A 43,681-nucleotide genomic window follows, 5' to 3' on the forward strand; every position below is an offset into this window, starting at 1 on the left:
TTATTTGTGTGCGTACTGGCAATGGTGCGTCATGCTGATGACCCGTTACCGATTATCGCTCAAGGATTATGGCATGGCGAGATTTCAGAGACAGCGCATGGTGATGGTGGCTTTGGTTATGATCCGTTATTTTGGCTACCTGACTTGCAAACCAGTGCGGCCAGCTTGAGCGCTGCTGATAAAAACAGTATCAGTCATCGCGGTCAGGCCATTCAACAGCTATTGGCACAACTGCCTTTATAAGTGTTCCTATAAAGGCAAGCAACATAAGGAAACATGACACCAAACAGATAATTTTTACTTTAATAATCAGATAGATTATACTGTTCTACTTTTAAAAATTTTGTCGAAAACCGTTATATGTCTGTATAATTCACCAAAAAGCGTTATTATGCGGTGCATTAACGGTTTATTATTGATATTTGATAGCATTTACAACCTCAGCTGTTTTATATTTTGTGCTGGCAGCGATTGCTACTGATACTGATATGGACGTTGCGGGCTATCATTGTCCCCTATTTATTCCAACGGCAATCCGTTGTACACGCCCGTATTTTGAGGCTCGGTTTGTCTATTACCATTTAATCCTAAGTACTGCTTAATTTTAAGTACTATCTAATCCTAAAGGTGTAATTAACATGGCTACAGATTTACAAGTCACAACCAACAAGCTATCTAACAAAGAAACCCAATTGACAGTTAAAGTACCTGTCGAAAAAATTCAAAACAAAGTCGAAGGCCGTATTCGCCAAGTTGCGAAAACTGCCAAGATTGACGGTTTCCGTAAAGGTAACGTCCCTATGTCACACATCCGCTCTCAGTACGGTGCTGGCATTCAGCAAGAAGTTATCAACGATGTGATCCGTGATACCGTTTTTGAAGCAATCAAATCTGAAGACATCCGCGCTGTTGGCATGCCTAACATCGACGACGTAAAACTTGAAGACGATTTCTTGGTTTATCAAGCGACTGTTGAAATCTTCCCAGAAGTAGATGTACAAGGTATCGATGAGATCGAAGTTGAGCGTCATACTGCTAAGGTTGATGAAGCTGACGTTGACACCATGATCGAAAACCTACAAAAGCAACGTGAAGAATTCGTTGAGAAAAAGGGCATGGCTGCGAAAGACAACCAAGTGACTTTTGACTTTGAAGGTTCTATCGACGGCGAAAAATTCGAAGGCGGCTCTGCTGAAGACTTCAAATTGGTTATCGGTAGCAACCAAATGATTCCTGGCTTTGAAGCGGGTATCAAAGGCATGAAAGCTGGCGAAGAAAAAATCATCGAAGTAACTTTCCCAGAAGATTATCAAGCTGAAAACTTAGCGGGTAAAGAAGCTCAATTCAAAATCAACGTAAAACTGGTTGAAAAATCTAAGCTACCTGAAATCGACGATGCGTTCCTTGAGCTATTCGGCGTAAAAGAAGGCGGCGTTGAAAAACTAAAAGATGACGTACGCAAAAACATGGAACGCGAAATCAAAAACGCTGCGCGTAGCCAAGTTAAGCAAGCGACTTTTGACGCACTGCTAGAAAAGAACGAGTTTGACGTACCAAACGCTATGCTAGAGCAAGAAATCGAACGTCAACGCAACATGATGATGCAACGTTTTTCTCAGCAGTTCGGCGCGAATGCTGATAGCTTCGATAAAGACATGCTACCAAATGAGCTATTTGAAGAGCAAGCGCTACGTGCTGCCCGTCTTGGCATCATCGTTGCTCGTGTTATCGATACCAAAGGCTTAGAAGTAGATCAAGCACGCGTTGAGACGTTCATCAAAGAAGCAGCTGAAAACTACGAAGATCCAGCAGAAGTGATCGAGTACTACACCACTGATAAGCAACAGCGCGCTAACATTGAGTCTGTTGTACTAGAAGACCAAGTGGTTGATTATCTAATCGAGCAAGGCAAAGTAACTGACAAAGAAGTTAGCTACCAAGACTTGCTAGCTGCTCAGCAACAACAGCAGCAAGGCATGTAGTCTAAACTGAGCGCTATCTATTTTAATTAGATAGCGCTCATGTTCTTAGTTCATAAAAATACGGCCCCGATCATCGATTGGGGCCGTATTTTTATGGGTAAACATAAATAGTAGTTTAGGTCAAAATATTAATAAAATCCTAGGTCAAAACAGGAATAAATACTGCTCCTAAACCTAGTACAACTAGCCCACGTTGGAACCAAAAATGACCGCCGAGACGCTGTTGCAACTGCTGATTGATCACCATGCCCACTGCATATAGACCCAACATAGAAACCATCATACCAGCATAAAAACCTAACTGACCGGATACGCCGATCTGTGCTGGCAATTCCATCGCATGTGCCATACCGTGAAATACTGCCAAGCCGCCTAAAATCATGCTCAGTAATGGTACATCACTTTTAGTTGTCGTACTCGCTACTGACCTATTCAATGATGCAGCTTTTCCGCGCCATTGACCCATTAATACAAATGCCAATACCACCACTGATAATAGTATTGCCATCTCAACCATGCCAGCGGCCGAACCAAATGCAGCCCCACCTACCAAAGCACCAACAGTCGCTAATACCGCGCCCAGTGATAGTCCTCCTGCCAACGACATCATGCCCAAGCGCTGCTTTTGCAATCCATAAAACAACATACCCATACCGACTGCTAAAAACAAATGATCAAAGCCAGTCAGCGGATGCATCAGCCCTGCTTGCAACGTGCCTAACAGCGATGATGTGTGCGCAGTCGTTGAATGGATATGACCTGAGTGTGCCTGAGCTAGTGACGGTAACATTAATGAGGTCATCATCACCGTTGAGCCAGTTACTATGTTACGAGCGGATAAAGCCTGTGAAAAATGCGTCTTTGTTATAGTTTTTGTCTTGGTAGAGGCTGTCATAGGAGTGCTCCTTAATATTGATAATTTAGTTATTCGTAGCTTGTAGTTCATGAGATTCTATTGGCTAAGCAAGCATGCCTTGCTCTTTGATAAAGGCAATAATCTCATTTAGCCCGTCACCCGTTTTCATGTTGCTAAAGATAAAAGGTTTGTCACCGCGCATTTTTTTGGCATCTCTTGCCATGACTTCTAGCGAAGCCCCTACCATTGGTGCAAGATCAGTCTTATTGATAATTAGCAAATCAGACTTGGTAATTCCCGGCCCACCTTTACGAGGTATCTTATCGCCTGCTGAGACATCAATAACGTATAGGGTCAAATCAGACAATTCTGGGCTAAACGTCGCTGCCAAATTATCACCACCTGATTCGATGATAATCATCTCTAAATCTTTAAAAGTCGCTTGTAATTCGGCAATAGCCGTCAGATTAATAGACGCATCTTCGCGGATAGCTGTATGCGGACAGCCGCCTGTTTCTACGCCACGAATACGCTCAGCAGGCATGGCATCATTACGAGTCAAAAACTCTGAATCTTCTTTGGTATAGATATCATTTGTCACGACTGCCATATTGACCGTGTCGCGCATGTTTTGGCACAAACGCAACGTCAACGCGGTCTTACCACTACCAACAGGGCCACCAATACCAAGGCGTAAGCATGACAATCCAGATGGCTGATTTCGGCGGTCATTATCAGTCTGTAAGTCTGATATAGATTGAGAGTTTTTTGGCTTGAGCGGGGTTAGAGACATATTGAATTCCTAAAACAGTTTGTATATTAATAAGTATAAATAGAAATAAAGGTATAGTTATGAGCGAAACAATCGACTGTACTGCTCCTCATGCATACTTGAGAGAATAGCCAAATTGGGTAAATTATTCGAGATATTAAGCGATTCATATAGGTCTTGGCACAGCTGCTGATAGTCTTGCTCTTCAAGCGAATCTGATGATGGCCTCAATGTATCAAAAGCATGTTGTACATCATCACTTAGAGCATCAATCTGAGCACCCAGATCGCTTTGTAATTGCCACAGGATACGCTGACCCGCCATCTGTCCTAACGGTACCGTCTTAACCGCAGCCAACACCATATTCTCTAGTTGGGCAAAGCCATACGTAGTCATTGATTGTGCCAGTGATAGCTGCCAGTGCTGTGCAATATGAGCAAAAAGTGGCAAGTATCCGTCTTCAGGTATCTCAGCAGGTATACCGAGGCTCAGTACTTCATTAAGCCAAGATACCATTGCTTGAGCCAGTTGCTGAGACTCAAGCACAAACTCTTTACTCTCTAAGCCAGCATGATAATCGTGTGCTAGATTTGTGGCTAGCGCATCATTACCTTGACCAAGTGCTAGCATTATCAGCCCTAATACTGGCAACTCATAGCCGATAACAGCAAGCGCTAGATAGTCCTGCATAAATACAAGCGTGCTTGCTTCATCAGAGATTACGCCTGACTCAATCGCTGACTCAACACCTTGCGAATACGTATAGCTACCAATGGGTAAGTTGCTCGATGCCAGCATCAGCAGCTGACCAAGTTGGTCTGGCTGAGTAGACTGAGCACTGGTATCAATCATCACTCTGACTGCCCTACAGACTCATCATGATGGTTATGGCTGTGAGCGTGGCTATGACTGTGTTCTTGCTTATTACTGTGCGAATGGCTATGCGATTCACTATTTGAATCCGAATGAGCATGTGAGTGAGAGTGACCATGCGAGTGCCCTTGCCCCGACTGATATGCCCCTGTTTCAGGTTCAAACGGTACCGAAGCATCTTCAACACGCAATCCAAGACGCTCTAACATTTGCGCAAGCACATGGTCGTTTTCAAAATATAGCGCGTAGCCTGCATCACCGTAGTCAAAACTATGGTCAAACATCAGTGGCACGTGTCGATTGCCTAAATGATAAGCTCCTTTCATCAACGTAAAAACATCACCAGCGGTAACTTTGGTGACTGCCTGAGGCTTGGCAATGACTTGTATTAGCTCACCTGCTTCATTGATTAGCACATCATCACCTTTGAGGGTACCTGTCCGAGGTAAGTCAATACCGACGCTCTTACCTGCAACCGTAGTGGCTTTAAATCTAGAATGCTGACGTGTATCAAAATCTAAAAGGAGATAGTCATCGGTTTGATGCTGTTCTGCTAATTGTTTTTTTTGAGCGTCATTTGGGGCATTTAAACGGGTATTAAATATCTTCATCATTATTATACTCTGGCTGTTATTGCTCAAACGGTTAAAACATAAAACTCAAGAATCTTGAAATAATAAAACACTTAGAATAAAAAGTTGCTTAGAATAAAAAGTAACGCTGCGCCATGGGCAATACATCGGCAGGCTCACAGGTTAGCATCTCGCCATCGGCACGTACTTCATAAGTTTCAGGGTTAATATCCATATCAGGACAGTAACTATTAAAGCGCATGTCACTTTTCCGGATATTACGAATGCCATGTACTGGCTCGATAACTTTGGTCAATCCAAGCTGCTTATCCACTTGCTTGTCGATAGCCGCTTGCGACATAAAAGTGATGCTGGTTTGGGCAACTGATTTTGGATACGTGGCAAACATAGGACGATAATGAACTGGCTGCGGGGTGGGAATAGAGGCATTAATATCGCCCATCGGCACAGCAGCGATGAGGCCACCTTTAATGATGCATTCAGGCTTTACCCCAAAAAATTTGGGCGACCATAACACCATATCGGCCCATTTCCCCACTTCGATAGAGCCAACCATATCGCTGATACCATGGGTAATCGCAGGGTTTATGGTGTATTTTGCGATATAGCGTTTGATGCGAAAGTTATCGTTGTCCGCGCTTTGGTCATAGTCCGTCAGCGTAATGAACTGCTGCTCATCCTCTATGGTCGCTGTTGCATCAGGTGCTAGATGTCCGCGTTGCACTTTCATTTTATGCGCGGTTTGCCACGTACGTATAACCACTTCACCTACCCGCCCCATGGCTTGCGAGTCACTACTCATCATCGAAATCGCGCCCAAATCATGCAAGATATCTTCTGCGGCAATGGTTTCTTGGCGAATACGACTTTCAGCGAAGGCGACATCTTCAGCGATAGCAGGGCTTAGGTGATGACAGACCATGAGCATATCGAGATGCTCGTCAATGGTATTGACGGTATATGGGCGTGTTGGATTGGTTGAAGATGGCAAAACATGCGACTCGCCAATCGCCTTTAGAATATCAGGGGCATGTCCACCACCTGCGCCTTCGGTATGGAAGGTGTGAATACAGCGATTCTTAAAAGCTGCTAGTGTACTTTCAAGATAGCCACTTTCATTCAAAGTATCGGTATGAATGGCTACTTGCACATCATACTCTTCCGCGACACTCAAACAGTTATCGATGGCTTGCGGCGTCGTGCCCCAATCTTCATGTAGCTTTAACCCTACGGCACCCGCTTCGATTTGTTCAGCAATAGGTTCTGGTACACTCACATTTCCTTTGCCCAGTAATCCGATATTCATGGGAATACTATCGGTAGATTTTAGCATTGAGGCAATATGATAAGCCCCTGGCGTACAGGTAGTCGCGAGCGTACCCTGTGCAGGCCCTGTACCACCACCAAGCATTGTGGTCACGCCTGACATAAGCGCTGTCTCACATTGCTGGGGTGCGATAAAGTGAATATGACTATCGACCCCGCCTGCTGTCAGGATTTTGCCTTCACCAGCTATAATCTCGGTAGCACCACCAATCGCAATATCGATGGCAGGTTGTATATCAGGATTTCCGGCTTTGCCAATGCCGCTAATGCGACCGTCTTTGATACCGATATCTGCTTTATAGATACCCGTATAATCCATGACCAACGCATTGGTAATGACCGTGTCGGCAACGTCGGCACCCAGTAGTTGCCCTTGACCCATACCATCACGGATGACTTTACCGCCACCAAACTTAACTTCTTCACCTTTTATCTCGGTAGGTTTGCTAGCACGCGCACCATTCTCTAATGTCTCTACTTGATCGGTATCAGTACTCAGTTGGCTCGTTAAGTCAGCCTCAACCTGTAGCCACAATTCAGTGTCGGCTAGGCGAACCTTGTCACCTGTCGTCGGGCCAAAATGCTCAGCATAAATATGCCGACTGACTTTCTTCTGCGAGGTAACTGGCGGATTTTTATTATCAGTATTGTCTAATGCTGTGTCTGAGCTAGCGGCACCCATCACTCGCCCTGCAAAACCATAGACTTCCTGCTTGCCAGCATAAGCGACCAGTTCCACTTCACGTGATTGTCCTGGCTCAAAGCGTACCGCCGTACCAGGGATAATATTCAGGCGATAACCACGCGTCTGCTCTCTCTCGAAACTCAAGGCATCGTTGACTTCGTAAAAGTGATAATGCGAGCCGATTTGAATAGGTCTATCACCAGTATTGCTAACACTAATGGTCTGTACCTGTCGTCCTTGGTTTAAGATGATATCGCCATCTTGAATATGGTATTCGCCTGCTTGCATGGGAGTCGCCTTATTTTATAGTTATCAGTTTAATAAGATAGTCGATTCAATTTAAAAGTAGTACAAGGCAACCGAGCGTAGAAGTATATTTAATACTTCAATCGAGGTTAATGCAGTAACATTTTATAGTGGAATGACTATATGCCGTGCTACACGATTGGATTATGCACCGTAACCAACTTGGTACCATCAGGGAACGTCGCCTCGATTTGCACTTCATCCACCATCTCTGCCACCCCATCCATCACATCATCAACAGACAGATAGGTGGCACCTTCACTCATTAATTCGGCCACTCTTTTGCCATCTCTAGCACCTTCCATCAATAGCATGCTGATATAAGCAATGGCTTCGGGATAGTTAAGCTTAACACCTCGGTTTTTACGGCGTTCAGCCACCATGCCAGCCGTGAATAGCATGAGCTTGTCTTTTTCTGTCGGGGTCAAATGCATGGAGCTTCCTTATTATATTTATAATGTTTTGTGTCGCAGAGTAGCGTACTTCAAACGTTTAACGCCTTAACCAAAATAGCGATTATGTCTTTTTTATCAGAGTAACGTCATAACAAATTAAGTAGTATCTAATCAAAAATCACGTATCCCAAATCCGTGGTCGACACGGCTCAAGCTGCCACCAGTTCTCACGTAAGACTTCTCTAAGCTGATAAAATGCCTCAAAACAGCCACGCACATCTGTGCCTATATAGCGGATATTAATCGCTTGATAATTATGGGTGCAATAGACAGGTAGATCCGCTTCAGCGATTGCTTGCCGTAAAGTCAGTATCGTACTGTCCAAATAACGGGTTAGTGCTTGCTTGGTCGTCGCTTGCGCAGTCTCTGTCGTTTCTCGTGCTTTTGATGAGGATAAAGGCTTTTGATGTACGTCACTTAAACTTGGTACTGCCCAAAACGACCCATAGATATGCTGCCCTGCTAGCCCTAAACGCGATGTAAACCAGCGGCTTTGTGCTGACTGTGCCACACGTTCAGCAACGATGACTTTACCTTCTCGGTAGACATTCAAGCCTGTATGGTAATACCCTTGCAAAAACTGTTCATCATAGGCCTGCCGCCCAAAGACACTAATCTCCCATGTCAGTAAGCTAGATGAGTCCGTTAAATCAAAACGACTCGTCGCATGCATGTTGGCTTCGTTATAAATAATACTCTCTTGCGGCAGCCATTCTAGGCGAGCATCTCTGTCTAATGTGGCGTATACCTTTTGGCTAGCATATTCAGCCATGTCGTTTGGCACTGAGCTTATGTGGTTAGTATCATTACTATGCACACTGCCCTGATTCACTGGCATGGTGTTATCACAAGCGCTTTGTGTGGGCGACTGTCGATGCGAGGTTTTGCTTTTTTGGCTGACACTATCTTTGCCATACCACTTACCCGCCCCCGGTGTCGTAATGACAGCGTGACTATCGCTATCTAAACGCAGATCTATCGTCAACGTGTCACCACCTGCGATACCTGCTGGCGGATATAGCATTAAGATATGACAAATACCCTGCTGCACACGCGGCTCAGGATACAGAGCACGCTGTACCATCAAGGCGCCTGTATGCTTACGATGATAAAGCCGAGTTTTTGACTCAGCTGTGGCTATACCTTTGATAGTATTCGTGCGTTTTACGGTGTCAAAATCTAAAGCTAAAGAAGAGGCCCAGCTCATTTCATATACTCATCTACTAATTAGGGCGTGTTGAACATCAAATATAACACACGATTGTGATGCTAAGAGGTCGAGCATTAAGCCGATCAGACAAAACCCGGTGGTATAGTCATTCCACTATAAAAGAGAAAGCAACGATGCCAACAGTCAAAATGCCAAAAGCTTATGCAGCAACGACGTCACTCCATATATACAATCATTATGCCAACTTACTGACACTGGCTATCAGAGCAAGCAGTCAATACTATGCAAATGAATGATATTGCTTGGTTTTTGAACACTGAAATTTTTGGTTATATTGTCCACCTCATTTTCACGATGTCTCAAATAGATATCAATCATTTTTATTTTTTTGGCAGGCTCTAATTTGCACCAAAATTGTACAATTTACTATCATAAATGCACCATTTTTTATCATCATATTTCTTTTTAATGTAGCACCATATTCATAAATAATGAGACACCTGTAATCCATACAGAGGTAGCCTGTCTGCTATCTTTATGGAGGGTTTCTAGGCAAGCCCCTTGATAAATGTATACACACACCTTATTAATAGGGAGTCATTTATTATTTTTCACATTAAAAAGTTACTATTGCCACGATAAAAAAGTTACCATTAGCTCAATTATTTTTAGCGACATCTAGATCGTACCATTGCATCTAGTCAGTGTTAACAACAAGCGGTAGTATTTATCATGATAAGCACCCATAAAATCTTAACCGTTCGCTAATCCCAATCCCTTTATTTTATGTACTTATAAACAGGACATCTTTATGACAGATTATGAACGCATCACTGCCAACCCGCATTTTGATATGCTGATGAGTGCGCACAACGACATGCAATATACCCAAAGTGCACCTCAAGCTGCATTAGTACCGATGGTGGTTGAACAGTCATCACGCGGTGAACGCTCGTTTGATATTTTTTCACGTCTATTACGTGAGCGCGTTATCTTTTTGACTGGTCAAGTCGAAGACAATATGGCCAATCTCATCGTCGCACAGTTACTATTCTTAGAGGCTGAAAACCCTGATAAAGATATCCATCTATATATCAACTCACCAGGCGGTTCAGTGAGTGCTGGTTTGGCGATTTTTGACACGATGAATTTCATCAAGCCTGAAGTATCAACCATCTGTATGGGCGGTGCTTACAGCATGGGTTCATTCTTGTTGGCAGCTGGCCAAAAAGGCAAGCGTTATTCACTTGCGAATGCTCGCGTCATGATTCATCAGCCTTCAGGTGGCGCGCAAGGTCAAGCAACAGATATCGAAATTAATGCTCGTGAAATCTTAAAAACTCGTGCACGTTTGAACAAAATATTGGCTGAGCGTACTGGTCAGCCAGTAGAAAAAATCGAAAAAGACGTTGAGCGTGATTATTGGTTGGATGCAGACGAAGCAAAAGAATATGGTTTGGTTGACGAAGTATTAGAGCGCCGCCCTACTTCTTTATAATTAGCATATAACAGCCTTGATAAGCATCAATTGTCTGAGCGCGATGCGTTTTGGCATTGATGCAAACAATCAAAATATTTGTAAGTTTTAAAATTTTAGGAGCGCCTTTTATGGCAGAAGACAATACCCCGCAGTGCTCGTTTTGTGGCAAAGCCAAAAGCGATGTGCAGCAGCTGATTGCCGCTGATGATGCCAATATCTGTAATGAATGCATTGAGCTATGTACCGATCTAATCGCTGACAGTGCCGAAGACGGCGATGATGACAGCGAAATCGATACCTCTTGGGTCAATAAAAAGCTACCAACGCCAAAAGAGCTGCGTGCCAAGCTTGATGAATATGTCATCGGTCAAGACGCTGCTAAGAAAGCATTGGCAGTTGCCGTTTATAACCATTATAAGCGTTTAAAAGTTAGCCAAACACTGGCCAATGACAGTAAAAAATCTAAGATTGGTGCTGATGATGCCATGGTTGAACTGGCTAAAAGTAACATCTTGCTCATAGGCCCAACAGGCTCAGGTAAGACATTACTGGCACAAACCTTAGCGCGTCTGCTTGATGTGCCGTTTGCCATGGCTGATGCCACGACCTTGACTGAAGCAGGTTATGTCGGTGAAGACGTTGAAAACATCGTGCAGAAGCTACTCCAAGCATCTGACTATGATGTGGCCAAAGCTGAGCAAGGCATCATCTATATCGATGAGATTGACAAAATCAGTAAAAAGGGTGATAACCCATCGATTACCCGTGATGTGTCAGGCGAAGGCGTTCAGCAAGCATTGCTAAAGCTTATCGAAGGCACTGTGGCTGCTATTCCGCCGCATGGTGGTCGCAAGCATCCACAACAAGAGCTGATTCAAGTCGACACCAGCAACATCCTTATCATCGTTGGTGGTGCGTTTGCTGGTCTTGATGCTGTCATTCAGCAACGTACTGAAAAAGGCGGTATCGGCTTCAACGCGGATGTCAGCTCAAAAGACGATAGCCGTCGCAGCTCAGATTTGCTACAGCAAGTTGAGCCAGAAGATTTGATCAAGTTTGGTCTGATCCCTGAGCTGATTGGTCGTCTGCCTGTACTTGCTGCACTACAAGAGCTTGATGAAGAAGCATTGGTACAAATCCTGACTGAACCTAAGAACGCACTGGTAAAACAGTATAAATATTTGTTCGATATGGAAGGTGCTGAGATTAACTTTACGCAAGAAGCACTTGATGCCATCGCCAAAAAAGCCATGGAACGTAAAACGGGTGCCCGTGGTCTACGTTCTATCGTAGAGAATGCATTGCTTGAAACCATGTATGAGCTGCCTTCTATGGAAAACGCAAAGACAGTTATGGTTGATGCAGACGTCATCAATGAAGGTAAAACGCCTGAAATCTCTTAATTTATCGTGCCGTTAACATCACTAATTATGATTAATAAGTGATTACAACAAAAAAGCGTCTAGCAAAGTTTACTAGACGCTTTTTTTATAAGTCTTTTAACCCATCGCTATCGTCAAAGAAGTCTAAAACGAGTACAAGGCAGCCGACTGCAAATGATACATTAGCATGCTTAGCGAGGATGACGATGTAGCGGATTGATATGGGTTGGACTATATTAATATTAAGGCAACTTCATATCACCATCTAACAACCAACCCATACGGCGCATCATGTAAGCAACCATGCCAGCAATGACAGCAGGTAATACAAACATCAATAAAATAATTGCTGTCCATAGCTGACCTGTGCTCATAATTTCTTGTGACGCTTCAATGACCCCAAACACACCGACTAAACCAGCAGTACCCATACCTGCCCCTGTAGCAGTACAGGCAAGCCCGAACCCGACGGTTGCGATAGGTCCAACGATAGCACTGGCGATAACGGCGGGCAGTAGAATCAGTGGCTTTTTTAGGACATTAGGGATTTGCAACATACTAGTGCCCAACCCCTGAGATATCACACCACTTACACCGTTGTCTTTGAAACTGGCAACCGCAAAGCCAATCATATGTGCTGCACAGCCGACTACTGCCGCACCGCCAGCCACACCGCCCAGCCCAATAGCAATACAAATAGCTGCACTTGAAGTGGGCATGGTCAGCAAGATACCGACCACGACTGCAATGACGACACCCATTAATAGAGGCTGCAACTCAGTGGCTGCTTGAATACCTTGACCAATAGCCGCGACAGCAGCAACGATAGGTGGATTCAGTAGCGCACAAACGGCTAATGCGACGGCACAGACCAATAAAGGAATTAACAAAATATCCAACTTAGTCTTGCCAGCGACCCAAGTACCAGCACGATAAGCAAATACAGAGGTCAAATATGCTCCTATCGGATTACCAGGCAATGCCACAAATGTCGCAGGCCCGCCTGCTTGCGGGGTAAAAAGCGTACCTGCCATCAAAGCTTCAGAATGTGCGCCTAGCATACCTGCTACCAAGCAACTTAGCATGACAAGCGTTGGTGCTTTTAGGTAGTAGGCAATGCCTACGCCGATACCCGCCCCCATCAATATTGATGCTAGCTTACCGACGGCAACTAATGCAGGCAAATCTAACCAGCCACCAATTTGTGAAATGATAAGACCCGCTATCAATGTGACAAAGAGACCTAGAGCCATACCAGTAAAAGCATCGATAAAATACTTCTGAAAAAAATATTTGATGGCGCCAGTAGATGCAGGTGTTGAGTCAGATACAGTCATAGCCATACTCGTTGAGGAAGTAATGATAAGATATAATAAAACCACAAAGTAAAATAGCGTTACTAAAAATAAGAGACAAAAAAAGCGTCATTACGACGCTTTTTTATAAATAAACCATTAAAACTAGGGCGTGTCCTCATTTTAAAAATGGTGATAAAAACGAGATAAATCGCAGTCAAACAAGGAAAATAGCGCAGATAATATCGAGATATTAGTCAGCTATTTGACGCTGTTTGGCAAGATTTAGCCATTTTTAACCCATTTAGATGACTATCGATTGAATTGAGGACACGCCCTAATACAGCAACTAAATCTAACGGCGCTGTTCAACGATGATGGAGTCAATACCATTATTCTGTAAGCGCTGCTGAGCAGTCGTTACTGCTTGACGATTACTCATCGGCCGTGAGATCACTTGATAGATGGGCTCACCATTGCCCGTTGTATTCTTGGCGACTCTAGCATCTACACCAGCCATCAGTACCTGTGCACGGCGACGATCCGCTTCATCTGCATCACCAAAGCTGTTTATCTGCAAAATGTAAGTCGCAGCAGGCTTGGCAGCTTGAACACTGGCAGTACCTGCACCACTTGCTCGATTGGTTGCACTACTGGTGCTATTGGTCGGTGCTGTGCCATCATAGGTCGCATCTTCTTCAACGATCACGATATCATCACTAGCAGCATTGCCACGGCTAGGTTCGATCACGGTGTTTTCAGTAATACCAACATTGCCAGTGTCTTCACTGCTGGTCGCTGAAGCACCATTCGGCTGAGTGACCACGATATCAGGCTCAAAGGCTTCGATACCACCGATGCGATCATTGTTTATTTCACCAAAATCTTCATCAGGGATGGTCGCCATCTCTTGATTGGGTAAAATATCATAAAACTCATAATCGCCATTATCGGTATCAGTCTCGACTCGCGGCTGTACCTGACGATCAGGGTCATTGTCGGCACTGCTATCAGCAGGACTGAAATTAAATAATGGTGAGAGGTATATAAATACACCAATCATCAGTGTCAGTACTGCTCCGACAAACATCCATAACAAGCCTGATACGCTACTTGTTTTGCGCTTTTCAGTCGCACCTTTAGGTTTTTTGGCTAGCATGGATCTGGTTCTCCCTACTGAATCTATCTATCATAATCACATTATTGTTATCAATCGTCTATACTCATAATACTACATATTATAAAGTTGCTGCATGTTAGAAGCTTACTACTTATTAGCAAGCGACTACATGCTAGACGGTGCAGACAATCCTAACAAACCAAGCCCATTGGACAAGACCTGTCGCACGGCTTTAGACAAGCGTAGACGGGCTTGCATTAAGTCCAGCTCGTCAGCACTTGGCGTGCCACCAGAGGTCAAACTCATCGGCAAGATACGATTGCTGTCATACCAGCCGTGGAACAATGCGGCCAAATCTTTTAAATAATTGGTCAATATATGTGGCTCATAGCCAGTCGCGGCACGCATGAGGGTTGCTGGATAGCCTGCCAATAGCTTAATCAACTCATCTTCATGGGACGCATTAAGCAATTCTTGATGCGCCAAACCAACCGCATCATCTACTGTAAGCCCACTATTTTGCAAATTCTCTAATACTCGGCACACACGTGCATGCGCATATTGAATATAGTGCACCAAATTGTCTTTGCTTTGTGATTTGGCAAGTTCTAAATCAAAATCAATATGCACTTCAGGCTTACGTGCTACATAATAGAATCTCGCAGCGTCATTGCCAACTTCGGCACGCAGCTCACGCAGAGTCACAAACTGACCAGAACGCGATGACATTTGTACTTTTTCAGAACCGCGCCATAGTGCCACAAATTGTACAAGCACCACGTCTAAACGTTCGGCATCGATACCCAGTGCAGTTAACGCGGCTTTTACACGTGGGACATAACCATGATGATCTGCGCCCCACACGTTAATGACTTTGTCAAAACCACGATCAAATTTATTCTTATGATAAGCAATGTCAGAGGCAAAATACGTTGACTGACCATTGGCACGGCGTACCACACGGTCTTTTTCATCACCGAAGTCAGTCGATTTAAACCAAATGTTGCCGTCTTTTTCGTACAAGTAACCTTTGTCATCGAGTATTTGTAGAACAGGCTCAATCTCGCTATCGATAGAGCGCTCGCTAAACCAGCACTCATAGCTCACGCCAAAATCATTTAAGTCGTCTTTGATATCCGCCAAAATACTGCTCAATGCTGCATTTAAAAACAGCTCATAGCCATCACCAAGCAATGCTTTACTATTGGCAATTAGCCCATCGATATGCGCTTCTTTGTCGCCTGACAATAGAACTTTTTCGCCGTCTGCATTTATCTCAAACTTAGCATCGGCAGGCACTTCTTTGGCAATATTTGCAAAACTATGCACGTAGCTATCAGCATGTTGTGACTTGACCGTTTGGGCAATATCACTGACATAGTCGCCTTGGTAAGCATTGACAGGAAAGGTAACTTGCTCGCCATTGGCTTCTAAATAACGCAAATACGTACTGGTCGCTAGAATATCCATTTGACGGCCAGCGTCATTGACATAATATTCACGCGTGACGTCATAACCAATCGCTTCTAGTAAGTTTGATACGCTCATGCCAAATGCAGCGCCGCGGCCATGACCGACATGCAAGCTAGACGTTGGATTAGCAGAGACAAACTCAACTTGGATTTTTTGCCCTTCAAACTGATCGCTTAAACCAAAACGGTCTTGTAAGGTAAAAATATCGTCCAATACCGCAAATTTGGCTTCAGCGTTTAAAAAGACATTGATAAACCCTGGCCCTGCGATTTCTACTTGGCGTATGTCTTGGTTTTCAGGTAGCGCGTTGACGATTTTTTCGGCAAGCTGGCGTGGGTTGGCCTTGGCAGCTTTGGCAGCAGTCAGCGCGATATTACTGGCAAAATCACCATGACTAAGGTCTTTAGTACGGGTGATTTGGCTATTGTTTTGCCAGTCAGTAGGCAGTGTGCCGTCGGCTTGCAAGGTCTGAATAGCATCGTTGAATAGTGATGCAAGTGTATCAATTTGGGCTTGTGACATAGGGATTTGAACTCAATTAAATAAACAACAAAAACGATGTGAAAATGTGACGAGTGCAAGCAGTCAATAACTGCTTATTATAATAGCGACCGACATTGCAGGGGATAAAATAATACAAAAAGATAAGTAACCTGTAAATATAACAATCTTTGCGCTTTATTGCACCATTTGCACCGAAATTAGTACTAAAATCTTACGGTTAAGACAGTCAACTCTAATAGTTGAGATAGGTGACAGACGTACTTTACGTACTTACTGCCTATAAATCATGATAAAGCAGTATAAAAGTAGCTATTCAATAAATATCAGCCCTATTGATTGTAGCGTTACTGTTGCTCGATACTGGGCAGTCGTTTATACCTGACTGCTTCCACGTTATAATAATGGTTTGTACGACTCTTCTCAGATATAAAAGAGGCGTTACTATTTTCTTATAGGATCATGCCATGTTTGCTATTGCTGCCAGTACTGTCACTAGTTGGGGATTGTACCTTTTATTGCCAATCTTTATTGCTTTCTTGTTTTTTATTATGTGGGATATCTCTAAAGAATCTCAAGCTGGACGCGCCGGTACATTTTGGATTTTCGTAGCGCTTGGTGCAGGCTGTGTTGGCTTCATTATCAAGATTATCATGGAAGTTGCCTTTAAAAAGTGGTTAATCTAATCGGCGTTAGTCACTTTGTATAACCTTGCCTATTCTATAACTTCGCTGACATAGGTTGGTAAATCCCATGCGCCACCAGCAAAACCTCGGCACATTCCTGAGCTAGAATCTTCTGATTTGGCAAAAGTTTGACCATCCCAAACCCAAACTAAACGATTCCAGCAGTCACCCAATCCTCGATCTTTATGTACTGCCCAAATCTCACCATCAGAATAATCATTGCCTGCGGTGGTAATTAGCTGAGGGTTACGAGGTTTTGCATTATCTATAAGCCAATATCCACTAGCTGCGTTGTAAGCACCCATCCAACAGCTATGGACAGCTAAAGTATGAGTAGCATCAATAGGGATAAACTCCCAACCAGAGCTGTCGCCAGCATATTTTGCAAAATTTATAGAAGTGTCACTTTTAGGATTTATAAGCTCACAATCTCCCATCACATCCTCCGAACCTATTAACTGCTCAGAGTTGATATCTACCCATGTATTAATATTTTTCTGAAAATAAGCCAACCTTAAAGCATTTAACTGTTTATTGTCTTTGTCTGAATAGGCGAATGCTTTTTTTATCACAGGTGTTGGCTTAGCAGGTTTTGGTGTTTGCTTACTAGCATGATTCTTACTCACCAATGCTATTGACGTACCCACTCTGCCTTGTACTTCATCAAGTTTAAGCAACACCGCTCCCATACCTTTGTCACTAATCGTCCAGCGATCACTACCTACTCTTACTTCTATTTTTGTATTCAGGCGAGCGTGACGAAGCAATTGCTTGGTTTGATTTTCATCTAGCATATGCCTAGAATCATCATCACTTCTACTATTGATAGCGCCGTAACTTTTGTCATTTAGCCATAACTCGGTATGGCTAGATTCATTACCAGTATTCAAACTATCATCAGATGATGACTGGTAAAACTCATCATCTGAATATATAAAGTCTACATATACTTTTGGCAAAGCTTTCTTCGGCTCTACAACCATTAATATCGAGACTGGACCGCTACCAACACCTTCTTCAGCATAACCTGCTGCTCGGCAAGTCAAAGTGTTGTCGCAAACCACTTGCCAATCATCTTTGACAAAACCCCAGCCTTCAAATGGATCACCATAAGCATCTGATGCTACAGCAGGTAGCGAAAATAAACTGAACGTCATCAAAGCCATTACTAGTTTCACAATCTCTCATCCTTGTGTTAGGGTCTGTTATAGCGGCTGATTATATTGACTGATGGCGTTTCTACTACCCTAAAAAACTATCTTTTGGCAATTAATGTCGCGCGCATCGGGGCAGGATACCCTTCCATGGTTTTAGTCGAGTCATTAGGATCTAAGAAGTCTGCTAGCGAATGATAAGTCATCCATTCGGTTTGTCGCTGCTCTTCCGTCGAAGTCACGGCCACATCAACGCAGCGCACATCTGAGAATCCAGCTTTTTCCAACCAACCAATTAATGCTGCGACTGATGGCAAAAAGTATACGTTGTTCATTTGTGCATAACGGTCGTGCGGCACAAGTACAGTATTGGCATCGCCTTCAATAACCAACGTCTCAAGCACCAACTCACCGCCTTTGACCAATTGTCCTCTGAGCTGTTGCAGATGCTCAAAAGGTGACTGGCGATGATAAAGCACACCCATGCTAAATACGGTGTCAAACAATTGGCTGTGCGCAGGTAGCGCTTCCAGCGGTACGGGGATGTAATGCGTACGGTAGCGGCCCCTGTCCTTAGCATGAGCATAAGTATGAGCATCTGCCGCACCAACGAAATGACGAATCGCCATAAACTGATGGTAAAACAAGCATGACGGATCAATGATAATGACTGTATCCGCCCCTGCCCCTGCCATACGCCAGCCATGATAACCAGAGCCACCGCCCACATCTAATACGCGACGGCCTTCTAAACTACCTAAATGCGGCGCAACTCGTTGCCACTTCCAGTCACTGTGCCACTCGGTATCAATCTTAATACCTGATTCATCATTACCAATCTGACTGCCGATTTGACCACCAATCTGAAACGGCCCTTTACGCCACGGCATCAGCTGCTTTAATAATGCCATTGCTTGTTTACGCTGAGACTCATTTAAACTCGCCTCAATCGTCAATGTATCACTGTTTAGATCAACGTTGTTGACGGTCAAGTTTGGCAAACGAGCGACTGATGCTTGGTACGCAGGCGCGTGCGCATAATTGGCTTTGTCCTTGATAGCATTTAGCCATGTTGGCAATTGCTTAAGCCACTCATAAGCGATCGGCTGCTGTTGCGCCAGCTCTAGCAGGGTTAAATATAGTTCGCGTTCGGCGTTGATGATAGTGTCGTTGAGCATAAAAGCAGGTTACCGTGTTGATTGAGAAATAACTGTGTGAAAAGTAAGGATTATTTAAACGCCACCACAGAAACAAAATTCAAAAACTGAAACCACGTCAGATGACGTTTAAAACCAACATCGCTTAACCGTGCATGATGCTCGTCTAAGGTATCAGTAATAAGGACATTTTCTAACGCATTACGCTTGCCACTAATTTCCATCTCTGTATAACCATTCGCACGTTTAAAGTCATAATAACGCTCAACCAACCATGCATCATACTGCTCATCAAATGCGTGGGTTTTTTCAGTCAGTACCAATATGCCGCCTTCACTTAATGCCGCATAAATCTTTTCTAGCACCGCGACTCTATCTGCAGCGGGTAAAAACTGTAAGGTTAAATTCAAAATCACCATATCGCATGGCTCAAGTTCCACATCGCGAATGTCAGCAGTAATCACTTCGATATCGTGCTCAGGATAGTTCTCATTCAGTAACGTGGTCGCCTCTGTCGTCATCGCCGGTGAGATATCAATCGCCTTAATTTGCAAGTCTTGTGCCTCAAATTCGCCTGCTAGCGCCATCGTAGCCCCGCCAAGTGAGCAACCCAAATCATAAATACGGCTGACACGTTGTCCATTATCACCTTGCTGACGATACTTACAATGACGACGAGCAAAGATAGGAAGCATCGCGAGCACTTGACCATAACCGGGCACACTGCGACGTATCATATCTGGGAAACAAGCCACTACCTGCTCATCAAATGAAAAGCGCGACGCTTTATCCAGCGGTGTGGTAAACGGTTTGTCAAATAAGGTGTCATGTTTGATAGTAGGCTTGGATTGGCTCATGGTGCGACTCGTTTTTGAATAATAGAACTTAAATTAGGAAGTATTTGGCGATTTTGCTCGTCATTATTAAGCGAGAACAAAGCAACGTATAGGTCATTCAATTTAACAAAGGTACAAGGCAACCGAGTGCAGATATATATGAAATATTTCAAGCGAGGTTAACGCTGTAATTTGTTTATAGTGAATGTCCTATAGCAAAAATCCATTATAACATTACTGTTTGTTACTTATCGCGTTTGGCTCGCCTGCTAAGCTGAATAAGTAGTGCTGAAGGTAGTGAGACATTGAAAAGAAACATTGAAAAATGAAAACATCACAACCAAATACAGCACTTAACTCATATCTATAATAATAGGAAAAATTATGCAAACCATTATATTAGGCGGTGGCTGCTTCTGGTGTACTGAATCCATATTTTTATCAGTAAAAGGCGTGCAATCTGTCGTATCAGGTTATATGGGCGGTGATGCTGTCTCTGCTAATTACGAAGATGTTTGTAGCGGAACGACAGGACACGTTGAAGTGATCAAAGTCGAATTTGATGACAATATCGTACCGTTAGAAGTTATCTTAGATGCTTTCTTTGCGACTCATGATCCCACCACGATGGATCGTCAAGGTAATGATGTCGGTAGCCAGTATCGCAGCGTCGTGTTTTACACTGATGAAAATCAAAAACCAACTGTCGACCGTACTATTAATAAATTGCGTGATATGGGTGTCAGCGTGGTCACTGAAGTACATCCTGCCGTTGATTTCTACAAAGCTGAAGAAGCACATCAAGACTTCTTTAATAGAAACCCAGGACAAGGCTATTGCAACTTTGCAATCCCGCCAAAGCTTGCGAAACTACGTAAAGAATTCAGTCAGTACATGGTAAGCTAAATAGCGAATTGCATTAGCACTTATGTGTTTAGAATAAATGCTTAGCGCCATATTTGATAAAAGCCAAACGCCTATATTGCAAGCGTTTGGCTTTTTAATGTTGTCAGTAGTATCCATTAAATCGCTATCGCAACAAGCGTAAAATAAAGGCTAACATCATGAATCCAGAATTTTGGCAAACACGCTGGCAGGAGAAACGCATTGGCTTTAATCAATCTGTGGTGAATCCGTTATTAATGAAATACTTGAGCCATTTAAACGTGCCAGCAGGCGGTTGTATCTTTGTACCTTTATGCGGCAAGTCGATAGATATGGTTTGGCTAGCAGCGCAAGGCTATGATGTGGTGGGTGTTGAATTAGTAGAAACAGCGGTACAGGAATTCTTCGCTGAACAAGATATCGTGCCCACCGTACATGAGCATACAACTAGCCCCACTCTCAAATATTATCGAGGTCAGTTGTCGGGACAAACCATCACTTTATGGGTCGCTGATATCTTTGCACTGACGCCTAAAGATATTGGTTGCATCGATGCCGTATATGATAAAGCTGCATTGATTGCCCTGCCAGCCGATATGCGTGTGAAGTATAGCGAGCACGTTCTACAGCTTAGCGATACTGCTGATAAAGTATATGCACCGCAATTGTTAGTCACGCTCAATTATGATCAGAGTAAAAGAAATGGGCCACCCTTCTCAATTAATGATGAACAAATACAACAGTATTATGGCCAGCATTATCAAATCAGCGAACTCGCCAGCGAACCTACTTCTGTAGGATCGACACCTGAATTAACGGTAACAGAGCATGTCTGGCTGTTAAATAATAAATAAAATGCTAAGTACAGCGATTAAGCAGCTATTAAAAAAATAACGGAGCGTTCTCATGAAAATTTTAGTCAGTATGATAAGTTTAATCGCGTTTTTGCTGGTTGCACTACCAGCACCGCTTTATAGATTTGGGGTTGTAGAGTTAGGCACTGCCTTTGCAGGATTTAAATTTGGTCTGGTTGTTGGTATTGCGGCACTCGTACTCTTGGCAATCCAAGTGTTATTTAAACGTAAAACGGTCAGCCTTGCTAGCGCAGCAATAGCCGTTATATTTTCTGCGATTGCTATCGCCCTTCCACTCGGTATGATGACTACTGCCAAAAATGTACCACCGATTCACGATATTTCAACCGATGTAGTAAACCCACCTCAGTTTGCCGCGATTGCGCCACTACGTGCAGATGCGCCAAATCCAGTAGAGTACGCAGGTGCAGAAGCGGCTGAACAACAACGCACGGCCTATCCTGATCTACAGACATTGACCTACTCTCAATCCAAGTCTGAATTGGTTGAGGCATCCAAACAAGCCATTGAGAATTTAGGTTGGGAACTTATCAATACTGACGCAGATAAAGGCATCGTTGAAGCGACAGAAACGACTGCTTGGTTTGGCTTTAAAGATGATGTGGTTGTACGTGTGACTGACAATGATAGCGAACGCTTGGTTGATATCCGCAGTAAATCACGAATTGGCAAAAGTGACCTAGGTAAAAATGCGGCACGTATTCATAGCTTTATTGAAGAGCTAGATAAGGTTTTGGGGAAGTAGTTAGGTTTGGGCAACGGTAAAAATAAGCTATGCTTGCTACATAGAAGATAGCAAGCATAGGTTTAAAGTAAATATATTATGCCAACTTATTCACGATATACTCAAGTTCTCTATACTGCGGAAAATCTTTAACCAACTCTAAAAAGCTATCTTTGAAAGTGCTACTTTCTTGCAGTTGATAGATATCATCACACACATTAAATAATGGTAGATATTTTTGAACTAACTTAATTAAATCAGTTCGGTGATTAATCAACTCATTATGGTTTAACTTTAATATGTCTATTGATTCATCGGCATCTGTTTTATGTTTATCACCGAACAACTGAGCAGATAAAGGATTCATTTTAACGCTGTCGTCACAGTCAGTATGTAGCGGATGAACTTTTATCTTCTTACTTTGCTTTGCGATGTTGCAATGCTTGTTCGAGACACAGCTCAATAACAAATTATGATAACTGAACTGTAGTTTTCGATGTTGATGCTTGTCTTGCAAATGCTCTACGCTCGCGCTTTTAGTAGATATCTTTTTGCAACAGTAACAACATAGTCCGTGCTGCTCAGCATGAAGCTGTTCTCTTAAAGCCTCCTTTTCATCGAAAGGTAAATCGTTCCAATTGAGCGTATTATATTTTTTAATCCACTTAGCAGTTATATCGGGCATAGTCCCTGTTTTATTGATCTTTTGCATAACTCGCTAGCCCTCTTTTTTTGCTGCAAGTTGGGCTTGAGTGAGATGCAATCGACAGCGCAGTAATTCTAAATTCTCTGGCATCTGTTTTTCTAATTTCATAATGTAACTCTCTGCACTCTCAAACTTCTTCTGATAAATAAGTTCTGCAACTTTATCGAAATCTTTTTGTGCTTTTGGATCTCTAATTGGCACATCAAATACTTTAGTTAAAACTGTATTAACGTCTTCACCATAAACATTTGATACTTGATTTAGCTCACCATCATCAAGAGCATAAACCAAAGTATCAGGCCGATCGCTGATAACATGTGGCGAATGGGTGGTTAAAACAAATTGCACATTGGGGAAAGTTTTTACAAATTTATCAATCAAGTCATGTTGCCATTTTGGATGAAGATGCAAATCCACTTCATCAATCATCACCATACCTTCACCTTCTAGCGGATTATCAAGGCTAGGATTAAGTATAGCTAATCGACGTGCAATATCTCCGACCAAAGCTAGAAGTGATTTCTCTCCTTGGGATAACTGATTGACGTCTAATTCTTCGCCATCTTTTTCTACTATCATAGTAGGTGTACCTTGGCGACGTATGCGAGGGTTTTTAAAATTAGTAAAATACTCTATTGCATTACGAATAGCGTTCAGAGAAGTAAGCTGGTTTTTCAAAGCTGCTTCATTCAACCAATGGTTACGTATATTTAATGAATTATAATGGTATTTTTCTTTTTCAATTTCAGCTGATAGTTCAGCCAAACTAAGATAGCGAACTTCATCGTTTGGAAAATATTCAATATCATCAAAATGCTCTCTTTCTAACAAAAGATCATGCAAACGCATTTGAGATTGGATCAACTCATCTACTTTTTCGCTTTTCGATATCTTATTTTTTGATTGCTCGTTCTCAATATCTTCGTTGTCACGAAACCACTGAAAAAAAAGAGCATAGTTTACTCCAGCGTTTAAAAAGTCTTTATAAGCAGATAGTTGGTTTAACATATAGCTATAACCAGCGTTAATACTATTAACTTCAACATTTCTATCAGTTGTATAATTTGCTATTAAAGGGAGACTAGCTTCTCTATTGTCTCCAAAAATATTTGTATACTGTTCTATTAAAGAATTAAAACCGTCATCATCTATACCATATACAGCAGGGCTTAAAACCTCTTTTCTAGTCGCACTTACCTTTATACTTTTAACTTCTTCTTTGACATCAAGAAACGACAGTTTCAATGATACCTCTTCCTTAGTATTCTTAATTTGCGACTGCCTAATGTACTCTCCTTCATGTGGAAGTTTTAAAAACTCATTGTCGGCTTTAGTTCTAGTAGTAGGTTGTCCACTAGAATCTAAAACCCCGTTTACAAACCAACTCAACCCAGTAGCCAAAGCCTGCAAAATCTGCGACTTACCTGCACCATTATCGCCCACAATCACAGTGATATTACCCGCCTTCTCGGCTGTCGGAGCAAAGTCTATTTTTAGGTCTTCAAATCGACCATAGTTTTGCAGATGTAAGCGTTTAACTTTCATTGTTTACCTTATTTTTATAGGTAGTAAATATTTAAGTATTTTATCAATTTCTGTGGTGATGCTTACCAATCAGTATAGCAACTTAAAACGCAGCTGAGGAATGCTATTGTTTTGAAAAAAGCCTCAACTTACTTAAAACCCTCTTCTAATCTTGCGCCACCGTCAATTTATAGTAACCATTCACAATCTTAGTCCTTCGATACCTTTTCTTTACTGTTTAGATTGGTTACTCTAAGTCAATACTGCTTTTATCCACTTTGTTTTACTTCTCAATGACCATTTCGATGTTTATAGGATATTCCCATGCGTTTGACTTCACTTTCTAATTTATCACTACTTAGCATCGCTGTTGGGCTGAGTCTTGCTAGCACTGCCCAAGCGGCTGCACCAGATGCCCCAGATTTATCAAATGCTGAATTCCAACAATGTTTAGATGGTCTAAAAAACTCTAGCAAATTTCGTGGCGTCGACAGTTTTACCTTTAACAACTATCGCCCTACTCAGCCTGATCCTAGTGTGATTCAGTCTCTTAACTATCAGCCTGAGTTTCAAAAAGACGTGTGGGATTATCTATCAGTGCTAGTGGACAAAGAGCGCGTAGAAGATGGTATCCGTGCCAAACGCCAGTGGAGTGACACACTACGCCAAATAGAGTCTCGTTATGGTGTAAAAGCTGAGCATGTATTAGGGGTATGGGGCGTAGAGTCAAACTTCGGTCAGACATTGGGCAAAAAGCCACTGTTTGAATCTTTAGCGACACTGTCATGCTTTGATCGTCGCCAGAGTTACTTCCAAGGCGAGTATGCCAATGCTCTAAAAATCGTCCAAAATGGTGATATCGCACCAAGTGATATGACTGGCTCTTGGGCAGGTGCTTTTGGGCAGACACAGTTTATGCCAAGCACTTTCTTAGAGTTGGCTGTCGACTTTGATGGTGACGGACGCCGTGATTTGGTCAACAATGTCCCTGACGCACTAGCCTCCACTGCGAACTTTTTGAGTAAGCGCGGCTACCGCTCAGGCGAGCCTTGGGGCTATGAAGTCAAACTACCTGATGGCTACTGGGCAGCGTCTGACCGTAAAAACAAAAAGTCTATCAGTCACTGGCGTGGTCAAGGTCTAACACTCGCGAATGGTGGCTCTCTACCATCTGATTTAAGCAGCGCAGGATTATTATTACCTGCTGGTATTGAAGGCCCTGCATTTTTGGTTGGTAAAAACTTCGATACGTTTTATTCATACAATGCCTCAGAAAACTACGCATTGGCAATCGCTCATTTAGCAGACCTAATCATCCGCGAAGACAGTAGCAAAACCGACTTTGCCACAGCGTGGCCAACGGATGACCCAGGAATCAGCCGCCAACAAGCAAAAGACATTCAACAAGCACTATTAAATGCTGGTTATGATATTGGTGGTGTTGATGGCATCATTGGTGATAACACTCGTACTGCTATCCAGCAATACCAATCTAGTAAAGGTATATTTCCAGCAGATGGCCGCGCAGGACAGAAATTCTATCGCGCAATCGTTGGTAATGCAGCGACAAATCAAACTCAGTTTGGCCAACCTTCAAATAGCAGACCTTTAAACCCTGCCCCTGCTGATCGTATGGGACAACTGATCCAACAGCAAACGACTACACCTAGCAACACTTATTCAGCGCAACCAGCTGCTCAATCATCGACGTCTGACAATACACGCTATCGCCGCGTTACTAGTGCCGATGGTACTATTCAGCTCGTCCGTGTTGACGAAGGTTCGTAAGATTAAATAATCTGTTCTTTAGCACATAAAAAAGCCACGCTATGATTAGCGTGGCTTTTTTTGGTTTTGTCAAAAAACTACATAAAATTTTGAAAGCTAAAATGATAACTTAAACGATAGGTGGTGGATTTGGCTTACCATTGTCACCATCCCAGTTTTCACGCGCTTTGTCATCTAAATCAGCAGGGGTTTTTGATTCCCACTTGCCATTCTCTTTCCAAGTTGCATCGCCCCAATCTTCGTCTTGTTCTTTTCTATCCAAATCTTTATAAGCTTGGCTTGGATCGATACCACGGCGTTTCATATCTGCTACTTGCTCTTCTAATGTATGAAACTGTTCAGAGTCATGCATCGTTTTTTCTAAACCATCTAATTCATTTCTTAGTTCGTCACGTTTATCGTTACTCATTATATACTCTCCTTAATGGGTCAATATTATTGTACGTTTTATACGTTTTTAATTTTAATATAAGCGATGTGTTCATCATAAATATCTAACCAGTCTTATTATCACCAGTCTTGAACGGATTCACAACCATTGGCTCGTATGCTTTGTATTACAAAACGTATTCATAGAATCATACATACTACTGACAATGTCTATCATGATGAATATTTTAAAATTGAGGAGATATGAGAAGCACTAATAATAGGTGCTACTAAAAAAGTATATTTATCATTGCGACTGAGAATCCGAGTTTTTCCACAGATTCTTTGCATAAAAGGTCAATTTCCAAAGCTCTTGTGAAGCTCGAGTACCGTAAGTGGTCAGCTGTATCCAGTTGGCACCAACCAGTTGACGCTGCAATTTATTTAAATCATCTTGAGAAATTTGGCAGCGCGAGACAGCATGAACATTGGGCATATCTTGTTTGACGTCTTGCTCAGCCTTTGACGCTATGAGGCGATTCATGGTGTTTTGCAAGCCATAGCTAGAAAAGTTCGATGGGATTTTCATTAATGAGACCAGTATCTCTTCCCACGTTAATGCCAGCAGTCTGGTCACATCTGTTAAATTACCACCCTCATAAGCTTGGGCGCTATACCGAACATCTATCCCTTCTGTCAATACAATTGGTTGGCTCACGTTATCCGCCGCAAAGGCTTCATCGACAGGACTGTCTTTCTTAACAGTTTTATTAGTAGATAATATATCTGCAAATCTTTCAGCCACTGATTGGTTGCTGAACTTGATGGTTTCCTCATTAGCCCTTACCCAGCCACCAGTTACCTTATGATCAACCATGATATTGTCGTAAGCTTTTGCGATCAGTTTTTCGATATCAGCTTCTGTATCATAATAATATAGTTGATTATCTTGCCTAGTCACCAACTTAATGAACTCTTGCAGTTGACGGCTAATGAGCGCATCTTGAGAATGATTTTTGACTAACACAAATAAGGGTTTGCTTTTGGCTTTAGCATTCAAATAGCTCAAATGCATTTGACTGACGCCTGTTCTTTGTACCGTACCGTAGCTGTCTCCAATGATCATCGCCACATAATCGCAGGAATCGATACATTGTCGACCATATAAAGAGGCTGTCGGCAATTGGCTCGACACATCATAGGTCAAAAATGCAAACGGCTGAAAAAATATCGCTAAGCTGTCTAAGACCAACAACTGGTCATTATCAGCGCATATGATATGAATATGGTAGCGACGGTTTGGCACAATCACCTCTAAAATCAGGTCATGATATAAAAGAATATGATATAAAAGAGAGCACAAATATCTTGTTTTGCACAGACTAGCACAGTCTTATAAAAATTTGGTTCAATTTATTTTAATGATATAAGTATGATTAGGGGCTTTATATAAGCAGTATCAGTCGCCCTTACTTAGCATAATATTGTAATACGACTTCGCTGCCAAGCAACCGCGTAATCAAAACATCCAGTTTGCCATCATATTTGGTCGCATAAAAAACCAATGGCGACCGCAGATTAACATCTGAGCCACCAATGGCAGCTAGACCATTTGACTGACTCTTAATTGACGCTGACAGCTGGTTCACGACCAATAGTTGTTTGACGCGCTCGGCGATTGCTTGTCCAGAGTCAACCACTTGCATCGATAACTGCTGCTGAGCAATCTCATCTAATAAGAATTCTTTAAAAAACGGATAATGCGTACAGCCTAGTACCAATTGGTCAATACCATCATTTGCAAACACTTGTAGCTGCTGGCGCAAATTTAGAGCCGTTTCGCTTTCCTCTGGCATCCCAGCCTCTACCCAAGGTACTAATTGCGGATCAAAATACTTGGTAACGATAGTATGGTTAGGTTTTGCGACGTTATTGATAACGTCATTCAGCAACGTACCATTCAAAGTCGCCTTGGTCGCCAATACTGCAACACGGCCACTTTTACTGGCGAGTACTGCTGGCTTCAAGGCAGGGACTAAACCAACGATAGGTAACTGTGGATAATAACGCCGTGCTGTCTCCAATGCATAAGCTGAGGCACTGTTGCACGCAATGACGATAAGCTTACAGCCTTGCTGATACAACCACTCTACTGCCGTCAACGTTAGCGCTTCGATATCTGCACTGTCACGATTACCGTAGGGTACATTCAGCGTATCAGCATAATAAACATAACGCTCGGTAGGTAATTGCTTCGCTAAATGTAGATAGACAGACAGTCCTCCAAGACCAGAATCAAACAGTCCAATTGGCGCGTTTCGACTTCTATTATGCACAGTGGTATTAATGCCAGTTTTAATAATAGTAGCATTAGATATACATTCAGAGCCGTTACTATTAAGGCCATCTGAGCGTACTTTGATTGTATTAGGGGTATTACTTGCGGCAATATCCATGATTACGTTACTGCCATTTTTATACACATATCGTCATCTTTATACTGCTTATTCAATCGCGGATTGACTTAAATATGGCCATTCCACTATAAGAGTATTACTGTGTTAACCTCGCTTGAAGTATTTAATATACATCTACACTCAGTTGCCTTGTACTACTTTTAAATTGAATCGACTATATCATACCGCTATCAGTGTTTTAGTTGGTAAAAATCATTCTATCTATTGAGTGTAGCGTAATTTACCAGTGTTGTTAATCGGCTGGCATCGATAATTGATATGAGCTACCGCCACTTTGTAAGGTTAATATTACCTTACCATCTTGCTCTCTCAGTTCACCAATTTCCGTCAAATGATAAAAGGTGTTACGACCGATCAGTGCGGTCAAACCATTTCTAACGGGCATATAAGGACGTATTTGCCTTTCGGATGTTTTCCCCTGATGATTATCAGCATCTACATCAGCCATTGTATGGTCGATTGTATTATTACCTTTAATATTATACGCCTTTAATATGATTTGATGCTCATCATCTAAACGCACCACATCACCTGTTGTGGTCGTAAACTCTAACCAACTTTTATTGCCCTCATTGACGATACCGACATCATTAATCAGAAGTGGCGCATCTTCCACTTGAATGCGGATTTTTTGCACAGGTGTCTTCAAAAAGTACTCAGTGATGCCCTCATTTTCTTCTTTCCACAATATAGTCGCAAACAAGCTGACTAATGACTCTCTAGTCATTTCACCACCTTCATGCCACCACTCACCATTTGCCTTTATGACCAGATCCATATCAGCCACATTATCAGGATGCCAGTTCTCTAGTGGTGGTATTGCACGACCTTTGCGTGAGCCTGCAGTAGACTTTAAATACAGGCTAAGCGCATCCATGTTATTTAGGTCGGGTGACAGGTTATCAGGGACTTCAGCACCATTTTTACGATTACTAGCAGCACTATTATTATCATTATTCATTGTATAATCCTTTACCTAGTATTCAAAGTTTGGCAAATCTGTTATTACTATAAATTTTAGTTTCGGGTATGATGAGACCACGTCATCATAAACCACTCATTAACTCGATATTACCTTAACACCTATACTCATAAATGCGTATCGTGTTTATAGGACTTTTCTTTTATAATGAGTAACGATTTTTTATTTTTATTAAAACGATCAAGTGGCTATTGTGTTAATGACACATTTTACGTTATGTGTTGATATCTTTAAATAAATTGATCTCAATAGCAGCGTGATCAATTGATGCCGCAAAGACAGTTTTTATCGGGCAGCCATATGTCTGAGTAACGTTAGCGCCGCAACTCTATTATTCAATTGTTAAGCTAATGATGCCCTGAGATAAGCCACTAAAAGTTTAGGAGTAGGTATGCAAGAGCCAAACAATCAAGAAGCAATCATCGACGGTAATACTGTGAACACTGACAAGCCAGAAACAGCAAATCTGCACAAAGCAGCGCCAGAAGTTGCGACTCAAGAAGTGGCAGTTGGAGAAGTCGCAGTGGAAGAGCAACTTGCTGAAGAAGTTATTATCGAAAAAGCACCAGAGCCAGTCGTAGAACCTGTAGCGGCAGAGCCTGAAATCGAACGTGAATCAATGGAGTTCGATGTCATCATCGTCGGTGGTGGACCTGCTGGTCTCTCTGCCGCTATTCGTCTACGTCAACTTGCTATTGCAGCTGGCAATGATGAATTTATGGTTTGTGTGGTCGAGAAAGGCTCTGAATTTGGTGCTCATACCTTATCTGGCGCGGTCATCGAACCACGTGCGTTGAACGAGTTAATTCCAGATTGGAAAGAAAAAGGCGCACCGCTTAACGTGCCAGCGACCGAAGATCGCTTCTACTATCTAAACTCGGCCACACGCTCTACTAAAGTTCCTGATTCTTTGATTCCAGGGCCGATGCACAATGACGGCAACTATATTGTCTCCTTAGGTAATGTGGTTCGTTGGTTGGCTGTACAAGCAGAAGAGCTAGAAGTCATGATGTTCCCAGGCTTCCCTGCCGATGACATCTTATATAATGACGATGGCTCTGTACGCGGTGTCTTAACGGGTGATATGGGCGTGGCTGCTAATGGCGAAGCCAAGCCAAGCTTTGAGCCTGGTTACGAGCTGCTTGCCAAATATACTATCTTTGCTGAAGGTAGCCGCGGTCACCTAGGCAAACGCTTGATCAGCCGTTTTGATCTTGATAAAGACTCAGATCCTCAGCATTATGGTCTTGGCTTGAAAGAGCTGTGGGACGTTGTACCTGAAAAACATGAGCAAGGCGTAGTCATGCACGGTCTTGGCTGGCCATTGACCGAAACGGGTTCTACTGGTGGCTGGTGGTTGTACTTTGATGAAAACAACCAAGTTAGCTTTGGTCTTGTCGCTGACTTGTCTTACCACAACCCATATATGTCGCCATTTGATGAGATGCAGCGTTTGAAAACGCATCCTGTCATCAAAAACGTATTAGAAGGCGGCAAACGCATTTCTTACGGCGCACGTGCATTGACCAAAGGTGGTCTAAATTCACTACCGAAATTCACATTCCCAGGTGGTGTTTTGGTCGGTGATGATGCTGGCTTCTTGAACCCTGCCAAAATCAAAGGGACTCATACCTCGATGAAATCAGGTATGCTCGCAGCCGAAGCTATCTTTGAAGCATTACAAGCTGACCGTCAGCATGACGAAGTCGTTGCTTATACAACAATGTATAAAGAGTCATGGCTGTATCAAGACAACTATGAATCACGTAACTTCTCGCCTGCGATACATCGCATGGGTCTGTTTATGGGCGGTGCTTTCACCTTTATTGAGCACAATCTATTAAAGGGTAAAATGCCATTTACCTTACATGACAATCTACATGACTATGATCAGCTTGAACGTGCTGCTCATGCTTATCAGCCAACTTATCTCAAGCCTGATGGCAAGCTGGTCTTTGATAAATTGTCGTCAGTGTTCATCTCTAATACCAACCACGCTGAAGATCAGCCGACGCATTTGAAACTGACCGATCCAACGGTTCCTGTCTCAATTAACTTACCTTTATATGCAGAGCCTGCGCGTTTATATTGCCCAGCCGGTGTTTATGAAGTGGTTAAAAATGCTGAAGGTGCTAAGTTTGTTATCAATGCACAAAACTGTGTACATTGCAAAACGTGCGATATCAAAGATCCTTCGCAAAACATCACTTGGGTAACGCCAGAAGGTGGCGGTGGCCCTAACTATCCAAACATGTAATCTATGATTGAGACCATCATTGCTCCCATAGCGTTATAGCAGTTCAATAAAAAACCGCCCTTTCTATATTATAGAAAGGGCGGTTTTTTGTACTTATAGACTTCATTTAATCATCAAAATTAATCTGTCCACGCATCACGATTGGCTTCATCTTTCAGCTTCACGAAATCATCAGGGTTAAATTTGATTTGATCTCCTGTTTTGCCCTCTTTTATTTGACGTTCATAATCACGTAAAATTCTAAGCGCCACTGGAGATAGCATGACAATAGCCACCAAGTTGACCAGTGCCATCAGACCCATTGATAAATCGGCGAAATTCCAAATAGCAGGTAAGCTAGCAACGGCACCAATGAATACCATGCCCAATACCATGAAGCGGAATACCATGATCATTACCTTGGCATTTTTGGCACCAGAGATAAACTCAAGATTCGACTCACCATAGCTATAATTGGCGATGATAGAAGTGAACGAAAAGAAGAAAATAGCGATGGCAACGAACACCACACCTAAGTCACCCACATACTGTGATAGTGCTAGCTGAGTCAGCTGAATACCTTCTTGTTCAACATTTGGATCGACCACACCAGATAATATGATAATCGACGCGGTTGCTGTACAGATGATGAGCGTATCCATGAATACACCCAGCATTTGCATGAAGCCTTGCACTGCAGGATGATCAGGATGGCTTTTTGCAGTTGCTGCCGCATTAGGCGCTGAACCCATACCGGCTTCGTTAGAGAATAAGCCACGTTTGATACCATTAATCATTGCCTGAGCAATACCATAACCAATCACACCACCGGCTGCTTGCTCAAAACCAAATGCTGATTTTACAATCAAAGCAATCGCTGCTGGGAACTGGCTAAAGTTGGTAACGATAATATATAAGGCCAATAACACATATAAAATAGCCATGACTGGTACGATTTTACCCGCGATACGAGCAACCGAACGCAAGCCACCGAATACCACTGGCGCTACTAAGACTACTAGTATCAAGCCTGTCATCCATGTTGGAATACCGAAGGCTTCATGCGTTGCCTGTGCAATGGTATTTGACTGTACGCCGTTGAACGCCAAACCAAAAGCCACCAGCAAACATAATGAGAAAAATATAGCCAACCAGCGTTTACCCAGACCTTTTTCAATATAGTAAGCCGGTCCACCACGATAGACATTGTCGTTGTGCGGTACTTTATATGCTTGAGCGAGCGTTGATTCAATGAAGCTCGTCGACATACCGACGATTGCAGTCATCCACATCCAAAACACAGCACCTGGACCGCCAAGATAAATCGCAATGGCTACCCCTGCTAAGTTACCTGTGCCGACGCGCGCTGCTAATGATGTCATTAATGCTTCAAACGAGCTAATACCGCCATCTTTACGCCCTTGATTGGAAACGCGTAATAGCTTCCACATATGGCCAAAATGACGAAACTGAATAAAGCGTGTAATAATGGTAAAGTAAAGACCTGCGCCAATAAGTACGAACACTAACAATCCATACCAAGGGTTACTGGCAATCAACCAATCATTGTTACCCCAAATAATGCTGACACCATAATTTACGATGCTATTAAACCAACCTGCTATTCCGTCATTCATACGGACTCCTCATTAACGATTAACACTTTATAGACTTTCTCTAAGAGTAGTACCGGTATCATATTTCGACCAATGCCAGACACTAAAGCATCTGGTTCAAAACATTCGATACCAAAATATCATGTGCATGATATAGACATTGAGTGATTAACGATTATCACATTTGGTTATTAACTCTGATAATATATTTATTAAATAAATGTTACTTACACTTGATATACTATAGAATGTATTGAGTAACAATTTAGCAGTATTTATTAAACTATTGTTGTATCATCCCTGCGATTTTAACTATTGAGAGGATGTATACCAATATTAGATACTATATAGATATCTTAAATGCACACTCAATTATTGCCATTACTTCTATTTAGTACAGGCAAAATGCATTTTAGACATTCATGTTGATGTAATATTTACTGGTCAACATGAATTTTTGGAACATTAAAAATGTTCAGGTCCTTGTCAGGAAGACAAGATTGCAAAAAAGACAGTGGATTGTCCTACTCCCTCTCTCTCTTCCTCGATAAGCCCTATTATTCCTATACAACATTTTTAATAAAAGTGACTGATGCAATACTGAAGCATTCATTTATCACTTTTGGCAATCAGCTTTCAGTAAAAACATGCTGTTACGTATTGCGTTTCCCACTGTTTGGCACAGTACGTATCTATTTTTTATGACCATTTGAGTAATAAAAAATAGCCAAAACCTTTCTCATGTTGTTGGTACTTTTTTAGTAACACTATTAAATAATTTTGGATTTGCAGTCTATCAAGCAAATTGTTGCCATAGATATAATATCGCGGTAATCGATAAATGTGAAACCATCACGATTCAGTAAAATTAGACCGACAATAACATTTTAGGTAAGACAAAAGGAGTTGTCCTATGGAGAACCACAGCGATTCATCTGGATATTGGAAAGCCAATATTCGTCTCATTCAAGGTTGCCTTGTCGTTTGGGTACTATGCTCGTACGGCTTTGGTATTTTGTTTCGTCCATTGTTAGCTGGTATCAAAATCGGTGGTACTGATCTGGGCTTTTGGTTTGCTCAGCAAGGATCTATTGGTATTTTTATCATCCTAATTTTCTTTTACGCTTGGCGTATGAATAAGTTAGATAAACAATATGGCGTAGACGAGGAATAGCCCCATGAGTCAATTTGTAATTAATCTTATTTTTGTGGGTCTATCTTTCGCACTGTACTTCGGTATCGCGATTTGGGCTCGTGCTGGTTCGACCAGTGAATTTTATGTTGCTGGCGGTGGTGTCCATCCGGTCGTTAACGGTATGGCAACCGCTGCTGACTGGATGAGTGCGGCGTCATTTATCTCAATGGCAGGTCTGATTGCTGCTGGTGGTTATGGCGCTTCTACCTATTTGATGGGTTGGACAGGCGGTTACGTTCTACTGGCAATGCTTTTAGCGCCTTACTTGCGTAAATTTGGTAAGTTCACGGTTCCGGACTTTATCGGCGATCGTTTTTACTCAAAAACGGCTGCTATGATTGCTGTGGTCTGTTTGATTACTGCATCGACCACTTACGTTATCGGTCAGATGACCGGTGCTGGTGTTGCATTCTCGCGCTTCTTAGAAGTTGAGAGTAGTACTGGTCTTATTATCGCTGCTATTGTTGTCTTCTTTTATGCTGTACTTGGTGGTATGAAAGGGATTACCTATACGCAGGTTGCACAGTATGTGGTTCTGATGATTGCCTATACTATTCCTGCCGTCTTTATTTCACTTGAGTTGACAGGTAACCCGATTCCAGGCTTAGGTTTGTTCTCAAACCATGTCGAATCAGGTGTCCCTATTTTGACCAAGCTAAATCAAGTCGTTACTGACTTAGGTTTTTCTTCGTATACTGCTGACGTACCTAACAAGCTCAATATGGTATTGTTTACCTTGACGCTTATGATCGGTACAGCAGGTCTACCACACGTTATCATTCGCTTTTTCACTGTACCTAAAGTCGCTGATGCTCGTTGGACTGCTGGTTGGACGTTAGTATTTATCTCACTATTGTACTTCACTGCTCCAGCAGTAGGTGCTATGGCGCGCTTAAACTTAGTAGATACTATCTACCCACAAGGTGTTGAAAACCAACCTATTCTCAATGATGATCGTCCTGATTGGATGAAAACTTGGGAAGAGACAGGTCTTATCAAGTATAACGATCTAAACAATGATGGTCGTATCCAGTTATATAGTGACAGTGGACTTGGTGCCGCTCAGATCGCTCTTAATACTGCTCAAGCTGACGGTGGCGATGTTGCTGCAGCAACTGCAGCAGTAGAAACCGCTCGTATTGCACATGATGCAGAGCTTGAGGGTCGTTTTGCTGACGCTGGATGGGCAGGTAACGAGCTTGATGTTAACGCTGATATCTTAGTTCTAGCGAATCCAGAGATTGCACAGCTTCCACCATGGGTTATTGGTCTTATCGCTGCAGGTGGTTTGGCAGCAGCACTATCAACAGCTGCAGGTCTACTGCTCGCAATTTCATCAGCCATCAGTCATGACTTAATTAAAGGTAACTTAAACCCAAATATTACTGATGCACAAGAGTTGAAGTATGCTCGTATCACTATGGGTGTGGCGATTGTAGTAGCGACTTACTTAGGTATGAATCCACCAGGGTTTGCCGCACAGGTCGTAGCACTGGCCTTCGGTATTGCGGCCTCTTCATTGTTCCCTGTGTTGATGATGGGTATTTTCTCTAAACGCATCAACAATCTTGGTGCTATTGCAGGTATGTTGACTGGTTTAATAGTCGTTCTTGTCTATATCTTTATGTTCAAAGGTTGGTTCTTCATCAGCGGTACTGCTAACTTCCCTGATACTGAAGAGTACTGGTTATTTGGTATCTCACCATTATCATTTGGTGCAGTTGGTGCATTGCTTAACTTCATCGTAGCATTCGCTGTATCTTATGCTACTGCGCCACCACCAGCACATATCCAAGAGTTGGTTGAGAGCGTACGTTCTCCACGTGGCGCTGGCGGTGCAGTCGACCACTAAGCTCACAACTGAGGATATATCTTCTGTTACTATATATCACTCACAGGCAGTAATTGCTTGTGGGTGATTTTTTTATTCTATAGCTATAATAACTAGATTTTTAATTTATCCAATAGGTTCAATTAAATACATCTAACGCATTAAGGAATATTTTATGCTTTTTGAGTTTATCGCTACCATCGCTGCCGCATTTGGTATGGCTGGAATAGCACTTATCATAACTCACCTCAGCAAACTGGCAGGCAAACGCGCTCCTAAATGGCTGATTCCCTTATTTGCTGCTATTGGTATGTTTGCATTTCAAATAAACCAAGAGTACAGCTGGTATGGCCAACAAGTTGAAAAGCTACCAGTAGGCGTAGAAGTCGTCAAAACAGCAGAAAGCACGGAGTGGTTCCGTCCATGGTCTTACGCTAAGCCGCACATATTACGGTTTATCGCTGCAGATATTGGAAACGCTAGTGTACAAGTAGATAATCCAGATATACATTTATTCAATTTGTATTTATTTGAAAGACGAAGAAGTATAGAGAAAGTTCCTCAAGTTATCGATTGCAGTATTCCTGCACGTGCAGACTACGTTATACCTGAGAAAGGCAATACCCTATCAATTGATGAACATGTAAGACAAACGACTGCATGGCGAGATTTAGCCACAGATGATCCATTATTTACCAGCATTTGCACTGATAAACAAAGCTAACGAATTAAAAGAGAATTAAGACAGTAAATCCATTAGTAGTACATTTTTCAAAAAGATATATGATGATAAGGCGGTATTTTAGATGAATAAAAAATCTAAATTACCGCCTTATTTACTTTGCTTTTCACTGACGATATTAACGAGACGTTTTCGTGTAAGTATGCTTAGAATTGGCTCCTAGCAGCAGCCCCGCACATAAACCACCGAAATGCGCGGCAAAGGAAATACCTTCTTGCGGCATCAAACCCTCTTTGATAGTGAGCCAATACCCCGCCCCCATAACGATACAAGCAATAAAATAACCCCAGCGCCGTGCAAATACAGCCCCTCCTATCATGTAACCGAGCATCGCAAAGCATAACCCCGAAGCTCCAATATGAATAGAAGATGGCGAACCGATAATCCAAGTGACTAACCCAGAAGCCACTATCAATTTAAGTATGGTTCGATAGGCATTTTTTTCAAATAACCCGAATAAAAATAATATTTGTAATAACGTTACCGTGTTGCCAAGTAAATGTGAATAATTACCATGCATCGTCCATGAAGCAAAAACGCCTATCATGCTGCCCACATCTAGGGCACGTGGCACAATACCAAAAATATTCCATAGTCCAAATAATGCCACTTCATTCAGAAAAAACATGCCCCACATGGGTATTAGTACAAAAGCATATAAACCAAAAACTTGCTTGATTCGGGCTACGAACAAGGTAAATAATTGCCGCCAGTTCATATTATTTTTTATCCTTTGGGTTAATTGCTTCAAGCATTTCTTACGGATTTATAGCAAATAGTGGGTGCTCTACTGGTTTAAATGACAATAATGCAGCATCTTTATCAGCCGTTAAGTAGCTATCACCATGTAATAATGATGTCGAGTGGTAAGGAACCAACGCAGTAGGAATGAAGCTACGTGCCGCATCGATATGCTTGATTGAGTCATCAAAAAAGATATGTGGTGCAAACGTTCTCAGGACTGCTGTTTTCTCCAAACCTCCTAAGAAGAATGCCATATCAACGTTTACGCCCCACTCTCGCAGCGTCTTGATAGCACGCAGATCAGCAGGTGCATTACGAGCAGTGACTAAAGCAATCTTTATTGGAGACAGTTTCAGACCAGCTGGCAGACGCTCTTGCAGGCTCGATAGCTTGATTAACAGCTCAGCATAAGGCCCTTTTTCAATCGGCAAGTCACGCATCTGTGCTTCACGATCATGAAAAGCACGCAGGCCTTTTTGTTTATAGAGCAACTCTCCTGAATCATCAAACAACACTGCATCGCCATCGAAGGCAATACGTAATTGCTCAGTATCTAATTCATAAGTATTAACAGGGGTCGCATCCAGTATCGCACAAGCACAAATATTGGCATCGGCAACTTGCTGCGCATCATCACGATTGGTGGTCAGAAATAAATCGACATTGAAATCTTTTATGTAAGGCGCAACAGGGCTACCTGAAATAAATGCTGAGCGTGAAATATTAATACCATCTGCAAGAATGGCATTGAGTACCTGAATACCGGTGTCTGGACTACTTTTTGAGACAATGACCACTTCTACCAAAGGAGCATCGGTCTCTATATCTTGCATTTTGTTATTATTACAATAATAATTGAGATTCAGCAATGCTTTGATTAGTGGATATCCAGCGCCAATATCTAAAGGATCATTTTCACGCTCGGTCATGTAGTCACGAAACTCTTTGATAGCGCTTATCGGGCGCTGCTCTAATAACTCTAATAAATAATTTTCTGATTCCGTTAAATCAAAAAGCGCGGTTGCAGAAATCGCGACTATAAGCGTGTTAGTAAAATCGATGGCCATTATTTTCTCTACTTATCAAACTATCTATTCAGAAGTGCCAACCAGTTTACTACATTCACAAGCCCTTAGAACGATAAGAAAAGTTATCCACGTATAATCTACGCTAATAAAAAATTCACCTTCGAGGCTATAAAAATAGCCACTCAGAAAGTGTCTCATAGTGCGACTATATGGAGGATAAGTTAATAATAGAATAATGATGCCCACTTTTCCTTTGATCATAAAAAAGCCATATTGCTATGAAAACAATATGGCCTTACTAGTCGAAACTTTAGATGAACTATAAACTGTGATTTTCTAAACTTACTGTTATCTATAAAGCTTATGTTAGCAAAACTAAAGATATCGCTGGGAAGGCGACCAAAATAACCAGTCGTATCAAATCAGAGACAATGAATGGTGCGACCCCGCGAAACATATCAGACAGCTTAATATGCGGTGCCATTGCCTTAATCACAAAAATATTCATCCCCATCGGTGGCGTAATCAGTCCAAGCTCTACTGTCAATACAGCGATGATACCAAACCACACTGGATCAAACCCTAACGCCACAATGATTGGATACACCACTGGAATAGTAATGACTAGCATTGCTAAAGCATCCATGAACAACCCTAAGAGGAAGTACATGATTAAGATACAGATCAGTACGATCATTGGGCTGACGTCTAGCGTACCAATCCAAGTTGCTAGTGTATAAGACAAGCGTGAGACGGATATAAAGTAACCCAAGGCTTCTGCACCCAGTAGCATAAAAAACACCACTGCTGACAATGCGAGCGTCTCAATCAAAGACTGCTTTAAACCATCTAAACGCATGCCTTTGACAAAAGCATAAGCCCAAGAAACAAACGCACCGACTGCTGCTCCTTCTGTTGGGGTAAATAACCCAAAGAAAATACCAGCGATAATCACAATGAAAATAAAGCTAAATGGTATGAGTCCCGTCAACGATAGCAACTTGGCTTTCAAAGAAGTAGGCTCACCGCGACGTGCTAAATGCGGCTTCCAGCGTACCATAACCATGACAGTGATTGAGTACATCACCATCCCTAACATACCAGGTAAAAAGCCAGCAATAAACATATCACCGACAGACTGCTGAGTTAGGATGGCATAGACCAGTAGCGCAATGCTGGGCGGGATCATAATACCTAACGTACCACCTGCTGCTAAAATGCCACAAGCAAAACCAGGTTGATAACCGTACTTTTCCATTTGTGGCAATGCAACCTTGGTCATGGTAGATGCCGTCGCCAATGATGACCCTGAGATTGAAGCAAAGATACCGGACGAGCCTATACCAGCAATACCCAGACTCCCCCTCACTCCACCAAATATTGTGCGAGTTGCATCAAACAACTTTCCTGCCATACCCGAATGAGAAGCAAAAACACCCATCAGTATGAATAAAGGAATGGCACTAAAATCATATTTTGCTAAAACATCAACTGGTAAATCCTTCAGCATCTGTACGGCACCAATCGGTGCTGTCACCGCACCGAAGCCAACCAAACCAACACCTAGCATAGCGAGCGCAACAGGAACACGCAGCATGACCATCGCAATCATGCACAACAAACCAATGGCGCCAATAATTTCTGGACTCATGCCCCTGTCTCCTCAGCGTCAAAGAACTCGCCTGTTTTAAAGATATTAATGGATTCTATTAATGATCGAATGGCAAGTAGTATGCTTAAAAAGGCACTGATAGCGTAAATGGGCATCATAGATATTCGAAGGTCTTGAGTGACTTTGCCATACTCTATCGCGTCAAAAGCACTCTCATAAAGTCCCCATGTGAATACAATACCGATGATGAAGAAACCCATCATAAAAGTGCCCATCATGTAGCCTTTAACAGCTTTTGACATTTTTTGAGTGAAGACATCGACAATGATTTGTGAGCGTTCCACAAAAGCGGCAAAGGCAGCTAACAATGCAAATAGCATAAAGTAGGAAACTATCTCTACACTACCTTTGACCGTAAATCCAAACTCACCACCAGTGAGCTTGAAAATATAACGAGCTGTCACATCTAACATAGTTACAAGAACAAGAATGATAAGACTAATGCCACCGATGAACTGACATAGCCTAGAAATAAAGGTGCTAATTTTTACTAAAAATGCCATGTGATACCTCCAATGAATTAAACCTTACAGGCTGCACTGGCGGCTTTTGCTTTTTCATAGACACTATCAGCATCTAAACCCAAAGCATTAACATCACTTAGATATTTTTTAGTGCCGTTTTCGAGCGGTCCTTTCCAGTCTGGATCATTTAGTGGATCAGGGATTTCGATGATTTCATCGCCTTTATCTCTGGCCGCTTGTATGGCCATTTGATCATGCTTATCAAACACTTCACCCACCTTGTTGGCCAGTGCCATCCCAGAATTTTTATCCAAGACTTGTTTTAAGTCATCAGGCAAATTGTCGTACTTGTCCTTATTCATAGTCACCATTAGCGCCGAACTATAAAAAGGGATGTTGGTATGATACTTGGTAATCTCGTCAATTTTAAATGCTGTGACAGCTTCCCATGGGAAACTCAACCCATCGACAACTCCTCGCTGTAACGAGGTATACATATCATTTGCAGGCAGACCTACTGGTGAAGCGCCAGCACTTTCGATAATGTCACCAGCGACGGCTGAAGGACGGCGAATGCGCATACCTTTCATGTCTTCAGGAGTACGGATCAATTTATCCGTAGTATGCAGTGCACCAGGCCCAGCACCATACATGAATAGTAGATGTGAGTCTTCATACTCACTAGCGAGCGTGCCATCCTCATAAAGAGTCTGTAGTATACAACTCATTTGAGTCGCTGAATTTGATAAACCAGGAAGTTCAGTGATTTGAGTTAAAGGAAAACGACCACTAGTATAACCATGTGCTTGTGAACCGATATCTATCGTACCTTTAGCAGCAGATTCGTAGGTAACATCTGCTTTGGCAAGACCTGCGGAAGGATATAGCTCTATTTTTAGACGACCATCAGAATCTGTTTCTATTTGTTTGGCCCAAGGTTCAAAGACCTCTGTGCTAATAGATGAGGTTGCTGGCCAAAAATGTGAGAAGCGCAAAACAGTCGTTTCTTGAGAGTTCGCTGATGAGCCATCAGTTGTATCAGCAGATTGGTTAGAACAACCTAAAAGACTGGCAGCCGCTAAGGCACCAATTGAAAAAAGAGGAGCTAACTTCATTATCAATTCCTTTTGATAATTATAAGAGTAGGAGTAAAGCTTACATTTAGTACTTCGGATTAAAAAAATAACGAGTTGTCTACAAATTTAAAACGTTATTTTTATAAAACTGTAATAAATATACCATTTAAAACTAGCAGCTATAATGATATAAGTCAAATCATTTTAGATTATTATCGCCAGTAATATATTCACTAACCGTGCATACAGTTATCCAAGATAAAATCTCTAAAAATAGGACGTATCTCTATGATAATAATCAAATAAACCATATTAATAAGGATAGGATAGTGCAAAGAATATTGAAGTCTTCATTAGCTATTTGGTAAAATTTACGCGTTTTTAGTATGTTTAGATGAATTTCTATTGAATTGAGGAAGCACTTTAGAAAGAAGCGTTATGCGATATTTTCAGATATTTAATTTTGGCAAGCTAAAAGCTAATTGTCTAAGAAAGCAGCTAACTCCCTCAAATACCAACCAAAAGAAAACCCCCTCTGACATAAGTCAAAGGGGGTTTATCTTTAGAATAGAGAGCTGACGATGACCTACTCTCACATGGACGAATCCACACTACCATTGGCGCAACGATGTTTCACTTCTGAG

General features: G+C 42.2%; 38 protein-coding genes (1 of these 38 running past the window's edge). 13 read left to right on the forward strand and 25 right to left on the reverse strand.

Annotation, left to right across the window (positions count from 1 at the left end; genetic code table 11):
- Positions 1-243 carry the end of an RdgB/HAM1 family non-canonical purine NTP pyrophosphatase gene (gene rdgB / locus AAEY75_RS13315; protein WP_352259816.1) on the forward strand. The gene continues 420 nt to the left of window position 1, outside the view, so only the last 243 of its 663 coding nucleotides appear in the window; the start codon falls outside the window, past its left edge; the stop codon is at positions 241-243.
- Between the two features lie 395 nt (positions 244-638).
- A complete protein-coding gene (gene tig, locus AAEY75_RS13320) occupies positions 639-1,982 on the forward strand; it encodes a trigger factor (RefSeq protein ID WP_352259817.1) in 1,344 nt (447 codons plus the stop codon).
- 139 nt (positions 1,983-2,121) lie between these two features.
- Here tig and AAEY75_RS13325 read toward each other — a convergent pair whose 3' ends face one another.
- The 7 genes from AAEY75_RS13325 to AAEY75_RS13355 form a co-directional block, all read right to left on the reverse strand.
- Positions 2,122-2,877 carry a HupE/UreJ family protein gene (locus AAEY75_RS13325; RefSeq protein ID WP_352259818.1) on the reverse strand — a complete coding sequence of 252 codons (756 nt, stop codon included), beginning with the start codon at positions 2,875-2,877 and terminating at the stop codon, positions 2,122-2,124.
- 64 nt (positions 2,878-2,941) lie between these two features.
- Positions 2,942-3,631 (reverse strand): urease accessory protein UreG, encoded by a 690-nt coding sequence (gene ureG / locus AAEY75_RS13330; protein ID WP_352259819.1) that lies wholly within the window; start codon positions 3,629-3,631, stop codon positions 2,942-2,944.
- Between the two features lie 57 nt (positions 3,632-3,688).
- Positions 3,689-4,462 (reverse strand): urease accessory protein UreF, encoded by a 774-nt coding sequence (locus AAEY75_RS13335; RefSeq protein ID WP_352259839.1) that lies wholly within the window; start codon positions 4,460-4,462, stop codon positions 3,689-3,691.
- Positions 4,462-5,094 carry an urease accessory protein UreE gene (ureE, locus tag AAEY75_RS13340; RefSeq protein ID WP_502944411.1) on the reverse strand — a complete coding sequence of 211 codons (633 nt, stop codon included), beginning with the start codon at positions 5,092-5,094 and terminating at the stop codon, positions 4,462-4,464. Before ureE ends, AAEY75_RS13335 begins: the two co-directional genes overlap by 1 nt.
- A 91-nt stretch (positions 5,095-5,185) precedes the next feature.
- Complete coding sequence (ureC, locus tag AAEY75_RS13345) at positions 5,186-7,375, reverse strand: urease subunit alpha (protein WP_352259821.1); 2,190 nt, start codon at positions 7,373-7,375, stop codon at positions 5,186-5,188.
- Positions 7,376-7,524: 149 nt separating this feature from the next.
- On the reverse strand, positions 7,525-7,827 hold the full coding sequence (gene ureA / locus AAEY75_RS13350; RefSeq protein WP_198327402.1) for an urease subunit gamma: 303 nt from the start codon (positions 7,825-7,827) through the stop codon (positions 7,525-7,527).
- 139 nt (positions 7,828-7,966) lie between these two features.
- A complete protein-coding gene (locus AAEY75_RS13355) occupies positions 7,967-9,055 on the reverse strand; it encodes an urease accessory protein UreD (protein ID WP_352259822.1) in 1,089 nt (362 codons plus the stop codon).
- Between the two features lie 775 nt (positions 9,056-9,830).
- Here AAEY75_RS13355 and clpP point away from each other — a divergent pair.
- Positions 9,831-10,517, forward strand: coding sequence for an ATP-dependent Clp endopeptidase proteolytic subunit ClpP (gene clpP, locus AAEY75_RS13360; protein WP_413786953.1), 687 nt, complete (start codon positions 9,831-9,833; stop codon positions 10,515-10,517).
- A gap of 110 nt (positions 10,518-10,627) precedes the next feature.
- Positions 10,628-11,902: an ATP-dependent protease ATP-binding subunit ClpX gene (gene clpX, locus AAEY75_RS13365; protein WP_194198226.1), complete on the forward strand. Its 1,275-nt coding sequence runs from the start codon at positions 10,628-10,630 to the stop codon at positions 11,900-11,902.
- 221 nt (positions 11,903-12,123) lie between these two features.
- Here the strand turns inward: clpX and AAEY75_RS13370 are convergent, their stop codons facing one another.
- The 3 genes from AAEY75_RS13370 to argS form a co-directional block, all read right to left on the reverse strand.
- Entirely contained in the window at positions 12,124-13,218 is a 1,095-nt protein-coding gene (locus tag AAEY75_RS13370) for a PTS sugar transporter subunit IIC (RefSeq protein ID WP_110924154.1), read from the reverse strand.
- 313 nt (positions 13,219-13,531) lie between these two features.
- Positions 13,532-14,335, reverse strand: coding sequence for an SPOR domain-containing protein (locus tag AAEY75_RS13375; protein WP_110924153.1), 804 nt, complete (start codon positions 14,333-14,335; stop codon positions 13,532-13,534).
- Positions 14,336-14,461: 126 nt separating this feature from the next.
- The gene (gene argS, locus AAEY75_RS13380) at positions 14,462-16,291 is read right to left on the reverse strand and encodes an arginine--tRNA ligase (protein ID WP_197218490.1); all 1,830 of its coding nucleotides are present in this window, start codon (positions 16,289-16,291) and stop codon (positions 14,462-14,464) included.
- Positions 16,292-16,737: 446 nt separating this feature from the next.
- Here argS and AAEY75_RS13385 point away from each other — a divergent pair, with 446 nt between their 5' ends.
- Entirely contained in the window at positions 16,738-16,956 is a 219-nt protein-coding gene (locus AAEY75_RS13385) for a DUF2788 domain-containing protein (RefSeq protein WP_110924151.1), read from the forward strand.
- Positions 16,957-16,985: 29 nt separating this feature from the next.
- On the opposite strand, the gene AAEY75_RS13390 is transcribed toward AAEY75_RS13385, so the two are convergent.
- From AAEY75_RS13390 to cmoA, 3 genes are all read right to left on the reverse strand, one after another.
- The gene (locus AAEY75_RS13390; protein ID WP_352259823.1) at positions 16,986-18,134 is read right to left on the reverse strand and encodes a DUF1176 domain-containing protein; all 1,149 of its coding nucleotides are present in this window, start codon (positions 18,132-18,134) and stop codon (positions 16,986-16,988) included.
- A 77-nt stretch (positions 18,135-18,211) separates the two neighbouring features.
- A complete protein-coding gene (gene cmoB, locus AAEY75_RS13395; RefSeq protein ID WP_352259824.1) occupies positions 18,212-19,288 on the reverse strand; it encodes a tRNA 5-methoxyuridine(34)/uridine 5-oxyacetic acid(34) synthase CmoB in 1,077 nt (358 codons plus the stop codon).
- A 50-nt stretch (positions 19,289-19,338) separates the two neighbouring features.
- The gene (cmoA, locus tag AAEY75_RS13400) at positions 19,339-20,124 is read right to left on the reverse strand and encodes a carboxy-S-adenosyl-L-methionine synthase CmoA (RefSeq protein ID WP_352259825.1); all 786 of its coding nucleotides are present in this window, start codon (positions 20,122-20,124) and stop codon (positions 19,339-19,341) included.
- Between the two features lie 363 nt (positions 20,125-20,487).
- Here cmoA and msrA point away from each other — a divergent pair, with 363 nt between their 5' ends.
- The 3 genes from msrA to AAEY75_RS13415 all read left to right on the forward strand — a co-directional run bounded on the left by msrA (position 20,488) and on the right by AAEY75_RS13415 (position 22,608).
- Entirely contained in the window at positions 20,488-21,009 is a 522-nt protein-coding gene (gene msrA, locus AAEY75_RS13405) for a peptide-methionine (S)-S-oxide reductase MsrA (protein WP_352259826.1), read from the forward strand.
- Positions 21,010-21,167: 158 nt separating this feature from the next.
- Positions 21,168-21,842, forward strand: a complete 675-nt coding sequence (gene tmpT / locus AAEY75_RS13410; RefSeq protein ID WP_352259827.1) for a thiopurine S-methyltransferase — start codon at positions 21,168-21,170, stop codon at positions 21,840-21,842.
- Positions 21,843-21,894: 52 nt separating this feature from the next.
- Positions 21,895-22,608: a DUF1499 domain-containing protein gene (locus tag AAEY75_RS13415; RefSeq protein WP_352259828.1), complete on the forward strand. Its 714-nt coding sequence runs from the start codon at positions 21,895-21,897 to the stop codon at positions 22,606-22,608.
- A 76-nt stretch (positions 22,609-22,684) separates the two neighbouring features.
- Here the strand turns inward: AAEY75_RS13415 and AAEY75_RS13420 are convergent, their stop codons facing one another.
- Positions 22,685-23,299, reverse strand: a complete 615-nt coding sequence (locus AAEY75_RS13420) for a retron system putative HNH endonuclease (protein WP_352259829.1) — start codon at positions 23,297-23,299, stop codon at positions 22,685-22,687.
- A 6-nt stretch (positions 23,300-23,305) separates the two neighbouring features.
- Positions 23,306-24,838 carry an AAA family ATPase gene (locus AAEY75_RS13425; protein ID WP_352259830.1) on the reverse strand — a complete coding sequence of 511 codons (1,533 nt, stop codon included), beginning with the start codon at positions 24,836-24,838 and terminating at the stop codon, positions 23,306-23,308.
- Between the two features lie 303 nt (positions 24,839-25,141).
- On the opposite strand from AAEY75_RS13425, the gene AAEY75_RS13430 reads away from it, so the two are divergent.
- Complete coding sequence (locus AAEY75_RS13430; protein ID WP_352259831.1) at positions 25,142-26,605, forward strand: lytic murein transglycosylase; 1,464 nt, start codon at positions 25,142-25,144, stop codon at positions 26,603-26,605.
- Between the two features lie 109 nt (positions 26,606-26,714).
- On the opposite strand, the gene AAEY75_RS13435 is transcribed toward AAEY75_RS13430, so the two are convergent.
- The 4 genes from AAEY75_RS13435 to AAEY75_RS13450 form a co-directional block, all read right to left on the reverse strand.
- The gene (locus tag AAEY75_RS13435; RefSeq protein WP_110924141.1) at positions 26,715-27,014 is read right to left on the reverse strand and encodes a hypothetical protein; all 300 of its coding nucleotides are present in this window, start codon (positions 27,012-27,014) and stop codon (positions 26,715-26,717) included.
- Positions 27,015-27,281: 267 nt separating this feature from the next.
- Positions 27,282-28,280: a DUF4062 domain-containing protein gene (locus AAEY75_RS13440; RefSeq protein WP_352259832.1), complete on the reverse strand. Its 999-nt coding sequence runs from the start codon at positions 28,278-28,280 to the stop codon at positions 27,282-27,284.
- Between the two features lie 163 nt (positions 28,281-28,443).
- Positions 28,444-29,430, reverse strand: a complete 987-nt coding sequence (gene murI, locus AAEY75_RS13445; RefSeq protein WP_352259833.1) for a glutamate racemase — start codon at positions 29,428-29,430, stop codon at positions 28,444-28,446.
- Positions 29,431-29,683: 253 nt separating this feature from the next.
- A complete protein-coding gene (locus AAEY75_RS13450) occupies positions 29,684-30,412 on the reverse strand; it encodes a DUF1285 domain-containing protein (RefSeq protein WP_352259834.1) in 729 nt (242 codons plus the stop codon).
- A 640-nt stretch (positions 30,413-31,052) separates the two neighbouring features.
- Between AAEY75_RS13450 and AAEY75_RS13455 the strand changes: the two genes are divergently transcribed.
- Positions 31,053-32,690, forward strand: a complete 1,638-nt coding sequence (locus AAEY75_RS13455) for an electron transfer flavoprotein-ubiquinone oxidoreductase (RefSeq protein WP_110924209.1) — start codon at positions 31,053-31,055, stop codon at positions 32,688-32,690.
- A 119-nt stretch (positions 32,691-32,809) separates the two neighbouring features.
- On the opposite strand, the gene AAEY75_RS13460 is transcribed toward AAEY75_RS13455, so the two are convergent.
- Positions 32,810-34,306: an alanine/glycine:cation symporter family protein gene (locus tag AAEY75_RS13460; protein ID WP_197102555.1), complete on the reverse strand. Its 1,497-nt coding sequence runs from the start codon at positions 34,304-34,306 to the stop codon at positions 32,810-32,812.
- Positions 34,307-35,198: 892 nt separating this feature from the next.
- Between AAEY75_RS13460 and AAEY75_RS13465 the strand changes: the two genes are divergently transcribed.
- The 3 genes from AAEY75_RS13465 to AAEY75_RS13475 all read left to right on the forward strand — a co-directional run bounded on the left by AAEY75_RS13465 (position 35,199) and on the right by AAEY75_RS13475 (position 38,035).
- Positions 35,199-35,459 carry a DUF4212 domain-containing protein gene (locus tag AAEY75_RS13465; protein WP_110924137.1) on the forward strand — a complete coding sequence of 87 codons (261 nt, stop codon included), beginning with the start codon at positions 35,199-35,201 and terminating at the stop codon, positions 35,457-35,459.
- A gap of 4 nt (positions 35,460-35,463) precedes the next feature.
- Positions 35,464-37,332, forward strand: coding sequence for a sodium:solute symporter family protein (locus AAEY75_RS13470; RefSeq protein WP_352259835.1), 1,869 nt, complete (start codon positions 35,464-35,466; stop codon positions 37,330-37,332).
- A gap of 154 nt (positions 37,333-37,486) precedes the next feature.
- Positions 37,487-38,035: a hypothetical protein gene (locus tag AAEY75_RS13475; RefSeq protein WP_352259836.1), complete on the forward strand. Its 549-nt coding sequence runs from the start codon at positions 37,487-37,489 to the stop codon at positions 38,033-38,035.
- 136 nt (positions 38,036-38,171) lie between these two features.
- Here AAEY75_RS13475 and AAEY75_RS13480 read toward each other — a convergent pair whose 3' ends face one another.
- From AAEY75_RS13480 to AAEY75_RS13500, 5 genes are all read right to left on the reverse strand, one after another.
- Complete coding sequence (locus AAEY75_RS13480) at positions 38,172-38,771, reverse strand: rhomboid family intramembrane serine protease (RefSeq protein WP_352259837.1); 600 nt, start codon at positions 38,769-38,771, stop codon at positions 38,172-38,174.
- A 40-nt stretch (positions 38,772-38,811) separates the two neighbouring features.
- Positions 38,812-39,864, reverse strand: coding sequence for a 5'-nucleotidase (locus AAEY75_RS13485; protein ID WP_352259838.1), 1,053 nt, complete (start codon positions 39,862-39,864; stop codon positions 38,812-38,814).
- 322 nt (positions 39,865-40,186) lie between these two features.
- Positions 40,187-41,476, reverse strand: coding sequence for a TRAP transporter large permease (locus tag AAEY75_RS13490; RefSeq protein WP_110924132.1), 1,290 nt, complete (start codon positions 41,474-41,476; stop codon positions 40,187-40,189).
- Entirely contained in the window at positions 41,473-42,000 is a 528-nt protein-coding gene (locus tag AAEY75_RS13495) for a TRAP transporter small permease (RefSeq protein WP_194198204.1), read from the reverse strand. The genes AAEY75_RS13490 and AAEY75_RS13495 overlap by 4 nt, the downstream gene beginning before the upstream one ends.
- 17 nt (positions 42,001-42,017) lie before the next feature.
- Positions 42,018-43,076: a TRAP transporter substrate-binding protein gene (locus AAEY75_RS13500; RefSeq protein ID WP_197218464.1), complete on the reverse strand. Its 1,059-nt coding sequence runs from the start codon at positions 43,074-43,076 to the stop codon at positions 42,018-42,020.
- Between the last annotated feature and the right edge of the window lie 605 nt (positions 43,077-43,681).

Origin of the sequence: Psychrobacter sp. TB55-MNA-CIBAN-0194 (assembly GCF_040309505.1) — a bacterium.
In the GTDB taxonomy this organism is placed as follows: Bacteria; Pseudomonadota; Gammaproteobacteria; order Pseudomonadales; family Moraxellaceae; genus Psychrobacter; species Psychrobacter fozii.

What these genes read in the sequence shown, in the direction of transcription:
- tig (WP_352259817.1), top strand. Translation starts at nt 639, where the DNA reads ATGGCTACAGATTTACAAGTCACAACCAACAAGCTATCTAACAAAGAA.
- AAEY75_RS13325 (WP_352259818.1), bottom strand. Translation starts at nt 2,877, where the DNA reads ATGACAGCCTCTACCAAGACAAAAACTATAACAAAGACGCATTTTTCA.
- ureG (WP_352259819.1), bottom strand. Translation starts at nt 3,631, where the DNA reads ATGTCTCTAACCCCGCTCAAGCCAAAAAACTCTCAATCTATATCAGAC.
- AAEY75_RS13335 (WP_352259839.1), bottom strand. Translation starts at nt 4,462, where the DNA reads ATGATTGATACCAGTGCTCAGTCTACTCAGCCAGACCAACTTGGTCAG.
- ureE (WP_502944411.1), bottom strand. Translation starts at nt 5,094, where the DNA reads ATGAAGATATTTAATACCCGTTTAAATGCCCCAAATGACGCTCAAAAA.
- ureC (WP_352259821.1), bottom strand. Translation starts at nt 7,375, where the DNA reads ATGCAAGCAGGCGAATACCATATTCAAGATGGCGATATCATCTTAAAC.
- ureA (WP_198327402.1), bottom strand. Translation starts at nt 7,827, where the DNA reads ATGCATTTGACCCCGACAGAAAAAGACAAGCTCATGCTATTCACGGCT.
- AAEY75_RS13355 (WP_352259822.1), bottom strand. Translation starts at nt 9,055, where the DNA reads ATGAGCTGGGCCTCTTCTTTAGCTTTAGATTTTGACACCGTAAAACGC.
- clpP (WP_413786953.1), top strand. Translation starts at nt 9,831, where the DNA reads ATGACAGATTATGAACGCATCACTGCCAACCCGCATTTTGATATGCTG.
- clpX (WP_194198226.1), top strand. Translation starts at nt 10,628, where the DNA reads ATGGCAGAAGACAATACCCCGCAGTGCTCGTTTTGTGGCAAAGCCAAA.
- AAEY75_RS13370 (WP_110924154.1), bottom strand. Translation starts at nt 13,218, where the DNA reads ATGACTGTATCTGACTCAACACCTGCATCTACTGGCGCCATCAAATAT.
- AAEY75_RS13375 (WP_110924153.1), bottom strand. Translation starts at nt 14,335, where the DNA reads ATGCTAGCCAAAAAACCTAAAGGTGCGACTGAAAAGCGCAAAACAAGT.
- argS (WP_197218490.1), bottom strand. Translation starts at nt 16,291, where the DNA reads ATGTCACAAGCCCAAATTGATACACTTGCATCACTATTCAACGATGCT.
- AAEY75_RS13385 (WP_110924151.1), top strand. Translation starts at nt 16,738, where the DNA reads ATGTTTGCTATTGCTGCCAGTACTGTCACTAGTTGGGGATTGTACCTT.
- cmoB (WP_352259824.1), bottom strand. Translation starts at nt 19,288, where the DNA reads ATGCTCAACGACACTATCATCAACGCCGAACGCGAACTATATTTAACC.
- cmoA (WP_352259825.1), bottom strand. Translation starts at nt 20,124, where the DNA reads ATGAGCCAATCCAAGCCTACTATCAAACATGACACCTTATTTGACAAA.
- msrA (WP_352259826.1), top strand. Translation starts at nt 20,488, where the DNA reads ATGCAAACCATTATATTAGGCGGTGGCTGCTTCTGGTGTACTGAATCC.
- tmpT (WP_352259827.1), top strand. Translation starts at nt 21,168, where the DNA reads ATGAATCCAGAATTTTGGCAAACACGCTGGCAGGAGAAACGCATTGGC.
- AAEY75_RS13415 (WP_352259828.1), top strand. Translation starts at nt 21,895, where the DNA reads ATGAAAATTTTAGTCAGTATGATAAGTTTAATCGCGTTTTTGCTGGTT.
- AAEY75_RS13420 (WP_352259829.1), bottom strand. Translation starts at nt 23,299, where the DNA reads ATGCAAAAGATCAATAAAACAGGGACTATGCCCGATATAACTGCTAAG.
- AAEY75_RS13425 (WP_352259830.1), bottom strand. Translation starts at nt 24,838, where the DNA reads ATGAAAGTTAAACGCTTACATCTGCAAAACTATGGTCGATTTGAAGAC.
- AAEY75_RS13430 (WP_352259831.1), top strand. Translation starts at nt 25,142, where the DNA reads ATGCGTTTGACTTCACTTTCTAATTTATCACTACTTAGCATCGCTGTT.
- AAEY75_RS13435 (WP_110924141.1), bottom strand. Translation starts at nt 27,014, where the DNA reads ATGAGTAACGATAAACGTGACGAACTAAGAAATGAATTAGATGGTTTA.
- murI (WP_352259833.1), bottom strand. Translation starts at nt 29,430, where the DNA reads ATGGATATTGCCGCAAGTAATACCCCTAATACAATCAAAGTACGCTCA.
- AAEY75_RS13450 (WP_352259834.1), bottom strand. Translation starts at nt 30,412, where the DNA reads ATGAATAATGATAATAATAGTGCTGCTAGTAATCGTAAAAATGGTGCT.
- AAEY75_RS13455 (WP_110924209.1), top strand. Translation starts at nt 31,053, where the DNA reads ATGGAGTTCGATGTCATCATCGTCGGTGGTGGACCTGCTGGTCTCTCT.
- AAEY75_RS13460 (WP_197102555.1), bottom strand. Translation starts at nt 34,306, where the DNA reads ATGAATGACGGAATAGCAGGTTGGTTTAATAGCATCGTAAATTATGGT.
- AAEY75_RS13465 (WP_110924137.1), top strand. Translation starts at nt 35,199, where the DNA reads ATGGAGAACCACAGCGATTCATCTGGATATTGGAAAGCCAATATTCGT.
- AAEY75_RS13470 (WP_352259835.1), top strand. Translation starts at nt 35,464, where the DNA reads ATGAGTCAATTTGTAATTAATCTTATTTTTGTGGGTCTATCTTTCGCA.
- AAEY75_RS13475 (WP_352259836.1), top strand. Translation starts at nt 37,487, where the DNA reads ATGCTTTTTGAGTTTATCGCTACCATCGCTGCCGCATTTGGTATGGCT.
- AAEY75_RS13480 (WP_352259837.1), bottom strand. Translation starts at nt 38,771, where the DNA reads ATGAACTGGCGGCAATTATTTACCTTGTTCGTAGCCCGAATCAAGCAA.
- AAEY75_RS13485 (WP_352259838.1), bottom strand. Translation starts at nt 39,864, where the DNA reads ATGGCCATCGATTTTACTAACACGCTTATAGTCGCGATTTCTGCAACC.
- AAEY75_RS13490 (WP_110924132.1), bottom strand. Translation starts at nt 41,476, where the DNA reads ATGAGTCCAGAAATTATTGGCGCCATTGGTTTGTTGTGCATGATTGCG.
- AAEY75_RS13495 (WP_194198204.1), bottom strand. Translation starts at nt 42,000, where the DNA reads ATGGCATTTTTAGTAAAAATTAGCACCTTTATTTCTAGGCTATGTCAG.
- AAEY75_RS13500 (WP_197218464.1), bottom strand. Translation starts at nt 43,076, where the DNA reads ATGAAGTTAGCTCCTCTTTTTTCAATTGGTGCCTTAGCGGCTGCCAGT.